Source organism: Gammaproteobacteria bacterium (genome assembly GCA_013003425.1).
Taxonomy (GTDB): domain Bacteria; phylum Pseudomonadota; class Gammaproteobacteria; order Steroidobacterales; family JABDKV01; genus JABDJB01.
This window is the reverse complement of record JABDJB010000012.1, coordinates 1-57,671: the sequence shown is the minus strand read 5'-3', so window position 1 is coordinate 57,671 and position 57,671 is coordinate 1. Positions and strand designations below refer to the sequence as shown.

The 57,671-nt window shown below is 61.2% G+C and carries 53 protein-coding genes (1 of these 53 running past the window's edge); 25 read left to right on the top strand and 28 right to left on the bottom strand.

Features of this window, described 5'->3' with window-relative positions; translation table 11 throughout:
- Both HKN06_02325 and HKN06_02320 read right to left on the bottom strand, forming a co-directional pair.
- A protein-coding gene (locus tag HKN06_02325; protein ID NNF60147.1) for a hypothetical protein crosses the window boundary here: on the bottom strand, positions 1-1,594 show its 5' portion. 440 nt of this gene lie to the left of the window's left edge; only the first 1,594 of its 2,034 coding nucleotides appear in the window; the start codon lies at positions 1,592-1,594; the stop codon falls past the left edge of the window.
- A 139-nt stretch (positions 1,595-1,733) separates the two neighbouring features.
- Positions 1,734-2,876: a peptidoglycan DD-metalloendopeptidase family protein gene (locus HKN06_02320; protein NNF60146.1), complete on the bottom strand. Its 1,143-nt coding sequence runs from the start codon at positions 2,874-2,876 to the stop codon at positions 1,734-1,736.
- A gap of 110 nt (positions 2,877-2,986) precedes the next feature.
- Between HKN06_02320 and HKN06_02315 the strand changes: the two genes are divergently transcribed.
- Genes HKN06_02315 through HKN06_02300 form a run of 4 tightly spaced genes read left to right on the top strand, consistent with a single transcriptional unit; the run spans position 2,987 to position 5,197 of the window.
- On the top strand, positions 2,987-3,427 hold the full coding sequence (locus HKN06_02315) for a rhodanese-like domain-containing protein (GenBank protein ID NNF60145.1): 441 nt from the start codon (positions 2,987-2,989) through the stop codon (positions 3,425-3,427).
- The gene (gene grxC / locus HKN06_02310) at positions 3,424-3,726 is read left to right on the top strand and encodes a glutaredoxin 3 (protein ID NNF60144.1); all 303 of its coding nucleotides are present in this window, start codon (positions 3,424-3,426) and stop codon (positions 3,724-3,726) included. Before HKN06_02315 ends, grxC begins: the two co-directional genes overlap by 4 nt.
- Positions 3,723-4,193 carry a protein-export chaperone SecB gene (gene secB / locus HKN06_02305; protein NNF60143.1) on the top strand — a complete coding sequence of 157 codons (471 nt, stop codon included), beginning with the start codon at positions 3,723-3,725 and terminating at the stop codon, positions 4,191-4,193. The genes grxC and secB overlap by 4 nt, the downstream gene beginning before the upstream one ends.
- A gap of 17 nt (positions 4,194-4,210) precedes the next feature.
- Entirely contained in the window at positions 4,211-5,197 is a 987-nt protein-coding gene (locus tag HKN06_02300) for an NAD(P)-dependent glycerol-3-phosphate dehydrogenase (protein NNF60142.1), read from the top strand.
- Here the strand turns inward: HKN06_02300 and trmL are convergent.
- A complete protein-coding gene (gene trmL / locus HKN06_02295) occupies positions 5,194-5,658 on the bottom strand; it encodes a tRNA (uridine(34)/cytosine(34)/5-carboxymethylaminomethyluridine(34)-2'-O)-methyltransferase TrmL (GenBank protein NNF60141.1) in 465 nt (154 codons plus the stop codon). The genes HKN06_02300 and trmL overlap by 4 nt on opposite strands.
- 33 nt (positions 5,659-5,691) lie before the next feature.
- Here trmL and HKN06_02290 point away from each other — a divergent pair, with 33 nt between their 5' ends.
- On the top strand, positions 5,692-6,675 hold the full coding sequence (locus HKN06_02290) for a dihydroorotate dehydrogenase (protein NNF60140.1): 984 nt from the start codon (positions 5,692-5,694) through the stop codon (positions 6,673-6,675).
- Between the two features lie 281 nt (positions 6,676-6,956).
- On the top strand, positions 6,957-7,184 hold the full coding sequence (locus HKN06_02285) for a hypothetical protein (protein ID NNF60139.1): 228 nt from the start codon (positions 6,957-6,959) through the stop codon (positions 7,182-7,184).
- A gap of 410 nt (positions 7,185-7,594) precedes the next feature.
- Here the strand turns inward: HKN06_02285 and HKN06_02280 are convergent, their stop codons facing one another.
- The 6 genes from HKN06_02280 to glnA all read right to left on the bottom strand — a co-directional run bounded on the left by HKN06_02280 (position 7,595) and on the right by glnA (position 15,039).
- A complete protein-coding gene (locus tag HKN06_02280; GenBank protein NNF60138.1) occupies positions 7,595-9,358 on the bottom strand; it encodes a hypothetical protein in 1,764 nt (587 codons plus the stop codon).
- A 31-nt stretch (positions 9,359-9,389) separates the two neighbouring features.
- On the bottom strand, positions 9,390-10,421 hold the full coding sequence (locus HKN06_02275; protein ID NNF60137.1) for an OmpA family protein: 1,032 nt from the start codon (positions 10,419-10,421) through the stop codon (positions 9,390-9,392).
- Positions 10,422-10,453: 32 nt separating this feature from the next.
- Complete coding sequence (gene ntrC, locus HKN06_02270) at positions 10,454-11,926, bottom strand: nitrogen regulation protein NR(I) (protein NNF60136.1); 1,473 nt, start codon at positions 11,924-11,926, stop codon at positions 10,454-10,456.
- A complete protein-coding gene (locus HKN06_02265) occupies positions 11,859-12,920 on the bottom strand; it encodes a PAS domain-containing protein (GenBank protein NNF60135.1) in 1,062 nt (353 codons plus the stop codon). The genes ntrC and HKN06_02265 overlap by 68 nt, the downstream gene beginning before the upstream one ends.
- A gap of 6 nt (positions 12,921-12,926) precedes the next feature.
- The gene (locus HKN06_02260) at positions 12,927-13,460 is read right to left on the bottom strand and encodes a DUF4124 domain-containing protein (protein NNF60134.1); all 534 of its coding nucleotides are present in this window, start codon (positions 13,458-13,460) and stop codon (positions 12,927-12,929) included.
- 169 nt (positions 13,461-13,629) lie between these two features.
- On the bottom strand, positions 13,630-15,039 hold the full coding sequence (gene glnA, locus HKN06_02255; GenBank protein NNF60133.1) for a glutamate--ammonia ligase: 1,410 nt from the start codon (positions 15,037-15,039) through the stop codon (positions 13,630-13,632).
- A 237-nt stretch (positions 15,040-15,276) separates the two neighbouring features.
- On the opposite strand from glnA, the gene glyQ reads away from it, so the two are divergent.
- From glyQ to HKN06_02235, 4 genes are read left to right on the top strand one after another with little or no spacing between them, the layout of a single operon-like run.
- Entirely contained in the window at positions 15,277-16,188 is a 912-nt protein-coding gene (glyQ, locus tag HKN06_02250; GenBank protein ID NNF60132.1) for a glycine--tRNA ligase subunit alpha, read from the top strand.
- Between the two features lie 17 nt (positions 16,189-16,205).
- Positions 16,206-18,290 carry a glycine--tRNA ligase subunit beta gene (locus HKN06_02245; protein NNF60131.1) on the top strand — a complete coding sequence of 695 codons (2,085 nt, stop codon included), beginning with the start codon at positions 16,206-16,208 and terminating at the stop codon, positions 18,288-18,290.
- Entirely contained in the window at positions 18,287-18,838 is a 552-nt protein-coding gene (gene gmhB / locus HKN06_02240; protein ID NNF60130.1) for a D-glycero-beta-D-manno-heptose 1,7-bisphosphate 7-phosphatase, read from the top strand. The genes HKN06_02245 and gmhB overlap by 4 nt, the downstream gene beginning before the upstream one ends.
- A complete protein-coding gene (locus tag HKN06_02235; GenBank protein ID NNF60129.1) occupies positions 18,838-19,584 on the top strand; it encodes a 1-acyl-sn-glycerol-3-phosphate acyltransferase in 747 nt (248 codons plus the stop codon). The genes gmhB and HKN06_02235 overlap by 1 nt, the downstream gene beginning before the upstream one ends.
- An 18-nt stretch (positions 19,585-19,602) precedes the next feature.
- Here the strand turns inward: HKN06_02235 and HKN06_02230 are convergent, their stop codons facing one another.
- The 6 genes from HKN06_02230 to dnaA all read right to left on the bottom strand — a co-directional run bounded on the left by HKN06_02230 (position 19,603) and on the right by dnaA (position 27,080).
- Positions 19,603-20,265 (bottom strand): hypothetical protein, encoded by a 663-nt coding sequence (locus tag HKN06_02230; protein NNF60128.1) that lies wholly within the window; start codon positions 20,263-20,265, stop codon positions 19,603-19,605.
- A 107-nt stretch (positions 20,266-20,372) separates the two neighbouring features.
- On the bottom strand, positions 20,373-20,810 hold the full coding sequence (locus HKN06_02225; protein ID NNF60127.1) for a hypothetical protein: 438 nt from the start codon (positions 20,808-20,810) through the stop codon (positions 20,373-20,375).
- 4 nt (positions 20,811-20,814) lie between these two features.
- Positions 20,815-23,220, bottom strand: a complete 2,406-nt coding sequence (gyrB, locus tag HKN06_02220) for a DNA topoisomerase (ATP-hydrolyzing) subunit B (protein ID NNF60126.1) — start codon at positions 23,218-23,220, stop codon at positions 20,815-20,817.
- 158 nt (positions 23,221-23,378) lie between these two features.
- Positions 23,379-24,446 (bottom strand): DNA replication/repair protein RecF, encoded by a 1,068-nt coding sequence (recF, locus tag HKN06_02215; GenBank protein NNF60125.1) that lies wholly within the window; start codon positions 24,444-24,446, stop codon positions 23,379-23,381.
- Between the two features lie 7 nt (positions 24,447-24,453).
- The gene (gene dnaN, locus HKN06_02210) at positions 24,454-25,551 is read right to left on the bottom strand and encodes a DNA polymerase III subunit beta (protein ID NNF60124.1); all 1,098 of its coding nucleotides are present in this window, start codon (positions 25,549-25,551) and stop codon (positions 24,454-24,456) included.
- 200 nt (positions 25,552-25,751) lie between these two features.
- Positions 25,752-27,080, bottom strand: coding sequence for a chromosomal replication initiator protein DnaA (gene dnaA, locus HKN06_02205; protein NNF60123.1), 1,329 nt, complete (start codon positions 27,078-27,080; stop codon positions 25,752-25,754).
- Positions 27,081-27,270: 190 nt separating this feature from the next.
- Between dnaA and rpmH the strand changes: the two genes are divergently transcribed.
- From rpmH to mnmE, 6 genes are all read left to right on the top strand, one after another.
- Positions 27,271-27,405 carry a 50S ribosomal protein L34 gene (rpmH, locus tag HKN06_02200; GenBank protein NNF60122.1) on the top strand — a complete coding sequence of 45 codons (135 nt, stop codon included), beginning with the start codon at positions 27,271-27,273 and terminating at the stop codon, positions 27,403-27,405.
- A gap of 53 nt (positions 27,406-27,458) precedes the next feature.
- Positions 27,459-27,803: a ribonuclease P protein component gene (gene rnpA / locus HKN06_02195; GenBank protein NNF60121.1), complete on the top strand. Its 345-nt coding sequence runs from the start codon at positions 27,459-27,461 to the stop codon at positions 27,801-27,803.
- On the top strand, positions 27,779-28,009 hold the full coding sequence (gene yidD, locus HKN06_02190; GenBank protein ID NNF60120.1) for a membrane protein insertion efficiency factor YidD: 231 nt from the start codon (positions 27,779-27,781) through the stop codon (positions 28,007-28,009). The genes rnpA and yidD overlap by 25 nt, the downstream gene beginning before the upstream one ends.
- The gene (gene yidC, locus HKN06_02185) at positions 28,002-29,657 is read left to right on the top strand and encodes a membrane protein insertase YidC (protein NNF60119.1); all 1,656 of its coding nucleotides are present in this window, start codon (positions 28,002-28,004) and stop codon (positions 29,655-29,657) included. The genes yidD and yidC overlap by 8 nt, the downstream gene beginning before the upstream one ends.
- A gap of 359 nt (positions 29,658-30,016) precedes the next feature.
- Complete coding sequence (locus HKN06_02180; GenBank protein ID NNF60118.1) at positions 30,017-31,081, top strand: hypothetical protein; 1,065 nt, start codon at positions 30,017-30,019, stop codon at positions 31,079-31,081.
- 80 nt (positions 31,082-31,161) lie between these two features.
- On the top strand, positions 31,162-32,499 hold the full coding sequence (mnmE, locus tag HKN06_02175; protein ID NNF60117.1) for a tRNA uridine-5-carboxymethylaminomethyl(34) synthesis GTPase MnmE: 1,338 nt from the start codon (positions 31,162-31,164) through the stop codon (positions 32,497-32,499).
- 39 nt (positions 32,500-32,538) lie between these two features.
- Here mnmE and HKN06_02170 read toward each other — a convergent pair whose 3' ends face one another.
- From HKN06_02170 to HKN06_02135, 8 genes are all read right to left on the bottom strand, one after another.
- Positions 32,539-33,333: an MOSC domain-containing protein gene (locus tag HKN06_02170; protein ID NNF60116.1), complete on the bottom strand. Its 795-nt coding sequence runs from the start codon at positions 33,331-33,333 to the stop codon at positions 32,539-32,541.
- 312 nt (positions 33,334-33,645) lie between these two features.
- Positions 33,646-33,825: a hypothetical protein gene (locus HKN06_02165; protein NNF60115.1), complete on the bottom strand. Its 180-nt coding sequence runs from the start codon at positions 33,823-33,825 to the stop codon at positions 33,646-33,648.
- A 77-nt stretch (positions 33,826-33,902) separates the two neighbouring features.
- A complete protein-coding gene (locus tag HKN06_02160) occupies positions 33,903-34,157 on the bottom strand; it encodes a hypothetical protein (GenBank protein NNF60114.1) in 255 nt (84 codons plus the stop codon).
- 18 nt (positions 34,158-34,175) lie between these two features.
- Positions 34,176-35,363 (bottom strand): GGDEF domain-containing protein, encoded by a 1,188-nt coding sequence (locus tag HKN06_02155; protein NNF60113.1) that lies wholly within the window; start codon positions 35,361-35,363, stop codon positions 34,176-34,178.
- A 108-nt stretch (positions 35,364-35,471) separates the two neighbouring features.
- A complete protein-coding gene (locus tag HKN06_02150; GenBank protein NNF60112.1) occupies positions 35,472-36,641 on the bottom strand; it encodes an ABC transporter permease in 1,170 nt (389 codons plus the stop codon).
- Positions 36,638-37,363 (bottom strand): ATP-binding cassette domain-containing protein, encoded by a 726-nt coding sequence (locus HKN06_02145; GenBank protein ID NNF60111.1) that lies wholly within the window; start codon positions 37,361-37,363, stop codon positions 36,638-36,640. Before HKN06_02145 ends, HKN06_02150 begins: the two co-directional genes overlap by 4 nt.
- Complete coding sequence (locus HKN06_02140) at positions 37,360-38,829, bottom strand: alpha/beta fold hydrolase (protein NNF60110.1); 1,470 nt, start codon at positions 38,827-38,829, stop codon at positions 37,360-37,362. Before HKN06_02140 ends, HKN06_02145 begins: the two co-directional genes overlap by 4 nt.
- A 171-nt stretch (positions 38,830-39,000) precedes the next feature.
- Positions 39,001-41,892 carry a S8 family serine peptidase gene (locus tag HKN06_02135; protein ID NNF60109.1) on the bottom strand — a complete coding sequence of 964 codons (2,892 nt, stop codon included), beginning with the start codon at positions 41,890-41,892 and terminating at the stop codon, positions 39,001-39,003.
- 108 nt (positions 41,893-42,000) lie between these two features.
- Here HKN06_02135 and mnmG point away from each other — a divergent pair, with 108 nt between their 5' ends.
- The gene (gene mnmG / locus HKN06_02130; protein ID NNF60108.1) at positions 42,001-43,878 is read left to right on the top strand and encodes a tRNA uridine-5-carboxymethylaminomethyl(34) synthesis enzyme MnmG; all 1,878 of its coding nucleotides are present in this window, start codon (positions 42,001-42,003) and stop codon (positions 43,876-43,878) included.
- Here mnmG and HKN06_02125 read toward each other — a convergent pair.
- On the bottom strand, positions 43,875-45,149 hold the full coding sequence (locus HKN06_02125) for a DUF945 family protein (GenBank protein ID NNF60107.1): 1,275 nt from the start codon (positions 45,147-45,149) through the stop codon (positions 43,875-43,877). The genes mnmG and HKN06_02125 overlap by 4 nt on opposite strands.
- A 61-nt stretch (positions 45,150-45,210) precedes the next feature.
- On the opposite strand from HKN06_02125, the gene HKN06_02120 reads away from it, so the two are divergent.
- Positions 45,211-45,690: a glutathione peroxidase gene (locus HKN06_02120; GenBank protein ID NNF60106.1), complete on the top strand. Its 480-nt coding sequence runs from the start codon at positions 45,211-45,213 to the stop codon at positions 45,688-45,690.
- Positions 45,691-45,873: 183 nt separating this feature from the next.
- Here HKN06_02120 and HKN06_02115 read toward each other — a convergent pair whose 3' ends face one another.
- From HKN06_02115 to HKN06_02100, 4 genes are all read right to left on the bottom strand, one after another.
- Positions 45,874-46,371, bottom strand: a complete 498-nt coding sequence (locus HKN06_02115; protein NNF60105.1) for a transposase — start codon at positions 46,369-46,371, stop codon at positions 45,874-45,876.
- 297 nt (positions 46,372-46,668) lie between these two features.
- A complete protein-coding gene (locus tag HKN06_02110; GenBank protein ID NNF60104.1) occupies positions 46,669-47,442 on the bottom strand; it encodes a WecB/TagA/CpsF family glycosyltransferase in 774 nt (257 codons plus the stop codon).
- Positions 47,427-48,485: an NAD-dependent epimerase/dehydratase family protein gene (locus tag HKN06_02105; protein NNF60103.1), complete on the bottom strand. Its 1,059-nt coding sequence runs from the start codon at positions 48,483-48,485 to the stop codon at positions 47,427-47,429. Before HKN06_02105 ends, HKN06_02110 begins: the two co-directional genes overlap by 16 nt.
- A 270-nt stretch (positions 48,486-48,755) precedes the next feature.
- Positions 48,756-49,415: an SIMPL domain-containing protein gene (locus HKN06_02100; protein NNF60102.1), complete on the bottom strand. Its 660-nt coding sequence runs from the start codon at positions 49,413-49,415 to the stop codon at positions 48,756-48,758.
- Between the two features lie 235 nt (positions 49,416-49,650).
- Here HKN06_02100 and HKN06_02095 point away from each other — a divergent pair, with 235 nt between their 5' ends.
- From HKN06_02095 to HKN06_02065, 7 genes are all read left to right on the top strand, one after another.
- Positions 49,651-50,541, top strand: a complete 891-nt coding sequence (locus HKN06_02095) for an MBL fold metallo-hydrolase (GenBank protein NNF60101.1) — start codon at positions 49,651-49,653, stop codon at positions 50,539-50,541.
- On the top strand, positions 50,538-51,533 hold the full coding sequence (locus HKN06_02090) for an oxidoreductase (protein ID NNF60100.1): 996 nt from the start codon (positions 50,538-50,540) through the stop codon (positions 51,531-51,533). Before HKN06_02095 ends, HKN06_02090 begins: the two co-directional genes overlap by 4 nt.
- Positions 51,534-51,552: 19 nt before the next feature.
- The gene (locus tag HKN06_02085; GenBank protein NNF60099.1) at positions 51,553-52,248 is read left to right on the top strand and encodes a permease; all 696 of its coding nucleotides are present in this window, start codon (positions 51,553-51,555) and stop codon (positions 52,246-52,248) included.
- Between the two features lie 86 nt (positions 52,249-52,334).
- A complete protein-coding gene (gene prpB / locus HKN06_02080) occupies positions 52,335-53,219 on the top strand; it encodes a methylisocitrate lyase (protein NNF60098.1) in 885 nt (294 codons plus the stop codon).
- Positions 53,220-53,232: 13 nt separating this feature from the next.
- A complete protein-coding gene (gene prpC, locus HKN06_02075; GenBank protein ID NNF60097.1) occupies positions 53,233-54,357 on the top strand; it encodes a 2-methylcitrate synthase in 1,125 nt (374 codons plus the stop codon).
- Positions 54,358-54,367: 10 nt separating this feature from the next.
- Complete coding sequence (locus tag HKN06_02070; protein ID NNF60096.1) at positions 54,368-55,813, top strand: bifunctional 2-methylcitrate dehydratase/aconitate hydratase; 1,446 nt, start codon at positions 54,368-54,370, stop codon at positions 55,811-55,813.
- Between the two features lie 184 nt (positions 55,814-55,997).
- On the top strand, positions 55,998-57,671 hold a 1,674-nt coding region (locus tag HKN06_02065), incomplete at its 3' end, for a DUF11 domain-containing protein (protein ID NNF60095.1).

Genomic DNA, 57,671 nt, shown 5'->3' with positions numbered 1-57,671 from the left:
CACCCAGCCCGATACCGGCAGCATCGTTGGCCACGATCCCGTTCACCGCAAAACCGACCGTGCCGTCACCGCCGTTGGCAACCAGCAGCGATGCCAGGTCGAGTTCCGCGGGGTAGCCGGTATCCGCACCGTAAACCACGTAAACGGTACCGGCGAATGTGCGGTCGCCCGGACTGGAAAACAGTGCGGCGACGCCGACATCGTCGAAGCCGTCGTTATTTATATCGCCCAGTCCCGCTACCGGCAGGCCGGCGCCGTCGCCCGCGGCCACGCCGTTCATGACAAAGCCGGTACTGCCGTCACCACCGTTGGCCGCCAGCAGTGTAGTCAGCGACAAGCTGCCGGGAAAACCGGTGTCCCGACCGAATATCACGTAGGCCTTGCCGGCACCGCCCAGCGCCAGGTCAGCGCCGAATACGATATCGTCAATGCCGTCACCGTTAACGTCGCCGGCGGCATCCACTGAGCGGCCGGTAAGCAGGAATATATCTTCGCCATACATCACGAAGCCCGTGCTGCCATCGCCACCTGGCAACGATGACAGCTGGAACAGCGCCGAAAAACCGGTGCTGCGACCAAACACGACGTAAACCTCGCCGGAGAAGTCATTACCCGAGCCGTCGGCTTCCGGCGCACTGATAACAAGGTCGTCGATGGTATCGCCATTGACATCGCCGGCGCTGGCAATCGCGGTGCCGGATTCATCAAACGCGTTGATGCCTTCGATGACGAAGCCGGTCGAACCATTGCCACCATTGCCAGGCAGCAGCGTGGTAAGAGACAGCTCAGCCGGAAACCCGCTGTCGCGCCCGAAAAGTACAAACGTCTGGCCAGCGCTGCCGCGATTGCCGGCAGGGTCTGCGGTGCGCGCGCCGATTACCAGGTCGTCAATCATGTCGCCATTGAAGTCGCCGCCGGCCGCTACCACTCCGGCGAAGTCCGCGAAGTTGATGCCCTTGATCACGAAACCCGTGCTGCCGTCGCCGCCGTTCGCCGCAAGCAGCGAAGAAAGCTCGATCTCGGCGGGAAAACCGGCCGCGCTGCCAAAAACAACGTAGCTTTCGCCGGCATCGTTGCTTTCAGCTGCAAGGTCGGCGAGGTCGGCGCCAATCACAATGTCGTTAATGCCGTCATCGTTGATATCCGAAGCTGCGCTCAATGTCAGACCGGAGAAATCGCCGGAATCGATACCGTGAAGCACAAAACCTGCCGTGCCGTTGCCGCCATTTGCGGCCAGCAGGCCAGCCAGGTCCAGCTGTGCCGGATAGCCGGTCGCGCTCCCGAACAGCACATAGGTGGAACCGGCGTTGGTGCGGCCTCCGGGGGACGCCTCGGGGGCACCGATGATCAGGTCGGCACGACCGTCACCGTTTACATCTCCGCTTGCCACCGTCATGCCGCTTGTATCGTCGGCGAGTGCGCCCTCGATGATGGCTCCCGCACTGCCGTCGCCGCCATTGGCCGACTGCAACGTGCTTAATTCGAGTTCGGCCGGAAACGGGTCGGCCCAGGACGCCGAAGCGAACAGCGTCAGCAGCAGCGGAGTACAGATAAGTGTGCGGGTCCGGTTGTTTCCGGATTCTGTTTTTTTCACGGTTATTCCTTCAGCGATTGAGCAGTGCGACGCCGGGCGAACCGGCCGTTATTCTTGTTATCAACAGTGTCGGCGCAGCGCAGCTCAAAGTCCAGCGAGAGCAGTCATAATACTGCGCGTTTTTACAGAATGGCGTAATTTATTGTGACGTTGCCAGGCGTTTGTTAAACCACGGGTGCGGATTGACCGGCGTACGCTGGTGACGAATCTCGAAGTACAACGCCGGCTGCGGCTGGCCGCCACTGTCGCCGACGCTTGCGATTACTTCGCCGGCGTCGACCCAGTCACCGGCAGTCTTGTCCAGTCGCTCGTTGTGACCGTACAAGCTGAGATAGCCGTCACCATGTTCAATAACGGTCAACAGTCCGAGACCCGGTAACCAGTCAGCGTAAGCCACGCGCCCGTGAGCGATTGCTCGTACCGGCGAACCGCGCTGCGCGCCGATGAGCACGCCATTCCATTTCATCGACTTGCCGGATCGCGCCCGGCCGAAATTGCCGAGCACTTCACCCTGCACCGGCCACGCCAGCTTGCCTTTCAGCGTATTAAACGGTTCTTGTGAATCTACCGGAAAGTCAGCCAGCGCCCGTTCCAGCTCTTCGAGCAGATTAACCAGCGCCTGTTCCTGGCGCGTCAGTTGGCCCAGCTGCGAACCGCCGCTGTCAATACGGGTGCCGAGCTTTGCAATGATCTCGCGACGCTCTTCACGCCCGCGCTCCAGACTTGCCAGCTCCTCACTGCGGCGTCGCTCCAGTTCCGCAAGGCGAGCGGTTTCAGCCTGTACTTCTGCTTCGATGCGCGCCAGCTCTGCAAGGTGCTGCTCGACCTGACCGATCTGCTGCACCCGACTATCGGTCAGGTAGCGGTAGTAAATGTTCTGCCGCCCCACAACCGCCGGGTCCCGGTGGCTCAGCAACAGTTTGAGTCGCTCCTCGCGCCCGTTGACATACGCAGCACGTAGCTGGCCGGCAAGACTGTCGCGCACACTGTCGAGCTCGGCGCGGCGCTGTTGCTGCTGCTGTGACAGTGCCCGCTGCCTGGCCTCCGAGCTTTCGCGTTCGGTACGCAGGCTGGCCAGATTGCGCCGTACCGCGCCCAGCAATCGCTCGGTATCGCGCAGTCGCGCTGTCATGCTGTCGCGTTTTTCGATGTCGGCATCGATCTCGCCACGCAGCGCTTCAATCCGTTGCCGTACCTGCTGCAGTTCCTTTTCGCGCTCTGCCCGGTCGTCGGCAGCGTGGCCCGACTGGCCCGGGATGGCGACCAGGATCAGCAAGAGCACTGCGGGTAACCTCATCACGCGGGCATCGCACCGCAATTTCGACTGGCAGTCAAACCCGCGCCCGGCCCGGCTGCTATAATGCGCGGCCGCTTCGCCCTCGTGACTCTTACATGGAACAGCTGCTGGAATTCATTGGCAATCACCCGCTTTTGGTCGTCGCGGCCATCGGTACCGGCGCAATGCTGTTGTTCTACGAATTCCGCATGGCCGGTCAGGGACGCTTCGCGGTGAGCCCCGACCAGGCGGTACGGCTGATCAACAAGGGCGCGCTGGTTCTGGACCTGCGCTCTCCGGAAGACTACGCCGAAGGGCACCTCAGCGGCGCCCGCAACCTGCAGGTGTCCGAGCTGCAATCGCAGCTTGGTTCGTTGAAAAAGTACCGCAACAAGCCAGTGATCACCTATGACCAGCGCGATTCCGGCACAACGCGCGCGGTGTCGTTGCTGCGGGGCGCTGAGTTCGAGCAGGTGTTCAGCCTGCGCGGCGGGGTAACAGCCTGGCGTGAAGAACACCTGCCGCTGGAACGCGGTGGCAAGGGCAAAAGCAAATGACCAACCCGGCCGTTACCAACCAGGCCGAGGTGGTCGTCTACGGCACGGCACGCTGCCCGTATTGTATCCGCGCAAGGTCGCTACTCGACGGCAAGGGCATCAGCTACGCGGACATCCGGCTCGATGAGCAGCCACAGTTTCGTGCGGAAATGGAGCGGCTGAGCAATCGCCGCACCGTGCCGCAAATTTTTATTAACGGTAATCATATTGGCGGTTGCGACGAGTTGTACGCACTCGAGTACGCCGGCAAGCTCGATACCGCCTTAGGTATCGGCTCACAAACAGAGGGAACACAATGACACAGGAAGCGCCGGCCCGGCAGATTCTGGTCCAGAAACTTTACATCAAGGACCTTTCATTTGAAGCACCAACCACACCGGCGATCTACAGCAAGGAGTGGCGACCAGAGGTCAACCTGAACCTGCAGACAAAGAACCAGTCGGTGGGTGACAGCCTGCGTGAAGTGGTGCTGTCGATCACCGCCGAGGCAAAGGTCGAGGGTGAAGTCGCTTTTATCGTCGAAGTACACCAGGCCGGTGTATTCCAGATCAGCGGTTTCAGCGATGAAGAGCTTGGCCCCCTGATTGGCGCTTATTGTCCGACGCAGCTGTTCCCGTTCGCGCGCGAAGCCATTACCGACCTGGTTGGCAAGGGTGGTTTCCCGGGGCTGTTACTGCAGCCGGTCAACTTTGACGCGCTTTACATGCAGCAGCGCGAAGAAGTGGCCCGCGCCGCGGCAGAAAGTGGCGACACTGAGAAACATTGACGAATAAACGCACACCAATCGCAGTACTCGGCGCCGGTTCGTGGGGCACAGCACTGGCGATACAGTTTGCCCGCACCGCGAGGCCCACGCTGTTGTGGGGTCATGATGCAGAGCAGCTGGAGCTGCTGCAGAGTGACCGTGCAAACAAAAAGTATCTGCCGGACGCTCAGTTTCCTCCGGCGCTGCAGGTTGAGCCGAGCCTTTCCAAAGCGCTGCGCGAAGCAACCGATGTGCTGGTAGCAGTGCCCAGCCATGCTTTTCGCGAAATGCTCAAACGTATCAAGCCGCTGCTGATGCCCGGCGCACGACTGTGCTGGGCCACCAAGGGCTTTGAAATGGACAGCGGCAAACTGCCGCACGAAGTCGCACAAGAAGTGCTGGGTGCTGAGATCCCCATGGCGATGCTGGCCGGGCCGACATTTGCCAATGAGGTGGGCCGCGGGTTGCCGTCGGCCATGACGGTCGCATCAACCGATGAGCAGTTTGCCAGCGACATCGCAGCGTCGATTTCCACCGACGAGTTCCGCGCTTACACAACCACGGACATCATTGGCGTAGAAGTGGGTGCTGCAGTTAAAAACGTGCTGGCGATCGGCGCCGGCATCAGCGACGGGCTGGGCTTTGGCGCCAACACCAGGGTCGCACTTATTACGCGTGGCCTGTACGAGATGACTCAGCTGGGACTGGCGCTGGGCGCCCGCCCCGATACTTTCATGGGCCTGGCCGGGATGGGTGACCTGGTGCTGACCTGCACTGACAACCTGTCGCGAAATCGTCGCATGGGCCTGGCCCTGGCGGCGGGCAAGGACATCGAGACTGCGCAGGCCGAGATCGGCCAGGTAGTCGAGGGAGTGCTTGCTGCACGCGCCGTATGGGAAGTCGCCGGGCGGCTTGATGTCGAGATGCCGATTGCCGCCGAGATCTACCGTGTGCTGTACGAAGGCCGTGACCCGCGCAGCGCGGTCTCGGTTCTGATGGGTCGCGAGCTGCGCCGCGAGAACTAGCTGCCGCCGGCAAACCCCTGCTGGCGCCACGCCTCAAAAACGACGACGGCTACCGCGTTGGAAAGGTTGAGGCTGCGGTTGTCCGGCCGCATCGGTATTCGTATCACCTGTTCTGCCGGCATGCTGTCGAGCAACGCCTGTGGCAGGCCGCGGGTTTCCGGACCAAACAGCAACGCGTCGCCATCGCGAAAACTGATGTCGGAATAGGTCGTGGATCCCCGCGTGGTACAGGCCAGAACCCGGGCCGACTGCAGCGTCGCGAGGCAGTCCTCGAGCGATTCATGCTCACTGACATTGGCGTACTCGTGATAATCGAGCCCGGCGCGACGCATGCGTCGTTCGTCGAGATCGAAACCGAGCGGATGCACCAGGTGCAGGTGGGCACCGGTGTTGGCGCACAGGCGGATGACGTTGCCGGTGTTGGGCGGTATCTCGGGCTGGAAAAGGATTACGTGTAACATAGCGCCTGTTTTGTCGCGCCCCGGTATGAGAGCTTGAACGACACCAACACCCTGCCCGCTGCCTCCCTCAGGACCGAGTTTTGCGGTCTCGAGCTGGCTTCGCCTATCGTGCTGCTGTCGGGCTGCGTCGGTTTTGGTGAAGAGTACACGCGGGTCGAGGGCTTCTCCAACCGCCAGGTGGGCGCGGTGGTGTTGAAAGGAACGACGCTGGAGCCACGCCTGGGTAATCCGCCGCACCGCGTATGGGAAACCCCCATGGGTATGCTCAATGCGATCGGCCTGCAGAACCCGGGTGTCGATGTTGTCATCCGCGACATACTGCCGGCGCTGGATTTTTCCGAGACCCGGTTTATTGCCAACGTGTGCGGCTCGACGATCGAGGACTACGTCGAAGTCACGCGGCGCTTTGACGATTCACCGATCGATGCCATCGAGATCAATATCTCCTGTCCGAACATCAAGGAAGGCGGCGTCGCCTTCGGCAATCATCCTGACATGTCGGCGCGCGTGGTCGCGGCCTGCCGTGCCGTAACCAGCAAACCGGTCATCACCAAGCTGTCGCCCAACCAGACAGATATCACCGAAAACGCACGCCGCTGTATTGAAGCCGGCAGCGATGCGCTGGCGGTAATAAACACCATCATGGGCATGGCAATCGATCCTGAATCCCGCCAGCCGGTGATCGGTAACGTGCAGGGCGGGCTGTCCGGCCCGGCAATCAAACCGATCGCGCTACTGAAAGTGCACCAGGTTTACGAGCTGGCGCGATCGCATGGTGTTCCGATCATCGGGCAGGGCGGTATTACCACGGCGCGCGACGCGCTTGAGTTCATCATCGCTGGCTCGGCAACCGTCGGCGTCGGCACCGCACTTTTTTATGATCCGCTGGCTTGCGTGAAAATAAATACCGAACTCGCCGATTACCTGGGTCGTCATGAGATGTCGTTGTCGCGGCTGGTCGGTGCCATGCGTTACGACGACGTTACCGACGACCCGGAAAACTGTCTTGCAGGGTGAGGTCTTTTGATCGCGGCTGGAAGCCGCTCCCACAGGGACCTGTCGCAAGTAGTCGCGGCTGGAAGCCGCTCCCACAGGAATTTATCGCGAGCAGTCGCGGCTGGAAGCCGCTCCCACGAGAACTGCGGCTGGAGACCGCTCCACCGGGGTGCTTCGCGACTGATCCGGGTTGACATAACCGGAATTTGGCTCATCTTGTGTTAATATTCGACCCCGATCCCAATATATGGGGTCGTGTTGGCTATCTCTGATAGAAAACCGGGTCGGCAGGGGGTCCCGTGATGAACGAGTTCGAGCAAATCTACTGGCAATTTCTCGAGGTGCTCGCCGCGGCACAGGACCGCTGCGAAGCGGCAGTCGCCGCGCTGATCCGTTATGACGATAGCGGCCAGGAAATACCGAAAGAAGTGCTGGCAGAGTACTCGGAATCGCACGAGGCGCTCAAGAATATATTTGCCACCTATCCACGTTCGCAGACGCAAACCGTGAGGCTGGCCTCTACGGCTTAAAGGTCAACCCCCGTTAGCCCGCGTCAGCGACGGCGCGCTTTCGGTAAATTTTTTTGCGGGCGGGCGCCTGCCCTCTGACAGGCGCCCTTTTCTTTCTCTACCGGCTGAACGCGTCCAAACGTGCTTGTAGCGCGTGTGTTCCCTGAAACCGGTGCCGGCATCACCCGGCGCCGACGGCCCGGTAGCAATTAATTAGCGGTTCACCCGGCCCTGTCCGGAGAAATGAGCGCGGGGGTGGTAATGGCACGCTACCCTGCCAGTAACAGTCGAGCGGCAGCTCCAACCGCATTCCTGAGACTACCCGTGGTACCTGCGGTGCAATGCCTGCGCCTGCCCCGCCAAGTCGTCTCGTTCGATGCGGTTGCCGAACCGTCCGATTTCGCGCGGCAGCTCCAACCGCATTCCTGAGACTACCCGTGGTACCTGCGGTGCAATGCCTGCGCCTGCCCCACCCAGTCGTCGCGTTCGATCCGGTTGCCGAACCGTCCGATTTCGCGCGCCACGCGGCCGATATCTGCAGCATCGAAGGCGGCAATCTGGTGAAAGTGATAGACGCCAATCTCGTTAAGCGTTTTTTCCAGTGCCGGCCCGATACCACGAATCTGCTGCAGGTTGTCGCGATGGCCGGCGTCCGGGCTGGTTAACACCGCGGCAATGCGCTCGCCGGCGCTGCGGCTGCGCTCCGTTTCGGTTTTGCTGCGTTTCTTTCGGCGGCCGCCGGCTGACGGGGGCGGACTCATGCCGCCCGCAGCGTCCAGGTCCCGCCGCATGACCTCCAGCTCGGCCTCGCGCCGGGCGAGTCGTTCGCTCACGCTGCGATACTTTTCCTGCAGCTCTTCGGATTCCGCGATTGCCGCGCGCAGCTGTTCATCCTGGCGCCCGCGCGCTGCGGGTGTCGTTCCGTCGGTAAGCTCGGCAATATCGTCACGCAGCACCGCGATGCTGTCGTCGCGCTGACGTAGCGCTGCCTCCAGATCCCGGATCTTCATTTCCCCGCCCGCCGGTCGGTGCTGCTGGAGCGTCTCGCGTTGCATCGCGTTGAGTTCGCGCCGCAATCGGGTGATCGTGTCGTCACGCGCCTCAATTACTGATTCGAGGTCGGCGATACGCTTGTCCTCTTCCCGGGCCTGCGCGCCGTCAGCTACTTCGCCGCGCGCTGCCTCGAGCTGTTGCTGCAGGTCGGCAACGGTCTGGTCGCGGCTGGCAACCTCTGCTTCAAGTGCGGCGACGCGCTTTTCCTGTTCCTGCGCCTGCGCGCCGTCGGCCGCTTCGCCGCGCGCCGCCTCGAGCTGTTGCTGCAGGTCGGCAACGGTCTGGTCGCGGCCGGCGACCTCTGCTTCAAGCGCGACGATACGCCTTTCCTGTTGCTGCGACTGCGCGCCGTCGGCCGCTTCGCCGCGCGCCGCCTCGAGTTGTTGCTGCAGGTCGGCAACGGTCTGGTCGCGGCCTGAAATTTTCGTCTCCAGGTCCCCGACGCGACTGGCATGCTGCGCGGCCTGCTCCGCTGCAGCGGCGTTATCCCGTCCTGCCTGTTCTATCTGCTGCTGCAGTTGGGCGATGCTGGCATCGCGGCTGCTTATCTCCCCTTCAAGCTGCTGCACCTGTGATTCACGCTCGGCAAGCAGCTCGGCGCGGGCAGCATCGCTGCCGGCTTCGTCCGTTGCGGCTGCCAGCTGCTGGCGCAGCTTGACCAGCTTGCGCTCACGCGCGACCGCGTCTGATTCGAGCTGCCAGATGCGTGAATCCTGCTCGGAGCTTTCTTCCTCCCGGACTTTCAGGTCGCGCTGCTGTTCCGCCTGGATCGCCAGCAGGTCGCGCTCGTGCTGTGAGCGCAGCTCGACCACAGTCTGTTCACTCTCCTGCAGCTTGTCGCGCAACGCACGGATCTCGGTCCGCAATTCCGTTATCACGGTCTCGCGCTCGGTAACCCGCCCCTCCAGGCCGGCGACCAGGCTGTCGTACTCGCTGGCTGCGGCGGGATCATTGTCGGGGCGATTCTGCCGGGCTTCCAGCTCACCGGTCAGCCGCCGCACGGAGCGGTCACGGTCGAGCTCTACCTGGCGGACGCGCTCACGCCATTCTCGCTGGATGATGTGCTCACGGCGCTGCTCCGAATTGCGACGCAAAAACCACACCGCACCGGCACCGATAGTCGCTGCTATCAGCAGCGACATGAAAATCTGAAACATCAGGAAAGTCACAACATCAGTCCATCGCCAGGAATTCTATGCGCCGGTTTGCAGCCCGGCCCGCTGCCGTCGAGTTGTCGCCGACAGGCCGTGATTCACCATACCCCCATGGAACGAGCTGGTCTGCATCAAGGCCCTTGCCCACCAGGTAGGCGGCGACAGCCTCTGCACGTCGCTGGCTCAGCTCGAGGTTTTTCATGGCAAGCCCTTCGGCATCGGTATGCCCGGCAACCTCGATACGCAGCCCGCCACACTCGCGGATACGCTCGCTGAGCTGGTCGAGTAATGCGTAGCTGGCCGGATCGATTACGGCGCTGGCGACCTGAAAACTTATCTTCCGCTTCATCAGCTCATCCAGTCGTGCCTGACATGATTCGGCGTTGCCTTTTGCCACGGAGAGATTGATCCGGGCGACAAAGTTATCCGGCAGCCGCGATGCCAGCAGCTTGGTTTCACCCTGCCGTCCGGGAGCAACCTTTCCAACAACATTTATGTTGCTGTCACTGATAACGCCCTCGGCATTTACGTAGGTCGCGAAACGCTGCTGCAGATTTGTCGTTGCTTCGAGCCAGTTGTCCGGCACGCCGTCGTCGCGAACGGTCATTTCATCCTCGACACGCCGGCCACGGTACAGTTCACGTGTCCGGGCAATAAGCTCCGTGCGCAGCTGCGCGCTCGGCACGAAACCGGAGTATTGGACGAAACCCGGGCTGACGGTAATGCGAGTCTCGTAAGCCGACACTGCGGCGAGGGGATTAAACATCTCGTCGGGAAGCTGCATCTCGTTCTGCACCCGGCGTATGCCAGTAATGTTCGTGACCAGGCGCAGCGCCTCGGAGCGGGCGGTATGTGACGGCGCGCTGCCACGCATGGTTACGGCGTTGCCGTCGGCCGCTACCGTTACCCAGTCGAACCCGGCCTCGGCCAGGGTTGCCTCTGCGCGCTGCTGCACCATTTGCTCAATACGCGGACCATAGTTGTGCATGCTGAAAGCGCTCAGCAGCCCGAACAGCAACACCGCAACGGTAATGATGATTGCCTGGTTCATACCCTGTCTGTCCAGCCGGCCTGCGCCGCTGCTTATTCAATCCCCAGTTCTTTGATCTTTCTGGTCAAAGTATTACGACCCCAGCCCAGCAAGCCGGCTGCGCGCTGTCTTTTGCCGCCGGCGGCACGCAGTGCCGCCTGGATGAGCGTACGCTCGAACTCCGGTTGCAGCTGCGTCGCCACCTCGGTGTCGCCCGCTGCAAGCCGCTGCTCAACCCACTGCGACAGCTGGCGCGACCAGGAATCACTGTCGCCGGGTGCCGCTGCACCACCGAACTCGGCGGGTATGTCACCGCTTTGTATCTCGCTGCCGGGGGCCAGCGCCGTCAGCCTGCGGCAGGCATTGATGAGCTGCCGCACATTGCCGGGCCAGCCGAATGTCTCCAGCGCCTGGCGGGCCTCCTTGCTCAGCGACTTCGGCGGTACCTGTAACTCGCGAGCCGCATCAGCCAGGTAATGTGACAACAGCATACCGATATCTTCGCGACGGTTCCGCAGCGGCGGCACTTCAATATGAATTACGTTAAGCCGGTGAAACAGGTCCTCGCGAAAAGTCCCGCTGCCAACACGTGCGACAAGATCATGATGGGTTGCTGCAATTACCCGCACGTCAGTGCTTATCGGGTTCTTTCCGCCGACGCGATAAAACTCGCCCTCCGCCAGAACGCGCAACAAACGGGTCTGCAACTGTTCCGGCATGTCGCCGATCTCGTCCAGGAATAACGTACCGTTGTTTGCCTGCTCGAATCGTCCCTCGCGTCTTGCGTCTGCACCGGTAAATGCGCCCTTCTCGTGACCGAACAATTCCGATTCCAGCAGTTCGCCGGGTATCGCCGAAACATTGAGGGCAACGAAAGGCTGGTCGGCGCGCGGGCTGTTGTCGTGTAACGCGCTGGCCACGAGCTCCTTGCCGGTACCCGATTCGCCGGTGATCAACACGTTCATGCTCGAACCGGCCAGCCTGCCGATAGCACGAAACACCTCCTGCATCGCCGGAGCCCGGCCGATCATCCCGGGCAGCTTGTCCGGCTGTGCCGCTCCGGCCTGATCCCGGTGCGAGGTCGCCGCGGCCCGGCGTACCAGGCTTACCGCCTCATCGATATCGAACGGCTTTGGCAGGTATTCAAAGGCGCCACCGGTGTAGGCCGCCACCGCGCTGTCGAGATCGCTGTGCGCGGTAATGACAATGACCGGTAACCGGGCGTGCGTTTCATGCAGCGTCTGCAGGAATGACAGGCCATCGACTTCGGGCATGCGTATATCGGTAACGACCACATCCGGCAGGTCGCCATCGAGCGCGCGCAGCGCAAAGGCAGCGTCCTCGAAGCTGGTGGTCACCATGCCGGCCTGCTCCAGGGCCTGCTCCAGTACCCAGCGTATCGACCGGTCATCGTCGACCAGCCAGACATGTGTTTTTCCGTCTTGCACGGCTACAGCCTCAGGCAACAGGCAGGTAAACGCTAAATATCGTCGGTGCTCCGGCGCTGCGCAACTGCACCAGCCCATCGTGGCGCTGGATCAGCTCCTGTGCCACAGCCAGGCCCAGCCCGGTACCGCCGCGACGGGCGGTAATCAGCGGGTAGAACAACGTATCGCGGATTTCCTCGGCCACACCAGGTCCGTCGTCCTCGAAATCGATCCGGGCCACCAGCGCGCGCCGCTTGCCGCGCAACATGTAGTTGGTTTCTGCCCGGGTTCGCACCATGAGCTTGCCACCTGCACCCAGAGCCTGGATGGCGTTGCGACCGATGTTCAGCAGTGCCTGGGTGACAAGATTTGCATCGAGCCCAGGTTCCGGCAGGCTGGGGTCGTAGTCTTCAGTCACTTCTATCGTCGGCGACGCTTCACCTTTGAGCAGCTCACAAACGCGGTTAGTCAGCTGGTGGATGTTTACCGCTTTTCTGCTGAGCGGCTGGTCGGGACCCAGCATGCTGTCGGCCAGGCTGTTAAGCCGGTCGGCTTCTTCGATAATGACCCGCGTATAGTCCTGCTGCTCGGGGCTGGCCAGTTGCCGCTGCAGCAGCTGCGCGGCACCACGCAGTCCACCCAGTGGATTCCTGATTTCATGAGCCAGCTGCCGGGTGATGTTACGACTGACGCTCTGCTGCGCCAGCAACGCGATCTCGCGATTAATCGCCAGCCGCGGTTCCGCATCGAGCAACTCAACCAGGAGCCCGTCACCCATCGGACTGGTGCGGCAATCAACTATGCGGCTTTCGTCCTGGCCAACTACCAGTTCCAGCTCGCGCCGTACCGAGGCCACACCGTCATTGCTGACACGACGCAATTCAAGTTCGAATTCCTGATTGCCGGGAAGCAGTTCGCCAAAAGTTTTGCCGGTCGCGCGCTCGTTGCTGATGCCGAGCAGCGTCTCGGCAGCAGGATTCATACGCCGGATCTGCTCCCGCGCATCGAGTACGACTATGGCAGTAGCCAGAGCATCGACAATGGCCGCCAGTTCGCCCGGTTTGTCACGGCGATCGGCCGGTGCGGAACACATGACGCGTCAGTTGAGAGTCGAGGACTGTTTTACGTGGAAGCTGACTGGCTCGGACACCGCGATCTCGTTGCCGCTGCCGTCAACAATGGACACAGCAAGCGTGTGCGTACCGCGATAGATATTTTCCAGCGTGTAACTGGTGGATGCGGCTGGCCAGTCTGCGGCCTGCGCGCCGTTGAAGTACACCTGTATGCTGTGACCCTGCTGCAGCTGCGGCTGCACCGAGAGCGTTACCGGCAGAGTGCCCCCGATGTTCCACAACACCTGGTCCTCGGTCGGTGAGTTGACGCCCACTGAGTTATAGCCGGCGAAGCTGGCGGTCGACTCGACGTTACGCTGCGCGTCCGGGACGTCGGCCGGTGGCGCCTGTGGCCGGCGCTCGGTATAGCTCATGGGTTCGCGGATCTGAACCTGCTCGGCCTCGGCACGCGGGCGGTCCGAGTAGTGCACGCGGCCCTGCTCATCCACCCAGCGATACAGCGTGGTCTCGGCCGTCGCCGCCGACGCGATAATAATAAAAATCAATACGATAGTGCGCATACATCTCAAGAATACCGGCCGGCAGGGGTTCAGGCCAGTAGCTGGCTCACATACGCCGGATATAAAAGAGAAGCCGGCCCAAACGGGCCGGCTCCCCAGGCAGGGTTTTCCCCGCCGCGTGGCGCCCGCGGACCCGCCAGGCCGTCAGACGCCGCCGACTGCGCAGCCCTTACAGGCTGTAATACATATCGAACTCGACCGGATGGGTGGTCATGCGCAGACGCGTGACCTCCTCGATCTTGAGCTCGATGTAGGCATCGATCACGTCATCGGAAAACACGCCACCAGCGGTAAGAAAAGCCCGATCGCCGTCCAGTGCTGCCAACGCTTCGTCAAACGAGAAACATACCTCCGGGATGTCGAGCGCTTCTTCCGGCGGCAGGTTGTACAGGTCCTTGTCCATTGCATCGCCCGGATGAATCCGGTTCTGAATGCCATCTATGCCGGCCATCATCATTGCTGCAAACGCAAAGTAGGGGTTAGCCGTGGAATCCGGGAAACGCACCTCGATGCGGCGACCCTTCGGATTTGGCACGTGAGGAATACGTACCGATGCCGAGCGATTACGTGCCGAATAGGCGAGGAACACCGGCGCCTCGAAGCCTGGCACCAGACGCTTGTAACTGTTGGTGCTGGCGTTGGCAAAAGCATTGATTGCGCGCGCATGCTTGAGCACGCCGCCAATGTAGTACAGCGCGGTTTCCGACAGGCCGCCATATTCGTTGCCGCTGAACAGGTTGTCGCCGCTCTTGCCCAGGGACTGGTGCACATGCATGCCGTTACCGTTGTCGCCGACAACGGGCTTGGGCATGAACGTAGCCGATTTGCCGTAATGATGCGCGACGTTCATTACCACGTATTTCAACGTCTGTACTTCGTCGGCTTTCTTTACCAGCGTATTGAACGCCACACCGATCTCGCACTGTCCGGCTGTTGCCACCTCGTGGTGATGCACTTCGGTGCCCAGCCCCATTTCTTCCAGTGCCCGACACATCTCGGAGCGCAGGTCATGCAGTGAATCGACCGGCGGTACCGGGAAGTACCCGCCCTTCACGCCCGGGCGATGACCGAAGTTGCCATCATCGTAGACCTTGTTCGAGTTCCACCCGGCTTCCTGCGAATCGATGCGATAGAACGATCCGCTCATCTCGGTGCCCCAGCGCACATCATCAAAAACAAAAAACTCGTTTTCAGGGCCAAAGTAAGCAGCATCGGCAATGCCGGTGGACTTGAGGTAGGCCTCGGCACGCTTGGCCAGCGAGCGCGGGTCGCGTTCGTAGCCCTGCATGGTGGTAGGCTCGATGACGTCACAGCGCAGCACCATCGTGGGCTCCTGCGAAAAAACGTCCTGCACGGCCGAAGCCGCTTCCGGCATCAGGATCATGTCGGACTCCTGGATGCCCTTCCAGCCGGCTATCGAAGAGCCGTCGAACATCTTGCCTTCCTCGAACAGGTCTCCGTCCACCTGGCTGGCCGGCAGCGTTACGTGCTGCTCCTTGCCGCGGGTATCGGTAAAACGAAGGTCTACAAAATTGATTTCGTTTTTCTTGATTGCGTCGATTACGTCGGCGGGTTTCATAAGTTCTCCCTCCACGGGAACAAAAGGTACGGGCCCGACTGCACCGCTCTGGCGCTCCGGGAATACCGGTATTGTTGCAGGAACTGTGCCAGCCATGCCGATGAGGTAAATCAACCGCTTCGGCTCGCAGTGTCAGCCGTGACGCCCCCCCTTGGTGCGAAAGCCTGCGCGCGTCGCACCAGCATGAGGCAGGCCTGTTGGTAAGTATCTGAGTTATCAGGCTATACTCGCCGCGAAATGGAACAGCCGGCCAGCACATCTCCGCAGACTTTTCAGGCCCTGGTAGACGCTCTGAACGCGTACTGGGCCGGGCATGGTTGTGTGCTCATGCAGCCGTACGATATGCCGATGGGTGCCGGGACCTTTCACCCGGCGACGTTTCTGCGGTCGATCGGGCCGGAGCCGTGGCGTGCCGCCTATGTGCAGCCGTGCCGGCGTCCGACCGACGGCCGTTACGGCGAAAACCCTTTCCGGCTGCAGCATTACTATCAGTACCAGGTGGTGCTGAAACCCTCACCGGATGATATCCAGGAGCTGTACCTGGGCTCGTTGCGGGCCCTGGGTTTTGACACGCTGACGCACGACATTCGCTTCGTCGAAGACAACTGGGAGTCGCCCACGCTGGGAGCGTGGGGCCTGGGCTGGGAGGTGTGGCTCAACGGCATGGAGGTGACCCAGTTCACCTACTTCCAGCAGGTCGGCGGGCTGGACTGCCGCCCGGTGACCGGCGAGCTGACCTATGGACTGGAGCGGCTGGCGATGTACCTGCAGTCGACCGAAAGCATTTTCGACCTGGTCTGGACCGAGGGACCGCAGGGCAAGGTGACCTATGGCGACGTGTTTCACCAGAACGAAGTGGAGATGTCCGCTTACAACTTCGAGCACGCGGATGTCGACGTCATGTTTGGCTGGTTTGACAGCTGCGAGGCTGAGTTCAACAAACTGATAGAGGCCGGCCTGGCGTTACCTGCTTACGAGCAGGTCATGCTCGCCTCGCATGCTTTCAACCTGCTTGACGCACGTCATGCCATATCGGTTACCGAACGCCAGCGTTACATCCTCCGCGTCCGCACCATGGCACGGTCTGTGGCCGAATCGTATTACGCCAGCCGCGAGTCGCTCGGCTTCCCGCTGCTGCAAGCTGCCTGAACGGAGCGCCGGCCCAGATGAGCGACACGCAGGATTTCCTGGTAGAGATCGGCACCGAAGAATTGCCCCCCAGGGCATTGCGCCGCCTGTCGGAAGTGTTCGGCACACAGATACGTACCGGGCTCGATGAGGCCGGGCTGGCATACGGTGACGTTGCGCTGTTCGCAACACCACGACGACTCGCGGTTCAGGTGGCGAAACTGCAGGCACGCCAGGAGGACCGCAAGACCGAGTCGCGCGGCCCGCCGGTAAAGATTGCTTTTGACGATGCCGGCGAACCCACCCGCGCGGCGCTCGCCTTCGCCGGAAAATGCGGTGTTGGCGTTGGCGACCTGGAGCAGGTGGAAACTGCAAAGGGCGCCTGGCTGATGCATCGTGGCACCGAAACGGGCCAGCCGGCCGAAAAGCTGCTGCCGGCAATCGTCATGACAGCACTGGAGAAGCTGCCGATCCCGAAACGCATGCGCTGGGGTGCGCGCGAAGCGGAGTTTGTGCGGCCGGTGCACTGGATCGTGATGCTGCTGGGTAGCCAGGTAGTACCGGCAAGACTGTTCGAGCTCGACAGCGACCGTTATACCCGCGGGCATCGCTTCCATGCGCCCGATGCGATCGAGATCAGTCGCCCGTCCGACTACTCAGAAAAGCTGCAGCAGCGCGGCCACGTGCTGCCGGATTTTTCTGTCAGGCGTGAGCGCATTGAGACGGATGTGCAGCAGGCCGCGGCGCAGGCGGGCGGCCAGCCGGTTTCCGATGCAGCGCTGCTGGACGAGGTAACCGCGCTGGTGGAGTGGCCCGTCGCTGTCAGTGCCACATTTGACGAGCGCTTTCTGGAGCTGCCCGAAGAAGTCCTGATCGAGACGCTGCAGGCACACCAGCGCTACTTCCCGATTCGTGGCAAGGACGGGCTGCTGCCGGAGTTTGTGACGGTCAGCAATATCGAAAGCAAAGACCCCGACCAGGTACGCAGTGGCAACGAACGTGTCGTGCGGCCGCGACTGGCTGACGCCGCGTTCTTCTGGGACAGCGACCGGCGCACGCCGCTGGCCGAACGCACTGCAGCGCTGGCCGGCGTTGTGTTCCAGAAAAAACTCGGCACCCTGAAGGACAAGGCCAGCCGCGTCGAACAGCTGACACAGGTGCTGGCCGACCCGATGGGTGCGGATCGCAAGCTCTGTGCGCGTGCCGCGACGCTGGGCAAGTGCGACCTGCTGACTGACATGGTTGGCGAGTTTCCTTCGCTGCAGGGAACAATGGGCCGTTACTACGCAACGCATGACGGCGAAACCGAAGAGGTCGCCGTTGCTCTGGAAGAACAGTACCTGCCGCGTTTTGCCGGTGACTTGCTGCCGTCTACCGCCACTGGTGCGGTGCTGTCGGCGGCAGAGAAACTCGACACGCTGGCCGGCATCTTTGCGATCGGCCAGCGGCCGACGGGTACGCGCGACCCGTTTGCCCTGCGGCGCAGCGCGCTGGGCCTGCTGCGGCTGCTGATCGAAAAGCAATACGATGCCGACGTGCCGGCGCTAATCCATGTTGCGCTGGACTTGCAGCCGGTCGACACGGACCGGCAGGCGATGAGTGAGGAAATCTATACCTGGCTGCTCGAACGACTGCGCAGTTATTACCTGGACGACCCCGATGCCGGTATCACCGTGCAGATGTTCGACGCGGTCGCTGCACGGCGGCCGGCCAGCCCGCTGGATTTTCACCAGCGGCTGCAGGCAGTCAGGAGCTTCTCGCAGCTCGATGCGGCCGAAGCGCTGGCAGCGGCGAACAAGCGAATCGCCAATATCCTGCGCAGTGCCGACGACGATATCCCGCCGGCCGCACAGGCTGACTTGCTGCACGAAGCGGCAGAAAAAGCTCTGCACAGCGAGCTGGAACGAATGCACGGCGAAGTCATGCCGCTGCTGAGCAGCCGTAAATACGCTGACGCGCTCACTCGCCTGGCCGCACTGCGCCCGGCGGTGGACCACTTCTTTGACGACGTACTGGTGATGGCTGAGGACAAAGAGGTCCGGCGCAACCGGCTGGCGTTGCTCAGCCAGCTGCGCAGCCTGTTCCTGCATACCGCTGATCTTTCACGCCTGCAGGTCGGATGAGCAGCGCGAGTGGCGCCAGACTCGTGATCCTCGACCGCGACGGTACGATCAATCGTGACTCAGTCGACTACGTAAAAAGCGCCAGCGAATGGAATGCGCTGCCCCGGGCCCTGGAGGCGATCGGCAGGCTGTGTCGCGCCGGCTGGACGGTTTGTGTGGCGACCAACCAGTCCGGCATCGGACGCGGGCTGTTTTCCATCAGCGATTTGCACGAGATGCACCAGAAAATGCGCGGCGAGCTGGCCACCCATGGCGGCGAAATCGACGGCATCTATTTTTGTCCGCACGTGCCCGATGACCGCTGCGATTGCCGCAAGCCAAAGCCCGGGCTGCTGCAGCAGATTGCCACGCGTTATCGCCGCAACCTCGCCGGGGTGCCGGTGATTGGCGATTCGGAACGTGATTTGCTGTCGGCCGAGTCAGCCGGAGCGCGGCCAATACTGGTGCGCACTGGCAATGGCAGGCGCACGCTGCGGGAGAATCGCCGTGACGATGTGGAAGTGTATGACGACCTTGCAGCAGCAGTTGATGCGCTGCTGACAGAGTGATGCAGTACCTGCGCTCGCTGCTGTTTACGATTCTGATGAGTCTGTCGGTGGTGCCGTATGCAGTCTGGGTGCTGCTGGCAGCGCCGTTCGGCCGCTCTGCTTCGTATCGTGCGGCAGTACGGTGGGTGCGCCTTAATCTGTGGCTGCTGCGCGTCCTGTGCGGTCTCGACCACGAGGTGACCGGGGCCGAGAACATACCTGCGGACGGTACCTGCGTTGTCTATCTCAAGCACAGCTCAACGTGGGAGACTTTTGCTGAACTGCTGGTTTTTCCCGAGCAGACCTGGGTGCTGAAGCGCGAGCTGTACTGGTTACCGTTATTCGGCTGGGCGCTGGCCGCGCTGCGCCCGGTGGGAATAAACCGTGGCGCCCGCAGTACCGCTGTCAGGCAGGTGGTTTCCAGGGGTGCGCTGCGACTGAATGCCGGCGTGTGGGTGATGATTTTTCCCGAGGGCACCCGGATGGCACCGGGAAAAACACGCCGCTATGGTTTGAGTGGCGCATTGCTGGCAAAAAACACGCAGCGCCGCATCATACCGGTGGCACACAACGCTTGTGATTACTGGCCGCGGCACAGCCTGCTAAAAAAACCGGGCACCATCAGGATGGTTGTGGGTCCGCCAATCGAAACAGCCGGCCGCGAACCCGCCGCTATTAACGAAGAAGCACAGGCCTGGATCGAGGGAACAATGCAGCAAATCAGCACCGCTTACGCTGACCGGTCGGCAGCAGCGGATGCGGCCTGAGCATCCTGGTGTCGTTTGTCACCGCTGCTGCGGTGCCGGCGTCCTGAGGATCTTCACTGCCGCTTTGCGTGTTTCCAGCATTTGCCAGTAATGCGCGCGACGCAGGTTGCGTGAAACGGTCGATGCACTGACGCCAAGTTTTTCCGCTGCTTCGTCCTGCTGGCCGACGTCAATCACAGCGTCAATGGTGCGCCACTGTGTCGGCGTGACCTGCATCAGCAACGTGTCGTGCAGGCCATAAATGTGACCAAGCAGCTCATCGCGCTCAGCTTCGGCGGATTTGAAAGCAGTCAGTCGTCGGTATTTGCCGGAGCGGTCCTTGACCAGGTCGATGGCATCGCGTGCCGAAAGAAAGGCCTCGCCGCCGGCCACATCCGACAGTGGCCGTCCGCCGGTTACGGCCGGCAACCCGGTCACCTCGCCGACGCCGACCCCGATCCATAGTGACAACGGCTGGAACAGGCGGCGCAGGTCGAAAATGATGTGCGGCACGTCCTCGGTACGGCCTGTCAGCGTCTGGAATTCATCCCAGACGGTGACGGCGTACGGAGCCTGGATCAGGCCCAGAGACAGGTGTTTGGCCGAAGCAAAAGCCAGCTTGCGGTCGCGAAGTGCTACAAAATCACTGATTTTTCGCGAGCCGCGAACGTCAGCGATAAGGGCGGCCTTTCTTGCATCCATCAGTGCAATTTAGCCTAATTGCATTTAGAAGTACAATAAATATGATGTTAAATGATACAAAGTTGCTCGGAAAACACCCGGGCCGGGCCGGCCCGTTTTCGCGTTGGTCACCGGGCGCAGGCGTGGTAATCCCAGTGGCCCGGACGGCTGCCGTCCATCAGAGCAATAGTTGCCCGCAGCGTATCGCCGTTGCGGGTATAGGACATTTTCTGCGGGTAATCATGGGCGGGGTTGGCAAAAGTGATCGTGCCGCTGCCCTGCTCCACGGTGGTAAACGCGGTGGGGCCGCGGCCGCCCGGATAGGCCTGGTAAACGGGACCTGCAACACCGGGCTCGATGCGCAGCTGCTCGAAGAACGCCACCTTGCCATCTTCGTCCAGGGTCACGCTGTAGCCGAACAGGTAGCCGTCCCCGGCAACGGACCATCGTTCCACGATGGTGCCATCGGTCCAGCAGCCGGCCAGCCAGGCCAGCGGTGCCGCGTCCTCCGTGCTGCTACAGCCGACAGCTGCCAACAACATCAACGCGGCTAAGGCACTGCGCATGGCGTCAGATGTCGAGGTTCGCAACCATCAGGGCATTGCGCTCGATAAATTCGCGCCGCGGGTCAACCTGGTCGCCCATAAGCGTGGTGAAGATTTCGTCCGCGGCAAACCCGTCTTCGATATGCACCTGCATCATCAGGCGCACGTTCGGATCCATCGTGGTTTCCCATAACTGCCCCGGGTTCATTTCGCCGAGGCCCTTGTAGCGCTGGATAGTCTGGCCCTTGCGCGCCTGTGCCATGAGCCACTCCATTGCTTCATCGAAGCTGGCAACGGCCAGGTTTTTATCGCCACGCGCCGCATAGGCGCCATCGCCGATCAGGTCGGCAAGTTCTTCGCCCAGCTCAGCGATACGCAGGTATTCGGCAGATTCAAAAAACGCTTTTTGTATGCGCTTTTCGGTATAAACGCCGTGGTAACGCCGTCTCAGCTGGATATGAAAACCTGCGTCGCCCCATTCCAGCGCGGTCTCGTAGCGGGCGGTACCGTTACCACCGGTAGGGCTTTGCAGTCGGTCGCCCAGCTCGCTCACCCAGCGCTCCATCCATGCCTGGTCGGCAAGCTGTTCGCTGCCGACCCGCGGCAGGTGTACCAGCTGGCGTAAAACGCGTTCATCGTAGCGCCGTGACCAGCGCTGGATGATCGCGTCGACTTCCATGTATTTGCGCGCCAGTGCTTCCAGTGCCGGCCCTTTGAGTGCGGGTGCATCGGCGGTCACGTGCAGCTGCGCGCCATCCAGCGCCAGCGTCAGCAGGTAGGCATTGAGCTCGGCGTCGTCTTTGACGTAGTGCTCCTGGCGGCCTTTCTTGATCTTGTACAGCGGTGGCTGCGCGATATAGATGTGGCCACGCTCGATGAGCTCGGGCATCTGGCGATAGAAAAACGTCAACAGCAGTGTGCGTATATGCGAGCCGTCGACGTCCGCATCGGTCATGATGATGATGCGGTGGTAGCGCAGCTTGTCGGCATCAAAGTCCTCGCGGCCGATGCCGCAGCCCAACGCGGTAATCAGCGTCGCAACCTCGTTGGATGCGAGCATCTTGTCGAAGCGTGCGCGCTCCACATTGAGGATCTTGCCGCGCAGCGGCAGGATCGCCTGGGTGCGCCGGTCGCGACCCTGCTTGGCCGAACCGCCGGCCGAGTCACCCTCCACCAGGTACAGCTCGGACTGCGCCGGATCGCGCTCCTGGCAATCGGCCAGCTTGCCGGGCAAGCCGGCGATGTCGAGCGCCCCCTTGCGCCGCGTCATTTCGCGCGCCTTGCGGGCCGCCTCACGGGCACGGGCCGCATCGATAATTTTGCCGACCACCGATTTTGCTTCCTGCGGATGCTCCAGCAGGAAGTCCTCGAGCTGCTCACCGACGGCAGCCTCAACGATCCCCTTCACTTCGGACGAGACCAGTTTGTCTTTTGTCTGCGATGAAAACTTCGGGTCAGGTACTTTCACCGAGAGCACGGCGGTCAGCCCTTCGCGCGCATCGTCACCGGATGTGTTGACCTTTTCCTTGCGTGCCAGCCCTTCCTTCTCGATGTAGTTGTTCAGCGTGCGGGTCAGCGCGGCACGAAAACCGCTGAGATGCGTGCCGCCATCCCGCTGCGGAATATTGTTGGTGTAGCAATACATCGATTCGCTGTAGCTGTCGTTCCACTGCAACGCCACTTCGACCTGCACGTCATCGCGGGTGGTAATGAAGTGCAGCACTGTCTGGTGAATTGGAGTCTTGTTGCGATTGAGATGCTCGACAAAAGCGCGGATGCCGCCCTGGTACTCGAATACGTCACGCTTGTCCTCGCGCTCATCGATCAGCTCGATGCGAACACCGGAATTGAGGAAGGACAGTTCGCGCAGTCGCTTTGCCAGTATTTCGTAGTGATAGCGGGTGTCGCTGAACACTTCCTGGCTGGGCTTGAAGTGAATGGTGGTGCCGGTGCGATCAGTGTCGCCGACTGCCTTGAGGTCGCCCGCCGGCGTACCCATGCTGTATTCCTGTGCCCACACCTGGCCGTCGCGGTGAATAATCAGGTCCAGCTGTTCGGACAGTGCGTTAACTACTGAAACACCAACGCCGTGCAGCCCGCCGGAAACCTTGTACGAATTGTCATCAAACTTACCGCCGGCGTGCAGCACCGTCATGATGACTTCGGCGGCCGAACGTTTTTCTTCCGGGTGTTCATCTACCGGTATGCCGCGACCATCATCGACAACCGTTATTGATTCGTCCGCGTGAATCGTTACCGTGATCCCGCTGCAATGTCCGGCCAGCGCTTCGTCAATCGAGTTATCGACGACCTCAAAAACCATGTGATGCAATCCGGTGCCATCATCGGTGTCGCCGATGTACATACCCGGTCGCTTGCGCACTGCCTCGAGTCCCTTGAGGACTTTGATGTTGCTCGAGTCGTAACTCATTCCACCCGCCTGGTTTTTTTAATGGTCACACTGCCGGTCGTGGGCACACGAAACCGGTGATACTTTTCGCTTTGCGAAGGGCCCCCGCGCCGGTCTCTTTTGTTGCAATGCAGCAAGAGGCCGGCTCTGGCAAAAGTCAGTGTAAAAACAATCGCCTATTATACCACTAATCGTGGTTCAAACTGTTCCATGTGGAACACGCGATCGGCGATATCGGGCAGATTTTCGCGCTCCAGCGCCGTCAGGAAAAGCTGTACGTCGAGGGCGCTCAGCGCCTCCAGTAATGCCGCGACCCGCTCCCGATCGAGCTCCGCGCCCGGATCGTCGAGCAGCAATATGGCCCGGGGGCGACCGGCTTGTGCCAGGACCTCCAGCTGGGCCAGCAGCAGGCAGGCCGCCAGCAGCTTCTGCTGCCCCCGAGACACCCGTGAGCGGGCCCGGGCGGTGTCCAGGTGAATGATCAGCTCGGCGCGCTGTGGCCCGGCGAGAGTCCGTCCCATGGCCAGGTCCCGCTCCCGGTCCTGCTCCAGCATTTCGGCCAGCCCGCGGTCACCGCTCCACCCGGGGCGAAAATCGATGCGAATCTCCGAATCCAGTAATTGCCGGCCAAATCGCGCGACGGGTTCGGCCAGCTGCTGCAGGAACCGCCGCCGTATCTCCGTCAGGGCCTCCCCGCTGCCTGCCAGCTCCTCCTCCCAGGCCCCCAGCTGGCCGGGTGCCCCGGCAGCCAGCAGGGCGTTACGCTGTCGCAGCGCCCGGCGATACCGCTGCCAGGTCGGCAGAAACGATTGATCCACGTGAAACGCTCCCCAGTCGAGAAAGCGCCGGCGTCGCTCCGGGCCCTCTTCCACCAGCTTGTGGACTTCCGGGTCGATTGCCTCGACCGGCAGCACCTGGCCGAGTTCGGCCACGCTGCCGGCGGGCCGGCCACCGATATGGATTTGCTGTTCTCCGCGGTCTGCCCTGATCCCGATCCGGCAGGGCCTGCCCCCGGCCGAGATATCGCCGAGCACCTGGTAATAGTCGCTGCCCTCGCGGATCAGCCGCTGGCGCTGGGCTGTGCGGAAGGACCGGCCGCGACCCAGAACGAAAATCGCCTCGAGCAAGCTGGTCTTGCCCGAGGCGTTTTTTCCGGTGATCAGGTTGATGCCCGGTGCAGCTTCCAGCTCGATATGCTGCAGGCAACGAAAGTCGTCAACCTGCAGCCGTTCCAGGCTGCCGGGCACTGTCGGCCTAGAGCCGCATCGGCATCACGACGTATTTGCAGTTTTCCATGCCGGGTTCCTGAATCAGGCAGCTGCTGTTGGCATCTGTCAGCAGGACTTCCGCCTTGTCGGAATCCACGCTGCTCAGGGCGTCCAGCAGGTAATTGACATTGAAACCGATTTCCATGGCATCGCCGTGGTAGTCAACTTCCATTTCCTCTTCGGCTTCTTCCTGTTCCGGGTTATGCGCCTGGATGCGAAGCAGGCTGTCAGCCAGCCCGAAGCGGATGCCGCGATATTTTTCGTTCGACAGGATCGCCGCCCGCTGCAGGGCGTGCTTCAGGTCACCGCAGTCGGCCAGCAGGTTGAAGCGCGGATTGGCCGGGATGACCCGGTCGTATTCCGGGAAGCGACCATCCACCAGCTTGGAGGTAAACCGGATGCCGGCCAGCTCGATGCGAACGTGATTGGCACCGATGGCGATATCGACGTCGCCCTCGCCGGACAACAGCCGCTGCAGCTCCAGCACGCCCTTGCGCGGCACGATGACCTGCTGCGGGCTGGGTTTCTGCCCGTCGAGCGGCATCTCACACAGCGCCAGCCGGTGGCCGTCGGTTGCCACCGCGCGCACCCAGCTGTCGCTGACGTCCAGCAACAGGCCGTTGAGGTAGTAGCGCACGTCCTGGTGGGCCATCGCAAAGTGCGTTTTTTCCAGCAACTTTTTGCAGTCGGCCTGGCTCAGCTTCAGGGTCTGCTGCGGCTCGATGTCCTCGATGGCCGGAAAGTCTGCCGCGCCCAGCGTCGAAAGCGTAAACCGGCTGCGGCCGGACTGCACAACCAGCCGGTCGCCCTTCGTCGAAACATCGACCTTGGCGCCTTCCGGCAACGCCCGGCAGATGTCGAGCAGCTTGCGACCGGGCACGGTGATTTCGCCCGGGCTGGCCACATCGAGATCGATCGTGGCGACCAGCTCAACTTCCAGGTCCGTCGCTGTGGCGGACAGCTGGTTGTCCCTGGCCACCAGCAGAAAGTTGGCCAGGATCGGCATGGTTTGCCGGCGTTCGACAACACCGGCGACGGCCTGGAGAGGCTTCAGCAGCGTTTCGCGCTGGGCGGAGAATTTCATCGGGAGCCCCCGTAATAAATCTTTATTTACTAAATAAAACCTGTAATTATTAGCCCCCACTCTGGCTGGGGATAAGTTCCTGTTTCTCTTTGTATATCAGTGAGTTACCTGTCTTTCAACCATGGAACCCAGGACCTGTTCCACGCGGTACTGTCTGTGGATGAACTGTGCAGCTTTTATTCCTCCACCACTTATCCACACTAGCCGGTAAGGGTTCTCAACAGGTTGAGGTAATCCTCACCGATGCGCAGTTCCGTCTCGCGTAACTCGCGAATTTTTCGGCACGCGTGCAGCACCGTTGTGTGGTCACGGCCGCCAAAAGCGTCGCCAATTTCCGGAAGGCTATGGTTAGTCAATTCCTTTGACAAGGCCATGGCAACCTGGCGTGGCCGGGTAATAGACCGGCTGCGGCGTTTGGACAGCAGGTCAGCCACACGAATCTTGTAGTACTCGGCAACGGTTTTCTTGATGTTATCGATAGTTACGAGTTTTTCCTGCAGTGCCAGGAGATCCCGCAATGCCTCCTTGGCGAAATCGAGCGTAATCGGCCGGCCGGTGAAGCGCGAATTGGCCACTACGCGCCGCAGCGCGCCCTCCAGTTCGCGCACATTCGAGCGCACCCGCTTGGCCACGAAGAACGCGACTTCGTCGGGCAGGTTGACCTCCATCGACAACGCCTTGCTCTTGAGAATTGCAACGCAGGTCTCAAGCTCCGGCGGATCAATCGACACGGTCAGGCCCCAGCCGAAGCGCGACTTCAAACGCTCCTCCAGGCCATCAACTTCTTTCGGGTAACGGTCGCAGGTCAGGATCACTTGTTGCTGGCCTTCCAGCAGCGCATTGAACGTGTGGAAAAACTCTTCCTGCGAGCGATCCTTACCGGCAAAAAACTGGATGTCATCAATCAGCAATGCGTCAAGACTGCGATAGGCCCGCTTGAATTCATTGATCGTGTTTCGCCGCAATGCCCTGACCATATCGCCAACAAAACGCTCGGAATGAACGTACGCAACACCACCCGAACCACGACCGGTTTTGAGCATCTGGTCGCCGACGGCGTGCATCAGGTGGGTCTTGCCCAGGCCCGTTCCGCCGTAGATAAACAGCGGGTTATAGGCAACGCCGGGGTTCTCGGCGACCTGGCGGGCAGCGGCCCGCGCCAGCTGGTTGCTCTTGCCCTCAACAAACTTTTCGAACGTGAACTCGGGGTTAAGCCGACCACCGATCACCGTGCGCTCCGGTTGCGGCGCGGCGAAACTTTGCGGCTGGCTGAACTGCTCGGCGCGGCGTGCGACCTCGAGCACGACATGCTGATCGGGCACGGCGCATTCGTCGCGAACGACTTCCGAAATATGGTCGAGCAACTGCTCGGTGACAGAGTCGACAATGAAGCGGTTTGGCGCGAGGAGTTTCAGTGTGGAACCCTCCTCGACCGCATGCAGTGGACGCACCAGCTTGTTAAATTGTTGCGCGGACAGTTCACCTTCGAGCCGCTCTACGCAACGGCTCCAGACAGACTCTTGCACCAGTAGACGCCCCCAAAAAGCGGTGATTGAGTTATTGCGAGGAAGGGGACCGAGTGTATACCCGTCTATGGCCCGATTCCACAGCGCAGAATTGTCTAAAATGGTTGACATGGCTGAGGGCCCGCGCGTAACCTTCCGGGCTCTTTGCGGCAGTGCAGCCGCAAGTTTTTGATACGTAGTAGGGCGCACGAAAATGAAACGCACTTACCAACCGAGCAACCTGCGCCGCAAACGGACTCATGGCTTCCGTGCCCGCATGGCGACCAAAGCGGGACGGCAGATCCTGGCACGCCGCCGGGCCAAGGGCCGCAAGCGGCTGAGCCCCTGAGGGGCTGCGTCGGCCCGTGACAGCGCGTGCGCCGGTTCGCGTTCCCTGATCGCATGCGACTCGCCACCCGTGAGGACTTCGACCGGGTGTTCAAAAATTGTTCATCACGATCGACGGATGCGTTGTTTACCGTGCTCGCCCTTCCCAACGACCACACCTACCCGCGACTTGGCCTGGCAGTCTCGAAAAAGGCTGCCGGCAATGCCGTCCGGCGACACCGGCTGAAACGCCGCGTGCGCGAAAGCTTTCGTCTCAACCAGCACGCGCTGCCGGGCACGGATATCGTGGTCATTGCCCGCCCGGGCGTCAGCCGGCACGATGGTCAAAAAGTAGCCAGCAGTCTGGCCGCTCACTGGAACAGGATCAGCGAAAAATGCGCGCCGTCTGCCTCTTCCTGATACGCGCGTACCGACTGGCGGTCAGCCCGCTGCTGGGTCCGCGCTGCCGGTTCTACCCGAGCTGCTCGAGCTATGCGGAGCAGGCCGTGCGTCGCCACGGCGTAATGCACGGCGGCTGGCTGAGCCTGCGGCGCATTGGTCGTTGCCACCCGTGGCACCCGGGCGGAATCGATCCGGTGCCGGACGTCGAGCACCACCATGGATAACCCGCGCCTGCTTTTGTGGATCAGTTTCGGGCTGATCTGTTTCCTGCTGTGGGACGCGTGGATGAAAGACTACGGCCCACAACGCCAGCCACCGGCGGCAGCCGAGACAGCGGCTGACGAGAGCGTGCCGGCCGCACCGGCGGAAAGCGATTTGCCGTCGCTGTCTGTCACCGAAACGGAACAGGGCGAACGACCGGCATTGTCTGTGGCAGAAACGGTCGCGCCACGCGGCCAGCGGGTGCGGGTGGTTACCGATGTGCTGGACCTGGAAATCGAGCTGGCCGGTGGCGACCTGGTGGCCGCAACCTTGCTCGACTACCCGGTGCGCAAGGATCAGCCCGGCAACCTGATCACGTTGCTGGACAACAGCGGCGGCGAAGTTTATTTGCTGCAGTCGGGCCTGCTCAGCCAGGATGCGGCCGCGCCGGATCATCGGGCCGTGTACAGCACCGTGCAGGACGAGTACCGGCTTGATGATGCAGCGGACGAGCTGCAGGTCGTGCTGAACTGGCAGCAGGACGGCCACCGTGTAGAGAAAATTTACGAGTTCAGCCGTGGTAGCTACCAGGTCGGCCTGACCCATCGCGTTACCGCCGGCACAACAGCGTGGAGCGGCGCCGCGTATTCGCAAATCAAGCGCCAGCTGCGGCCGCCGGAACGATCTTTTTTCAATGTCGACAGCTACTCGTTCACCGGGCCGGTGCTGTTCGATGGTGAAAAATACGACAAGCTGAAGCTGAAGGACCTGCGCAAAAGACCGGTAGACGCGCGGCTGACTGGCGGCTGGATGGCGTCAATCCAGCATCACTTCGTTACCGCCGTGATACCGCCGGCGCAGGAGCAGGTGCACTACCGCAGCCGGCTGCAGTCGGGCGACGTTGCGCTGTTGAGCGCCGTCGGCGAAGTGCAACAGGCCGCGCCGGGTGAGGCAACAGAATTCCGCCACGCACTTTTCGTCGGGCCGAAAATCCAGGAGCAGCTGAAGCTGGCCGGGCCAAAGCTGGCAAAGACAGTGGACTACGGCGCCCTCGCGATTTTCTCGGAGCCGTTGTTCTGGTTGCTGCACAAGATCCACAGCTTCGTCGGTAACTGGGGCTGGGCAATCATATTGCTCACCATCCTGATCAAGCTGGTGTTCTACAAGCTCACCGAGACCAGCGGCCGCTCAATGGCAAAAATGCGCAAGCTGCAGCCGCGGCTGAAGGCCATGCAGGAACGCTACAAGGACGATCGCCAGAAGCTCAGCCAGGCGATGATGGAGCTGTACAAGAGCGAGGGCGCCAACCCGATGTCCGGCTGCCTGCCTATCCTGATCCAGATGCCGGTATTCCTGGCGTTGTACTGGGTGCTGATTGAAAGCGTCGAGCTGCGCCAGGCGCCATGGATCGGCTGGATTGACGACCTGTCGGTACGTGACCCGTTTTTTATCCTGCCGCTGTTGATGGGCGCGGCAATGATGTTGCAGCAGCGTCTCAATCCCGCGCCACCCGACCCGGTGCAGGCACGCGTGGCCCAGATCCTGCCGATCGTCATGACAGTGTTCTTCGCCTTCTTCCCCGCGGGCCTTGTCCTTTACTGGTTCGTCAACACCGTGCTGTCGGTCGCGCAGCAGTGGCACATCAATAGCGTCATCGAACGCGAAGGCTGACCCGCCCGTCGCTGCACTGCGGCGAAACCCCGTCTCGATAACGAAGGCAGCGCCTGTCTGCTATAACTTTATATAAGTTGTAGCTGGGGTGCCGCGTTCCGCAGGCGAAAAAAATGAATATATGCGTTCGGACCCGACCGCTCGTCTGTGCGGTCCTTGTTCTTCTAGCGGCCGCGGCCGGCGGCCAGATTCAACTGGGACAACTCGACGACTTTGAGGGATGCGCCACCGACTTTTGGTTCGAGGGAGCAGGTTCGCCTAACCCCCCTGTTGCGGTTTCTGGCTGTGGGGCGCTGAACACATGCTGTCTCAGCAACGATTCGGGCGGCGGTTTTGGCCCTGGTTCGCGCCAGGCAGTGTTGAACGAAAGCGCGTGGATTGGTGACTACAATGCTGCCGCTGTCAACAAGATCGAGTTTCAGGCCGCCAATGCCAGTGCCACCGAAACCCTGTACCTGCGGGTTGGTATTACCAATGGATCGACGTGCTTTGCATCCGCCGAGCCTGCAGTCCTGCCACCAAATCAACCTGGCCCGAACGGCCTCCAGTCCATCAGTTTTTTGCTGGACCCGTCGACGATGACCGAGGTAACGGGTAACTCATGTAAGGGCGGCGGCGACGGCCTGGCAACCGTGCTCGACAACGTCGTCCAGCTGCGCATTCTGTCCGCGGTCAGCCCCGCGTGGACTGGCGACAGCATGGTGTCGACGCTGCAGCTGGATGGGATCCATGCCGCAGCCGACAGCGATCTTGACCAAATCAACGACGATACCGATAACTGCACCCTGGTGGCCAACGCCAACCAGCGCGACACGGATCTCGATGGACTGGGTAATGCCTGCGATGCGGACGTTGCAACCCCCAATGACTGCATGGTCGATCTGCAGGACCTCGCCGTCTACAGGCAGAATTTCCTGTCGCCCGGTGACCTTGATACCGACAACAATGGCGACGGTCAGACTGACCTGCTCGACCTGTCCATCGTGCGGGGGTTCTTTCTGCAGCCACCGGGCCCCGGGCAGGGCATTATTTGCGGGGCGTGCTTAACGCCGGAACCTGTCGGGGCCAATGGAGATTTCGCCGGCCTGCCAATGTTCTTTCGCGGCGGACTGATCAACGACTGGGGCGCGAGTGACAGCAACAGGTTTTCTGATCAGGGCGGCGGGCTATACGTGGCCCGTTTTGAAGCCAACCCAGGCGACTTCGAGTGGAAGATTGCTGATAACGACTGGTCAATTGAGTACTGCACCCCTACGCCGCTGGTCGCAGACACGCCGACGGCGGCCCCGCTTTTCGGCTGTACGTTCCCGCTAAACGGAAGTATCAATGTTCCCACCGCCGGCTGCTTTGAGTTCGAGATGCAGACCGATGGTGCGGTACCGCCAAACGCAGTCGATGTGACCTTCCGCGAGGCAGCGCCATAAAGCACAAGGTCCGGCTGGTACTGCGCTAGCGCCGAATCAGTGGCGACGGTCACCGCCGAAATGGGCCATTATTGGCCTCCGTGAAACACACAGAAGAGACTATTGCCGCGATTGCCACGCCACCCGGTCGTGGCGGCGTTGGTATCGTGCGCGTATCCGGCCCGGATGCCAAAGCGATCGCCCTGTCAATGTTGCCGCAGTTGCCACAATCGCGGCGGGCGGTGCTGTCGCATTTCAACGATGCCCGCGGTGACGCCATCGATGAAGGCATTGTGCTGTGGATGCCTGCGCCCGACACGTTTACCGGCGAAGACGTGCTCGAGTTGCACGGCCACGGCGGTCCGGTCGTAATGGACCTGATCCTGCAGCGCACGCTGCAGCTTGGCGCGCGGGCGGCGCGGCCGGGCGAGTTTTCCGAACGGGCGTTTCTCAATGACCGCCTGGACCTGGCACAGGCCGAAGCGATCGCCGACCTGATTGACAGCGGCTCGATCGATGCGGCGCGCGCCGCGGCGCGGTCACTCGTTGGCGAGTTGTCGCAACGCGTCGGCGCGCTGACCGAGGCAATAACCGAACTTCGTGTGTACGTCGAGGCAGCGATCGATTTTCCCGAAGAAGAAATCGATTTTCTTGCCGATGACCAGGTCACCAGCCGTCTCGATGCTATCGGGCAGATGTTCGAACTGCTGGCGGCCAGCGCGCGGCAGGGTGCTTTGCTGCGCGACGGTATGTCGGTTGTCATCGTTGGCGCACCCAATGCCGGCAAGTCGAGCCTGCTCAATCGACTCGCCGGTTATGACGCCGCCATCGTCACCGATGTGCCCGGCACTACGCGCGATGTACTGCGCGAACACATCAGTCTTGACGGGTTGCCACTGCATATCGTTGATACCGCGGGTCTGCGTGACACCGCGGACCGCGTGGAACAGGAGGGTGTGCGCCGCGCGCGCAGCGAAATGGCCGGCGCCGACCGGGTGCTGCTGGTGGTCGATGCCACAACCGGCGAAATGCCGCGTCACCCGCTGCCGCCGGACGTACCGGTGACCGTAGTGCTCAACAAGATGGATCTGGCGGAAGCCGGCGCACCGGCTAACGTGACGGATGGCCAGCCAATACTGCGTATCTCGGCATTAACCGGCACCGGTTTCAATGAACTGAGACAACACCTGCAGCAGTGCATGGGTTACAACGCCGGCGAGAGCGGCGTGTTGATGGCGCGGCGACGCCATCTGGATGCTCTGGCACGTGCACGGCAGCATGTGCAGGCAGGGCGCGACCAGCTCGAACAGGCGCGCGCCGGCGAACTGCTGGCCGAAGAGCTGCGGCTGGCGCAGCAGGCGCTGGGCGAGATCACCGGTGAAGTTTCCAGCGATGACCTGCTGGGACGCATCTTCAACTCGTTCTGTATCGGCAAATGAATGGGGACAGTAGATGTATATGCATACATATACTGTTCCCTACCTGGTTTGGCTGAGAACGATTTCCTGCCCGACGTGAACGGTACCAACGCCAGTAGCGGCAACGTTCATGCCGAAGACGCACTCGTCGTTGTTACGGCGCCGGTAGTCCATCAGTGTGGCCAGTGGCTGGCGGTTTGCATCGACTTCGGCGGTATCCGGGTCGATGGTAGTCAGCACACAGCGCGAGCATTGCCACAGCGACTCGAATGCAACATCGCCGATGGTGAAATCGCCAAAGGAATCTTCGGCGCAGGCCTCGCAGCCGCTTACCACGAGGTTGGGACGGAAGTTACGCATGCGCACCTTTTTTACGAGCCGGGTGTTCAGATCGGCGACAGAGTTTTCCGACAGCACCAGCAGCGGCGCTGCGTCGGCATAGCTGACCACGCCGCCAGCGCGAGACAGCCGGCGTGATTTTTCGCCCATGAAATAAAGTCGGGCCTCGAGTCCCAGGTAATCACTGAACCAGGCGTCGGCCTGCGGGCCGCAGCGCTGGCCCTGCACGGTATCTTTCCACACCGTGATCGGATCGTACTGCGACGGGAAATCAGCGGGCGCAAGTTGCAGATCGCCGGTACCGGGTGCCGAGACAATCAAACCATCACCATCAATTTCGCTGCGAACCAGCACCAGCCGCGGAAAACGGCGCGCTGTAAAAAAGCGCCCCCTCGCATCGGTCACTACGTAGCGCCGGTCGTGTTGCAGCCCCTCGGCCTCGACGTTTGCCGTGACCAGCTCGACCGGCGCGGTCGACTTGATCGGGTAAACAAAAATGCGTGACAGTGTGGCCATGGGCGCATTCTAGCTTGGATCACGCGGGGCCGCCTTTCAGAATGACAGTCGCTAGTAGTCGCGGCAAGATGCCGCTCCCGCGAGACATGGTCGCAAGTAGTCGCGGCAAGATGCCGCTCCCACGAGACATGGCCGTCGCAAAGTAGTCGCGGCAAGATGCCGCTCCCGCGAGACATGGCCGTCGCAAAGTAGTCGCGGCAAGATGCCGCTCCCACGAGACATGGCCGTCGCAAAGTAGTCGCGGCAAGGTGCCGCTCCCACGAGACATGGCCGTCGCAAAGTAGTCGCGGCAAGGTGCCGCTCCCACAAGGGTTACAACGCCAGCCATCCCCACGGCGCCTGACGCCTGTTCAACGCGACCAGCCGCCGGCGGGCGACATTGAGCCCCTGCTCGAGCGCGAAACGTTCCTGCATCGTGCGGTAGTGGGCGAGACGGTCAACCTTGCGCGCACCGGGCGCACCAACGCGATCGAGATCGTAAAACCGTGACATGAGCAATCCTCAGCAAGCCAGTCCAGCTTGCATGAAAACAGTCAAACAGGGCGGGTGCCCGGCAGGAATATGGCGAATCAGGGCGCCGCGTCGTCGTCGACATCGACGGTGTGCGCGATGGCGCCGGCAATGACTACCGCCAGGGCAAACACGGTGGCGCCCAGCGCCAGCCAGGGTAATTTGACATAAAGCCAGGTCACCCCGAAAAGGTACAGCGCCACGGTCACTATCAACAGTATTTGTGATAGCGGCGCGGATTCTTGTTTTTCCGTTTTTTCAGCGGCCGGCGGGACGGCAACTTCCTCGCCGGGGCCGTTTAACATAAGCGTCAAGACGCAGTCTCCGTGTTATCAGGAACCGAACTGGCCAACAACAACGTTGGGACTCACTTCGTCTTCCGTTAACAGACTATAGATGCCAGACGTCGGTGTGTCATCAGCGACAACACAGTTTCTGCCATTGTCCTTGGCGCGGTAGAGCGCCGCGTCAGCACGTCGCAGCGTATCTTCGATGGATTCTCCCAGCCGGTATTCTGCAACACCGGAACTGACAGTAACCTTGAACACGTCATCAAACGGCTCGTCTTCGGTGACGTACCGAACGCGTTCTGCGCAGCGGTAGCCACCACCGAGATCGGTTTCCGGCAGCAGCACGATGAACTCTTCGCCGCCGTAGCGACCAAAAGTTCGCACGCCCTCCGAGCCGATAAAATCCATGCCGCGCAGTGTGCCCTTGGTGCGCTCGGAAAACGCCACCAGTACCCGGTCGCCGGCAAGATGACCGTAGCGATCGTTGATTATCTTGAAGTGGTCCAGGTCGAGAATGACCACTGAGAACGGCCGGCGGGTGCGGTCCGCGCGGGTTTTCTCCGCTTTGATCGTCTGCATCACGTAGCGGCGGTTGTAGGCCTGTGTGAGGTGATCGTGACGCGCGGCATGGTGCACCACTTCCAGCGCTTCACGCAGTTCGTGATTGCGGTTGCGTAACTTGTTGCGCAGGCCGCTCACATGGCTGCCGAATACTGCGGCCCACAGCATGGTGCCGGCCAGCACGCTCGAGCGCAAAACCTCAACGCGCAGGTCAAAACGCTCACGAAATATCAGGAAATCCAGCGCCACGACTGCCAGGTAGCCGGCCAGGCCAAAGGCTGCAAGCACCATAAAGTCCTTGCGGCGCAGCTGGAAAACGCCGAACAAAAGGCTCATTACATAAACCGGCAGCAACACGCTGCGCGAATCCGCGGCGACGAACATCAGCACCAGGATCCAGGTCATCGCAACAATAATCTGCGAAAACGTCAGCGACGGGTCATTGAAATGCCGGTTCAGGCCGCTACGGATGAAAACGTAGAAATACAGGTTGGTGACACATACGCCGGCAAGGATCGGCACCACCATCTGGCTCGGCAGGCTCATAAAGCCAGTCAGGTACATGCCAAAGCCAAACACCAGCCACAGCGCGTAACAGGCGAGCGCCATGAAATAACGCTGCAGGCGCAGCTTCTGGCGGTCGTCGTCGGGCGGGAAAATACTCAGCATTGGCATCTCTTGTGTGAGGTAGCCACAGTGCCCCATCGGTATGTATTTGTCCGTGAAAGCGCTCCCAGAACGGGGCAACGGTTTCGACGAATTTCACCGCTTATTATGTCAGCCCAGCAGTGCTTCGCGCCGGTAAAGCCGGATGGAAACAGCGATGAGGACGACACCCACCAGGGTGGTGCTGACAATTGACAGCAGTGTCCACCACAACGGCACCGGTTCATTCTTGATGATTTCTGTAATCAGAAGATGCTGGCTCAGGCTGGGGACCGCCATCAGGGCAAGACTCGGCTTTAGTGCCTGCACGGCGGCGATCACGATCGGCAGCGTAGGCACCACCAGCATTACTGACAGCCAGGTCTGGGCTTCCTTGTAGCTGCGCGTAAACGACGCGATCGCCGTCATGCCCCCGGCACCAACCAGGATGAACGGCAGCATGATTGCAATCGTGTGCAGCGCAGAGCGCAGCGTAAAGCTCGCACTCATGCCCATCGATTCCAGTGGCACCAATCGCAGGACTACCGTAAACAGCGTTACGGTAATGGTAAGAGAGATCAGCATATAAAAGCAGGTAGCCGCAATCTTTCCCAGGATCAGCTGGTGCCGGGAAACCGGCAGGGTCAGCAGCGGTTCCAGGGAGCCACGCTCCCGTTCGCCGGCCGTGGCATCGATAGCGAGGTACATGCCGCCAATGAGCATGGAGAACAACATGAAGTAGGTCATCATGCCGAGAAACAGCACTGACCGGCCGGTTGGTGTGGATACATCGATATACTCGATCAGCACCGGCTGGGTCACCGTGGCGGCTATACCGCGCGCCATCAGGCGCATGGAGCCCAGCTGGGCACCATAACCCGCCAGTAACCGGCGTACCCGGCCCACCGTCGTCGCGGCGCGACTGTCGGACTCATCAAAAACCAGCTGCAGTCTCGCCGGCTCTCCAGCTGCAAAACGCTGCGGATACTCCTCCGGAATGATCAGAACCACATCGTGCCGGCCGCTACGCACTGCAGCGGCAGCATCGGCAGGTGGCGCGATGATGTCGACATTGCTTTGCTGCAGAAACGAAATCAGGTTTGGCGCCAGCCCGGCCCCGGCAACCGGGAGTTCAACGGATTCTTCTACCGAATCGATAGTGCGGTCGATGATCATGCCGAGCATCAGTGCAAACATCAGCGGGCCAAACAACGGGCCGAACAGCAGCGAGCTGAATAATGTGCGGCGGTCGTAGAAGTTATCTACGACCTCTTTGCGAAACACCGTGTAGACAGGTTTCATGGCGCGGCGGACTCCAGCGCCTGCACAAAGGCGTCCTCCAGGTCCTCGCGCCCGGTTTGCTGGCGAATACTGTCCGGTGTGCCAGCTGCGACAACTTTTCCTGCACCGATGATGATTATCCGGTCACACAAGGCAGCCACTTCCTGCATCACGTGACTGGACAACAGCACGCAGCAGCCGGCGTCGCGTAGCGCCAGAATCAGGTCGCGCAGCCGGCGCGTTGCCATGACGTCCAGGCCGCTGGTCGGCTCATCCAGCAACACATTGCGCGGGTCGTGTATCAATGCGCGTGCCAGCGCCACGCGGGTGCGCTGGCCATGGGAAAAGCCCTTTGCCTTGCGGTCGACGTAATCGGCAATGCCGAGCCGTTCGATCAGTTCGCTGACACGCTGTTCGCGGGCGTCCCCGGCAAACCCGTGGAGCGCCGCGTAGTAGGCGATGTTCTGGCGCCCGGTGAAGTTCGGGTACAGACCGGCCGAGTGCGGCAATACACCGATGTTTTGCCGCACCAGCAGTGGTTGTTGCACCACGTCGTATGCGCCGATCGTGGCCGTGCCGCTGTCGGGCTTCAGCACGGTGTACAGCATGCGCAGCGTTGTCGACTTGCCGGCGCCATTCGGGCCCAGCAATCCGGTGATACGGCCATCGGCTGCGCTGAAGCTGACATCGCGCACCGCCTGCACCGCGCCAAAAGACTTCGCCAGATGCTGTGCCTCGATCATGGTGCCGGACCAGAAAAGCTGGTGAAAAACGGTGCCGGCAACTGTTGCGCAACACAGTCGGTTTCGAGGTCCGCGAGTGACGCTTCCTCGACGAACTGAGCGATGAGGCCCGGTACGCAGCGTTGTGTCACCACGCCATGGCCATGGCCCTGGGCAATGAGATGCAGGCTGTCGGGCAGGTGCGCCGCCGCACGCTCGGCGTATTTCGGCGGCGTTATCGGGTCTGCCGACCCTGACAGCAGCAGTACCGGCACGGCGGCGCTGGCCGGTTGATGAAACCCGTCATCGATCAGGCCGGCCGGCCAGTTACGACAGACAGCCTCGATGGCTTCGAGTTGCTGCGCACCGAGAAAAGTCTGCGCCAGCGCTGCGCGTTGCGCCTCGCTGATTCCGTAGAACGGCGCATCCTCGCTACACATGATGGCGTTGTGCATACCCTCTGCCAGCTGATCGGCCACAGCCAGTCCTGCAATCTGCCCCTGCGCAATCAGCGGCGCCCAGTTGTCCTGTGCATCGGCCTGATGCAGCAACAGCGGCAACAATGCAACGGTAGTCGGCGTATACAACAGCAGCCGTATGGTGCCGGCGAAAGTCGTGTAGTCCAGCGTCACCTCGGTGAGTTCGCCCGTCGCCGGGTGCGCCACGTTCATGGTGACCGGGTCCGCGCGCAGCCTCTGCGCCAGCCTGCTGAAGCTTTCGGCAATCGCCGGGAAGCTGGTGCTGCATTGCTCGTCGCTACTGCAGCGGGCGAAAAGGGCTTCCAGGGCGACCTGCGCATCCAGGGCAATGGCAGGGCCAAGCAGCTCACCGGCTGGCACAACGCCATCGATAATCATGGTGCGCATGCGTTGCGGATACTGCTTGAGGTAATGCTGCGCCATGCGGGTGCCGTAGGACACGCCATAAACATCCAGCGTGTCGTAACCCAGCGCGGCCCGCACCTGATCCAGGTCGTCGACGGCGACGCTGGTGGTGTAAAACCGCGGGTCACCCGGCAGGTTGGCGCGGCACTCGTCCGCCCGCGCCACAGCGGTTTCGACGCTGAATTCCAGCATCTCGTCGACGTCATACGGGCAATCCAGCAGATTTGATTTCCCCGTGCCGCGCTGGTCGAGCACTACTACATCATGATGACGCGTGATGCGATCAAACGCGGCAGCGTAATCGGCATAGAACTGTGTTGATGCCTGACCCGGTCCGCCCGCTATCGTGGTGAAGGCCGTACCGGGAAAACGCGGGTTGAGCGCGGGGATGCGCGCGACGAACAGGCTGATCGTGACGCCGGCCGGGTCGGCCGGGTTCTCGGGCACTTCCAGGTAGCCGCATTCGGCTGCTATGGACGTCAATCCGCTGGCGCCGTGCAGCCGGCACGGTTCCATTTCAAGCGTGGCTTTATCACCGGTCTGCGGCGCAGGAGCGCAGGCGCAAAGGCCGAGACCAAGCAGCGCAGCTGCAATCAATCGCAACAAGCGGGTTCCAGGTGCGGACGACACGGGTAGCCTAAACGGGCGCCGTCAGTGTCACAAGTCATCGTGACTATCGGCGGCGGGGCGAATTCGTATCGCGTGATCTGTTTCAGCTGGTCATATCCCGGACCGAGCTTGCTGCGCACGTGAGCCAGTTCGTCCGGCGTCTCATTACACGCGCACTCGCCGGGCTGCACCGCGGCCAGAGGCCAAAGGAAAAATACTGGTGCGCCAGGCGGCAGGACCAGCAGCAGTGCTGACAAGCCGGCGTCGCAGCAGCCCGATCGCGCCCAGCACGCCGAGCAGCAATATTCCAATGGCGCCGCCACCGCCCCCGCCGGAGGGCGCAGGAACCGGAGCCGGATCCGGCGCTGGTGCCGCAGTTGTGTCGTTGTCGTCAATTGTTATGACCTGGCTGTCGGGCGAACCGATTTCCGCCGCGCTGGCATTTTCCAGCAACACGGTAAAATTCTCGTCCGACTCCTCAACGGCGTCGTCGTTAATAATTATTTCGATGGTCTTGTCGGCCGTGTCGCCATCCTCCCATCGCAACGTACCGTTGGTGTTATCGAAGTCGGCACCGGCAACGGCATTGGCGCCCTGCGTGCGATAGTCAACCGTGGCAACGCCACCGCTGCCGTTGCTCCGCGTGACCCGCAGCTGCACGGTGCCAGCGCTTTCGCCGACCGTCTGTTGTGCAGTATCAAAAGCGATGATGCCGGCGGCAGCATCGTTGTCGTTGATGGTCAATGTTGCGCTCGACGGTACCCCCGGAGTCGTTCCCGAGGCGTTGCTCAGCATCAGTAATACTGTTTCGCCGTTTTCGCTCTCCAGGTCATCGACAAGGGGAACGGAGAAGGTCTTTGTGCCGGATTCACCCGCCGCCCAGTTCAGCGTGCCGCTGCTGGAAACGTAATCAACCGTCGGCGTGGCGCTGCCCGGCGCAGTAGCATAGTCCACGCTGGCCGGACCAACCCCACCCGAGCGGACCACACCGATAACGGCCTGCCCGTCGCCTTCGCCCGCTGTATAGGTGCCGGCAGAAAACGCCACGATGTCGGCGCCGGGCGCCGCATACGAGGCGGTCAGTTCGTACGTCTTCGGATTCTGGTCGTAATTGACCACCACCACGTGGTAGGTGCCGGGCAGTGGATTCAGCACGCTGATCGACTCGTCGGCCCCGGCGTTGCCGCTCACTACCGTGTCGCGGTCGACGTAATAAAAACCGCCGCGCTCGGCGTCGAGCGATATCAGGTACTCCGGCGACCGATCGTGACGCAGCAACAGGTCGATATCGCCGCTGCCGGAAGTTGAGACAAAAAGGTTGCTGGCGCCAACCGGCATATCGATGTGCCAGGCGTGAAACTCGTCCCAGTCGTAGCGCTGGATCTGCTGTGTGACAGTGCTGCCGTTCGTCAGCGTGCCGGTTTCAAGATAAAAATAGCGCGCCGGCAGCGCGCCCGCCGCAGAACTCAGCGCCAGCGAAAGAAAACGTTGTTCATTTCCGGAGGCCGCCGCAGCCAGCGTTACGCTGAATGCTGCAGAGGCTGCGCCGTTGCGGGTAATGTTGCCGAACAGTTGCGGCGTGGCGTCGTTGATGACCAGATCATCGCTGCTCAGGGTGCCGCTTACCGCGGTTTCAGCCAGCCAGTGGTTACGCAGCACGATTTCCAGGCTGGCAGTTTCGCCCGGATCGAGCAGGCCGTTGCCGTTACCCGACACGCTGTCATCGATCCGCACGTCTTCTATGATAATAACGCCGCCCGGCGGACCGGCCAGTGCGCGGGCTGCATCGAGACGCCCCGCCGCCGCTCGCGCCGGTACGGTTTGCGTGCTTGCGCCTGGCACCACCGGCCCGAGCGTCGTCACGCCTTCCACGCCGCCGTACAGCAGGTAGGCTTTCAGCTGTTCGTAATCAACAGGGTTGTATTCAGCCTGCAACAGCGCGGCGACACCCGCGACATGTGGCGCCGAAAACGACGTACCGCTGGCAAAGCTGTAGGCGTTGCCGTTGGCAGTGGTCAGCGTTTGCTGGCCCGGCGCGGCAAGGTCGACATCGAAGCTGGCCCACTGGCTGAACTCCGCAACCTGATCACTGGCCGTGGTGGCAGCGATCGACAGCACGTTGGGTTGTGTCGAGTCCGACGGAAAGTGCAGCGCAATGTCGTTGTTGGCATCGGAGTTGCCGGCTGACGCGACCATCAGGATGCCCGCGTTTTGCGCCCGGGTTATGGCCTCTGACTGCGCGGTGCCCTGAACCGGCCCGCCAAAGCTCATGTTAATAATGTGCGCGCCCTGGGCGATGGCTTCGTCTATGGCCGCCACAATGGCAAACGTAGACAGGTCGACTTTCAGCGGTAGCAACCCCAGTTCCCAGGCGGTGCCGGCGATGCCGATGCCGTTGTTGCCGCTTGCACCGGCGCTGCCTGCAACGAGCGTGCCGTGAAAATCATCCGCATCGGAAGGGTTAGGGTCATTTGGCCCGTTGCTGCACGGGCTGGCGCTGTTGGGTGAGGCGAAACACTTGCCGCTGGTCAGCACATTGCCGACCAGGTCGACGTGTGTCGTATCGAGTGAGTCGTCGATGATCGCCAGGATCACATTGGCCGCGCTGCTGCGCGTGTCCCACGCCGCAACCATGTTCATGTCGGCGCCGGGCGTGCCAAGGCCGTTCGGCGCATTTACGCCGGTGTTGTCCTTGGCCCACTGGCGCGCGAAGTCCAGGTCATTCGGCGTGGCGTCACGCTCGAACAGGTAATTGGGGTGGGCGTATTCGATGCGCAGGTCAGCGGCAACCAGCTCAATGGCCGACCCGAGGTTTGCATCGTCGTCAATCGCGGCAAGCACCAGCCGGCCGGCCGGGTGACTGGCCAGCACTACCGCTCCGAAAGGGGCCAGCAGGTCTGCCACGACGGTATCGGCGGTACCGGGAGTGGTCTTGACCAGCAGCTGGGCCGGGACATGCGGTGCCGTCAGCTCGTTTTGCACCCCGGGGGCCGGAACACGGGCCTGGAGTGGCGCGGCAAGCAGAATCAGGGCGGCCAGGGCAGCGAATCGGTGCATTTTTGCAGGTTTCGGGTTGCGGAAAAACGCCATGTTATCGATGTTAGGCGCCAAAAGTGTGACGCAGTTCACACTGGCGCCGCTGACGGCCTTATAATCCGCAACCCCATGAATGTCTTTGAGGTCATTGTAGTTGGCGGCGGACACGCCGGTACCGAGGCCGCCCTGGCCGCGGCGCGCATGGGCGCGCGTACGGTATTGCTGACCCACAAGCTGGAAACGCTGGGGCAGATGAGCTGCAACCCGGCCATTGGTGGCATCGGCAAAGGACACCTCACGCGCGAGATCGATGCACTCGGCGGTGTCATGGCCCGCGCGGCTGACCGTGCCGGCATTCATTTCCGCACGCTCAACGCAAGTAAGGGCCCGGCGGTACGCGCCACACGGGCGCAGGCCGACCGAAAGCTTTACAAGCGCGCAATCCAGCAGTTCCTGCACAACCAGCCGGGCCTGACGGTAATACAGCAAAGCGTCGCCGACCTTGTTGTTGAACAGGGTCGCATCGCCGGCGTGCGTACCGAGTCGGGCGACGACTTCCGTGCCGCTGTCGTGGTGCTTACGGTCGGCACATTTCTCGGCGGCGTAATGCATGTGGGTGACAAGCGCGAAGCCGGTGGCCGCGTTGGCGATGCACCGTCAAACCTGCTGGCGGCGCGGTTGCGTGAACAGCCGTTTCGCGTGGCGCGACTGAAAACCGGCACACCGCCGCGGCTCGACGGGCGCAGTCTCGATTTCGCTGCAATGACCGAGCAGCCGGGTGACGAACCGCGTCCGGTGTTTTCTTTTATCGGCAGCCGTGACGAGCATCCGCAACAGCGCAGCTGTTACATCAGTGCCACCAATGAACGCACGCATGAACTTATCCGTGGCGCACTGGACCGCTCGCCGATGTATACCGGCGCCATTGAGGGTATTGGTCCGCGTTATTGCCCATCGATCGAAGACAAGATCGTGCGCTTCGCCGACAGGAATTCGCACCAGGTGTTTATCGAACCGGAGGGGCTGGACACCGACGAGGTTTATCCCAACGGCATCTCGACCTCGCTGCCGGCCGAAGTGCAACTCGAATTCGTGCACACCATGACCGGCTGCCAGAATGCGGTGATGACGCGGCCGGGCTACGCGATCGAGTACGATTTTTTCGACCCGCGTGATCTTTCACACACGCTGGAGACCCGCTTTATTCCCGGCCTGTTTTTTGCCGGGCAGATCAATGGCACCACCGGTTACGAAGAGGCCGGCGCGCAGGGCCTGTTGGCAGGCATCAACGCCGCGCTGCAGGTGCAGGACAAGCAGCCGTGGTGGCCACGTCGCAACGAGGCCTATATCGGGGTGCTGGTGGACGACCTGGTGACGCGCGGCACCAGCGAGCCGTATCGCATGTTCACCAGCCGCGCCGAATACCGGCTTACTCTGCGCGAAGACAATGCTGACCTGCGTTTAACCGCGAAAGGGCATGAGCTGGGGCTGATAGACGATCATCGCTGGCAATCGTTTTGCGCGCACCGTGACGGTATCGCTGCCGAGACGGCGCGGCTGAAAAAACTGCTGGTGCGGCCGGAGCGGCTGTCGCAGCAGGACCTGGCAAAGATTCCCGGCGGCACCCTGCGGCGGGAGCAGCACGCAGTCGACCTGCTGCGTCGTCCTGGTATGAGCTATGACATCCTGGTGCAGCTGCCGGGAATCGGTCCGGGCGTCGCCGCACCACGCGTTGCCGCGCAGGTGGAAATTAAGGCGCGTTATGCAGGTTACATCGAGCGTCAGAATGCCGAGATCGTGAAACAGCAGCGCCATGAAGAGCAGGCAATACCTGACGGCATCGACTATGACATCGTGCGCGGTTTGTCCCATGAAGTGCGACAAAAGCTCAATGACGTGCAGCCGCAAACTGTTGGTCAGGCCAGCCGCATTCCCGGCGTTACACCTGCTGCTATTTCACTGCTGCTGGTGCACCTGAAGAAAAACCAACTGCGCCGCAGCGCCTAGAAAACCGGGACAGGTACCGGAAAACCGTTTACCGACAGCAGACTGCCGGCGTACTTCGCCTCGATGCGATATCGATTGCCTTCCGGCTTGAGCACGCGGAAGCGTTGCATCAGCTCGATGGCATTACGCGCTTCCGCTGTGCCATTGGTCTTTAGTTGCTCGATAAGCGATTTTGGCACCAGCAGGGTTGCACTGCCTTCCAGTCCGCGCGCAAGTTCACGCGGTGTGGCACCGGTGCCCGGTTCAACCACGATGTGGGCATCACCCTCAAGATCGGCTTCGCTCATGGGTATCCTGAGCGTGCGAACGGTTATTTCCGGCCCGCCACGCAGTATCCGGCGCAATAACGCATCGCGATCGGTAACCGGCATCGGTCCGCCATTGGGATATTCACCCATCAACTCGAGCAGGCCGCTCAATGCTTCGGCATCGAGTCGTTGCGCAAGAAAATCGATACGGGCATCCCCCGTGAGCCCCTCGCCACGCAGGTTCAGCGCGCCCAGGTTTACGGCATATGAGGCCAGGTCGGAATCATCCAGCACGCGCAGCGCCAGCGTCACGTTATCGGCCTCGACCTCGTGCAGGACAACCGAAGAAACACGAATGTCGGTGTCGCCGGTCCAGATCCCGTTGCGGCTCTTCTCCTGGTCGGAGGCCACTGTGGCCGGTCCGACACGAATCTCCGCGTCTTTATCAAACAGCCGGATCACTCCGATGTCACCGTCTACGCCAAGGTCTTCCTGGCTGCGACCGAGCGTGATCTCGACTCGGGTATCTTGCCAGGCCAGCGTCAGACCGTTATCCAGCGCACGGGTTTCGGCAGCAGCACTGTAAATAAACCGGGTAGAACCATCGGGCTCCACGCGGCTGCGCAATTCACCGGGCAGTTCGATTTCCTCGCCGGACGGTGCACGCAATACCAGGCTGGAATCCATGTCGGTCCAGGCCAGTGGTGAAGAGCCGCCGCTGATCAAGGGCACCGGGCCGTGATACATCTTTGTTGTGACAATCAGCTGCGGGGTGCCTTCCGGCTCCTCGGTGACTGCCGCCGCCAGCCTGCGCAGCTGTTCGTCTTCAATGCTGTAGCGGTAGCGCGACTCGCTGCTGAACCAGTTGCGTTCGTAACGCTCCCTGACCAGCTGGTTGCTGAATCCGTTGATCTCACCGACCAGCCGGTCCTGCTGCTGTTCGGCCACCACACCAACTGCACCCGGCAGCGCCAGCACGGCACCGGTGGCAAGCAAAAGCACAATAATAATGAAACGTTTCAACTTGACGCGCCTGTCGGTGTTAACTTGTGACCTCAAAGTATGACAGCAGCGGAGGGGTACGGTGCCGAAATTTCACGAATTTTCAATCGACAGCCTGCGGGGTGAACCTGGTCTGCTGGCCGGTTGTGCCGGCAAGGTGGTTCTCGCAGTTAACGTCGCCAGCGAATGCGGTCTCACGCCGCAGTACACCGGCCTCGAGCAGCTTTACAAAGACCATGCAGGTGACGGACTGACTGTCGTCGGCTTTCCGTGCAACCAGTTTGGTGCGCAGGAGCCCGGTGACGCGCAACAGATAGAGGCTTTTTGCAGCACCAACTATGGCGTGACGTTTCCGCTGTCGGAAAAGATCGAAGTTAACGGCAACGGACGTCACCCGCTGTACGCATGGCTGACTGATGCAGCAAACGGATTTTCCGGCGATATCGAGTGGAATTTCGAGAAGTTCCTGATCGACCGCGACGGCAAGATCATCGCGCGCTACCCGCCGGCAACAGAACCTGCTGATGCCGGTCTGTTACAGGATATTGCCGAAGCTCTTTGACCAAACCGTGGGAGCGCCTTCCAGGCGCGACTCAATCGCGGCAGGATGCCGCTCCCACAGCAAGATGCTCTTCTTATTTGTGGGAGCGCCTTCCAGGCGCGACTGATCGCGGCAAGATGCCGCTCCCACAGCACGGTGCCGCACCCACAGCAGGGTGCCGCTCCCACCGCAGGATGCTCTTTCTTATTTGTGGGAGCGCCTTCCAGGCGCGACTTGATCGCACCACCAGTCCGGGAAAATCAGATAAGGGTAGTCGTCCAGATGTTCAACCAACCCCGCCCGCGTCGGATTCTCGATCAAGTATCGGACATGCACGCCGTAGTCTTCATCATCGCGTAGTTGATGATCGTGATATCCGTCCTGCCAGACTGGCGACATAACACCATTGCCAACCAGCTGGTTGGCGGTGAAGCTCTTGAGCGTATGCATTACGGACGCCAGGCTGCCTTCGCCAAGTCGTCCGGCAAGATGCAGGTGGTCAGGCATTACAACGGCGGCATCGACAAAGAACCGCTTCGCGTCATTTATCCAGCGGAGCGCGTTGACCATCATCGTTGCGTTCTCTGGATGTCTGAAAATCGGGCGACGTCCAGCCACTGACGTGGTCAGGAAATAGTAGCCGCCGGTCCTCGAGTCACGCCCGCGCCGCAAGTCGCGAGAATGCGGTATCCGATTCGCCATTCAAGCAGCGTAATCACGCTACTCTCTGTCCGCCTTCCGAATAATTCCTCACAATTAAGAGATTTTATCTCGGTGAGAGCGCCTTCTGGTTTGCAGCAGGATGCTCTTCTTGTTTGTGGGAGCGCCTTCCAGGCGCGACTCAATCGCGGCAGGATGCCGCTCCCACAGCAGGATGCCGCTCCCACAGCAGGATGCTCTTCTTGTTTGTGGGAGCGCCTTCCAGGCGCGACTGATCGCGGCAAGATGCCGCTCCCACAGCAGGATGCCGCTCCCACAGCGCCTTCCAGGCGCGACTCATCAACTTTTCTGTCGCAGCAGTCCCCACAGGAAAACGCTGTTGTAGTACAGATACCGCCACCACAGGCGCCGTGGTTCCTGCAGCAGCCGGTAAAACCAGGTCAATCCCATCCGCTGCATCCACGGTGGCGCATCCTTTTTTGTCCCGGCATTAACATCGAAGGCAAAACCCACCGCGAGCAGCGCGCCGGCCCGGGCCCGGTCGCGAACGCGGTAAATCCACTCCTGTTGCTTGGGCGTTCCAAGCCCGACCCAGACCAGGTCAGGCTGCGCCGCGTTGATGTCGGCAAGCACCGCATCCTCGTCGTCAGTGCCGAAGTAGCCGTGATGCGACCCGGCAATCAGAAAGTCGGGGTTGCGCTTCCGGATTTGTGCCAGCAACAGGTCGAGACACTCCTGCGATGCCCCAAGGAAGTAATGCCGCAGGTCCGGCGGCGAGTTGGTGATCATGTGCGTCAGGAAGGACGGACCGTATACGCGGTCGCGCATTGAACCACCCTTCCAGTTGACCGCCCAGGTCAGCACCATGCTGTCGGGGACGAACAGGTCCATGGTGTCGGTGATTTCCCTGAACTGTTCATCTTTGCTGCGCATCGCCACGATGTGCACGTTGGTGAAATCCACCAGCAGCGTGTGGCGCTCTTCGCGGCGACAGTGGGTTGCGAGATCGTCGGCCAGCTGCGAATAACTCGTCGCCGTGCAATCCGTGTTCAGCACACGAAACTGCGGCCCGAAATCAACCGGGTGCTTGTCGGTGTCTACGACGCCAGGCACGCGTCGTGGATTTCCTGCAATGTGCGATGCAGGTTGTATTCCTGTTTCCATTGCGGGTAATCGGCCTCGAATGCCGTCAGGTCACTGACCCACCAGATGTGGTCACCGATGCGGTTGGCCTCTTCGTAGCTGTAATCCAGCTTTTTGCCGCTCATTTCTTCGCACAGCTTCACCGCCTCGAGCATCGAGCAATTCGAGTGCCGGCCTCCGCCGATGTTGTAGACCGCGGCGGGGCGCGGTTTTTGCATGTACTGCCAGAAAGCCTCGACGAGGTCACTGCTGTGAATGTTGTCCCGAACCTGTTTTCCCTTGTAGCCGTAAATCCGGTAGGGCCGGCCATCCACCGTGCACTTCATCAGGTACGACAAGAAACCGTGCAGCTCTGCACCGGCATGCGCCGGGCCCGTCAGGCAGCCACCGCGGAAGCACACGGTCGGCATGTCGAAATAGCGGCCGTACTCCTGCACCATCAGGTCTGCCGCCGCTTTGCTTGCGCCGAAAAGCGAGTGCTTTGTCTGGTCTATCGACATGCTCTCCGGGATACCTTTCTCGAAGTAAGGGTGTGATTCATCCACCTCCCATCGCTCGTCGAGTTCCACCAGTGGCAACCGGTTCGGTGTGTCGCCGTAGACTTTGTTGGTACTGGTAAAAATGAAGGGTGCGTCAGGACAATGCTGGCGCGCCGCCTCCAGCAGGTTCAGGGTTCCCGTCGCATTCACGCTGAAATCGGTAAACGGCTCCCGCGCCGCCCAGTCATGTGACGGCTGCGCCGCCGTGTGCACGACGACCCCGATGTCAGAACCGAAACGGCCGAACAATGCCATCACCCCGTCCGCATCACGTATGTCGAGATCCTCGTGCCGGTAGTTCGCCAGCGTTTCCGTCAGCTGCGTTGACGTCGGCCGGGTCGATGCTTCCGACCCGAAAAAGTAGGCCCGCATGTCGTTGTCGATCCCGACCACATCGAGGCCTTCCCGGTGCAGCCGTTTCGCCGTTTCCGAGCCAATAAGGCCGCCCGATCCGGTTATTAGAGCAATTGTCACTGTCGGGTCTCTACGTCTGTTCCACGGAGCACGCGGGTCGTTATTGTGTTGTTCATTCGGGAAGTAGCGTTACTGTGGAATGGAGAACAGCCACGTCGGGCAATACGCCAGGAGAGGCTGGCCGCCCGGCGGCGGCGGTACTGTACCTTATCTGTACAGCGAACCCAAAGCCCGGCCTATTGCAGTCGATTGCGCCTGTCTGCAGGATCCCGGGCCGATGCCCTCGCTGTCATCCTGCAGTCTTCAAAGGCGGCGGAAGGCCGCGCCGGCTCACCTGACTTCGAGGTCGAATTCGACCGTCACCCCGGCGCTGAACTTGATCTCGCCGGGTGTATAGGTCTCGGCCGCGCCGCCCGCATCGGCCATCATGGCGCGCGACTCCATCCGCGGCATCGGTACCGGCGGCTGGTGGATCACGTCCGAGCTGGTAATCCGCCGGACCTTGCCGAGTTTCGCACCCAGCGTGCGCGCCAGCGTTTCGGCGTTGAGCCGTGCATCTTCGGCCGCCTTCGCCAGCGCATCACGCCGGTGCTTGTCCTCGTCTTCAGCGCCGAGCGCCGGCGCCGACACCTGGTTGACCCCGGCCTGTGTGGCCCGGTGCATCAGGTCGCCAAGTTTTTCCAGGTCTTTAAGGTTGATCTCCACGGTGCGCTGGACCATGTAGCCGCTGATTTTTCGCTCGTTAGTGTTCTTGTCCCAGCGGAATTCCGGGTTGATGTTCAGCCGGGTGGTGCGCACGTCCTTGCGTGGAATACCGAGCTTGTCGGTCAATCGTAGTACGGCCTCGACGGTATCGTCGACTTCGCGTTGCGCCGACTGCTGTTGATCGCTGCGGATCATCACAGAAAGGTTGACCTGTGCCCGATCAGGCTCGACGGAAACTTCGCCGTTTCCGGATACCGTAACTGTGCGCGCCTGTTGCTCACTCATCGCCGGTTCCGGGACGACTGCAAGCGCGATTAAAGCCGTGATCGTACAAAGTAACTGCAACCCTTCGCTCCAGCATTGGCACTGTTTCAGAGATAGCCAGGTGCAGTTATATCGCCAGACGCAGCAAAGTACAAACGCAGCACGTCTTCTCAGTTAGAATATTCCTGTGTCTTTACAGTTCGAAGAAGTTGGACGCGGTATTACCGCAATCGATACGCAGTACGTGCGGTCACGCATGGATGCCAGTCATCTCATTGTGGACGGTGATGAGGCTGCGTTTGTCGACACCGGCACGACGCATTCGGTGCCGTTACTGTTACAGGCGTTGCGCGAAAAGAACATCGCACCTGAGTCAGTACGCTATATCTTCCTCACCCACATTCATCTCGATCATGCCGGCGGCGCCGGTGCGCTGGCCGCGGCATTACCGCGGTCACAGGTGGTAGTGCATCCGCGCGGCGCCGCACACCTGGTCGATCCGGGAAAGCTTATTGCCGGCACCAAAGCGGTCTACGGCGAAGAGAGTTACCAGCGCCTGTACGGCGATATCGTGCCGATCCCCGCGGAACGCGTGATAACGACCGATGATGGCGATCGCCACCAGGTTGGCACCCGCAGCTTCACCTTTATCCATACGCCGGGGCACGCGCTGCACCACCACTGTTTGGTAGAGGAGACGGAAGATATTGTTTTCACTGGGGATAACTTTGGCTTGTCGTACCGCGAATTCGATACATCCAAAGGCCCTTTTATTTTCGCCACTACGACGCCCGTACACTTCGATCCGCAGCAATTGCACGACTCGCTCGATCGCATCATGAGCTACCAGCCACGGGCGGCGTACCTGACTCATTACAGCCGGGTGGAGAATCTCGAGCGGCTGGCCACCGATTTGCATGCCGATATCGATGAGCTGGTGGCAATTGCCGAGCAGCATGAACATTGCGACAACCGGCATGAGCACATCGAGACGGCAATGTATCGCCACCTGTGCGAGCGGCTCGACGCACATGGCTACACCGGGGATGACGAAGAACGCCACCGGTTACTCGACGGCGACATCGATCTGAACGCACAGGGGTTGCAGGTGTGGCTGGACCGGCGTCGACGGGCGCGGGAAAAATGACCGGGCAATTCACCGCGTTCCGCATCCATGATGAAGGTGGCACGGTCGCCGGTCGTTTCGAACAAATCGGGCTGGACGATCTCGCCGCCGGCGATGTCGTTATCAAAGTCGCATGCTCGGGTATCAACTACAAGGATGCGCTCGCGGCAACCGGTGCCGGCCGAATTTTGCGCAAGTACCCGCTGGTTGGTGGCATTGATCTGGCCGGCACGGTCGTCTCTTCAGATGATGAGCGTTACCAGTCCGGCGACGATGTGCTGGTTACCGGCTGCGGTCTGAGCGAAACGCACGACGGTGGCTACGCCGAATACGCCCGGGTGCCGGGCGACTGGGTGATACCACTGCCGGCGGGGCTGGATGCCTGGCATGCCATGTGTATCGGCACCGCCGGGTTTACTGCGGCGCTGGCCATCCATCGCATGGAACACAACGGGCTGCAGCCGGGCAATGGCGAAGTCGTCGTGACCGGCGCCAGCGGTGGCGTTGGCAGCCTGGCCATCGACATGCTGGCCGGGCGGGGCTATGACGTCGTCGCTGTCAGCGGCAAAACCGCTGCGTCGGAATACCTGCAATCGCTTGGCGCAAATCGCGTGCTGGATCGCCGGGAGATCGACTATGGCTCCAGGCCCCTGGAGAAGGTGCAGTGGGCCGGTGCTATAGATAATGTCGGGGGTGACATGCTGGCGTGGCTCACGCGAACGGTGGATTTCCGCGGCAACATCGCCAGTATTGGCCTGGTCGGCAGTCACAGGCTGGAAACCACGGTGATGCCGTTCATTCTGCGCGGGGTCAACCTGCTGGGCATCAACTCGTCAGCTACGCCCAGGGCAGTGCGTAAAGTAGTGTGGCAGCGTATTTCCGGGGACCTGCGGCCGCGGCATCTTGCTAAAATAGGCAGTCGCACCGTGGAACTTGCGGACATTGCGACAGTCTTTGACCAGTACCTGCGTGGCGAAGTCACCGGCCGTACGGTCGTCAACATCGCTGCCTGAAGCAAAAGGGAAGTATCGAATGAGTTATGAACTGAATCCGCGCTCGGTCGCGCACGTAAGTGTTGAGTCCCGCGGCGCCTTCATCAATAAGACCTACCTGCACCTGTTCGGCGCCATCACCGCGCTGGTCGCGCTGGAGGCGTGGTACTTCCAGTCCGGCATTGCTGAAAGCATCTATTCCTTCCTGCCACGCGGTGCCGGCTGGCTGCTGGTGCTGGGCGTGTTCATGCTGGTCGGCTGGGCCGCGAGTCACGTGGCGCATCGGGCGCGCACGCTGCCGGCACAGTACGCAGCACTGGGCGGTTTTGTCATCGCCGAGTCGATCATCCTGGTGCCGCTGCTGTATCACGCCATGGCAATCTCGCCGGATATTCCGAAGCAGGCCGGTGTTGCAACGCTGGTAGCTTTCGCCGCGCTAACGGCGATTGCCTTTATCACCCGCAAGGATTTTTCTTTCCTGCGCAGCACCCTGATCTGGGGCGGCTTTGCCGCTATCGGCCTGATCGTCATGGGGCTGCTGTTCGGCTTCCATCTCGGTACGTGGTTCAGCGTCGGCATGATTGCTTTTGCCGGTGCCGCGGTGTTGTACGACACCTCCAACGTGCTGCATCATTTTTCCGAAGATCGATATGTCGCCGCCGGTCTCGAGTTGTTCTCCTCGGTAGCGCTGATGTTCTGGTACGTGCTGCGTTTCTACATGCACAGCAGCGACTGACGCCGACAGACAATCCGTTTTTCCGCCGCCCGAATGTGGCAATCGTGGGGTACAATACGCGCCCCTGATTGCCGCCGGGTGTGCCAATGAGCGCCGAATCCGCCGGCGCCCGCCTGTGGGGCGCCCTCGAAAACGAACAACCACTGCAGGTCGTCGGCACGATAAATGCCTACAGCGCCCTGCTGGCAGAGCGCGCCGGATTCAAGGCGATTTATCTTTCCGGTGCGGGCGTTGCCAACGCCTCATTCGGCATGCCCGATCTTGCCGTCACCACGCTCAACGACGTGTGCGAGGACATACGCCGGGTAACCGGCGCCACCGAATTGCCGCTGCTGGTCGATGCCGATACCGGCTGGGGCCAGGCCTTCATGATTGCCCGTACGGTTAAGGAAATGACCCGGGCCGGCGCCGCCGGTTTTCACATTGAAGACCAGGTACAGGCCAAGCGCTGCGGCCATCGTCCGGGCAAGGCGCTGGTCAGCTGTGCCGAGATGGTCGACCGGATACGCGCAGCCGCCGATGCCAAAACCGACAGCCGATTTGTCATCATGGCGCGCACCGATGCCCACGCTGTGGAAGGCCAGCAGGCCGCCGTCGATCGCGCCGCGCAGTATGTCGAGGCCGGGGCCGACATGATCTTTGCCGAGGCGCTCAACACGCTGGAGGAATACCAGCAGTTCACCGCGGCAGTAAAGGCGCCGGTCCTGGCCAACATCACCGAGTTTGGCAAGACGCCGCTGTTCACCACGCAGGAGCTCGGCTCCGCCGGTGTGCGGCTGGTGCTTTATCCGCTGTCGGCGTTTCGCGCAATGAGTGCGGCGGCAATCCGGGTATACGAGGCTCTGCGGGCCGAGGGCACGCAAGAAAGCGTCGTCGACAGCATGCAGACACGCGAGCAGCTCTACGAGGTGCTCGGTTATCACGAATATGAAAAGAAAATGGACGAGTTATTCTCAAAAGATTCCGGCTGAAGGGGTTTGATAAATGAGTAAAGCAAGCGGCGGCGCCGGCCTGCGCGGCATCAAGGCGGGCAGCACATCAATCTGCACCGTCGGCAGTGAAGGCAACAGCCTGCACTACCGCGGTTACAGCATCGAAGAACTGGCGGAGCAATCGACCTTCGAGGAAGTCGCCCACCTTTTGCTCTATGGCGAGTTGCCGAACCAGCAACAGCTGGACGCTTACCGTGAACGCCTCAGGGGACTGCGTGGCCTGCCGGACGAGCTGAAGCTGGTGCTGGAACAGATACCGGGCAGCGCCCACCCGATGGACGTACTGCGCACCGGCTGTTCCATGCTCGGCACGCTGGAGCCGGAGCAGGATTTTTCACAACAGGATCATGTTGCCGACCGGCTGCTGGCCAGTTTTCCGTCCATGCTCGGTTACTGGCATCGCTACACGTCGGCCGGTGAACGTATCGACGTCGAAACCGATGATGCCAGCCTGGCCGGCCACCTGCTGCACACCATTACCGGCAAATCACCCGGTGCGGAACACGAACGCTGCATGGACGCCTCGCTGATCCTTTACGCCGAGCACGAGTTCAACGCGTCTACCTTTGCCTGCCGGGTTTGCGCCGGCACGCTGTCAGATATGTACTCGTGCATCACCGGCGGCATCGGCACCTTACGCGGGCCGCTGCATGGCGGGGCGAACGAAGAGGCCATGGCGGTTATAGAGCGGTTTCGCACCGCCGACGAGGCAGTCAGCGCGGTAAAAGACATGCTGGCGCGCAAGGAAAAGATCATGGGTTTTGGTCACGCCGTGTACAAAGTACGCGATCCGCGCAACGCTATTATTAAGGAGTGGTCACGCAAGCTGTCGGATGGCGCCAAAAACGCCCACTTCTACCCGGTATCTGACGCCATCGAAAACCTGATGAAACAGGAAAAAAACCTGTTCGCCAACCTCGATTTTTTCAGCGCCAGCGCCTATCACTTCATGGGTATCCCGACACCGCTGTTCACGCCGCTGTTCGTGTGCGCCCGCGTTACCGGCTGGGCGGCGCACATCAAGGAGCAGCGCGCCGACAACAAGCTGATTCGTCCCGGCGCCGACTACACCGGGCCGGACAATCGTCCCTACGTACCTGTGGCACAACGCGGTTAAGGAAAAAAACATGTCAGGAGTAATTCGTTCAGCCGAGCGGCCCGATCCCGATCAGGCGCTGGTCGACATTGCCGATTACGTTACCGGCTACCAGGCAGACAGTCAGCTGGCTTACGACACCGCACGCTACTGCCTGATGGATACCATCGCGTGTGCTTTCCAGGCTCTGGACTATCCGGCCTGCACAAAATTGCTCGGCCCGGTGGTTCCCGGCGCGACCATGCCGGGCGGCGCTCGCGTACCAGGCACCTCGTATGAACTCGACCCGGTGCAGGCGGCATTCAATTTTGGCGCGCTGGTGCGCTGGCTGGATTTTAACGATACCTGGCTGGCAGCCGAGTGGGGCCACCCGTCCGACAACCTCGGCGGCATACTTACTGTTGCCGATTACCTCAGCCGCAAAGCAGCCGCTACCGGCGGTCAGCCTCTGGCAATGCGTGATGTCTTGACCGCAATGATCAAGGCGCATGAAATCCAGGGCGTCATCGCGCTGGAAAACGGGTTCAACCGCGTCGGCCTGGACCACGTGCTGCTGGTGCGCATCGCATCCACAGCGGTAATCACCAACATGCTTGGTGGTGACCGCGAGCAGGTTATCAATGCAGTTTCAAATGCCTGGGTCGACGGCGGCGCCTTGCGTACTTATCGTCATGCACCCAACACCGGTTCGAGAAAAAGCTGGGCAGCCGGTGACGCTACCAGCCGTGCGGTGCGTCACGCGTTGATCGCGCTGACCGGCGAGATGGGCTATCCGTCAGTATTGTCAGCGCCGAAGTGGGGTTTCCAGGACGTGCTGTTCGAGGGCAAGCCGCTGGCATTCACCCAGGGCTACGACAGCTACGTAATGGAAAACGTGTTACTCAAGATTTCCTACCCGGCCGAGTTTCATGCGCAGACCGCCGTTGAGGCCGCGATGCAGCTACATGGAGAAGTGAAGAATCGCCTGGATGACATCGAGCGCATCGTTATCGAAACCCAGGAACCCGGCGTGCGCATCATCGACAAGACGGGGCCGCTGGATAACCCGGCCGATCGCGATCATTGCATTCAGTACATGGCGGCAATACCGCTGATATTTGGCCGCCTTACCGCCGCTGACTACGAAGACGATGTTGCAACCGACCCGCGTATTGATGCCCTGCGGGCGAAGATGGAAGTGCGCGAAAACGAGACTTTCACGCACGAGTATTACGATTCACAGAAGCGTTATATTGGAAATTCCATGCAGGTGTATTTCACTGACGGCAGCAGTACGGAGCGGGTGCAGGTCGACTTCCCCGTCGGCCACCGGCGCCGCCGCGAAGAAGGCATTCCCCTGCTATTGCAGAAGTTCGAGCAAAGCGTCGAAGCGAAGCTCAAGCCGGGCCAGTGGCAGGCATTGCGCCCGCTGGCCGATGATCACGCCGCACTGGAGCAAATGAGCGTCGATGAGTTTGTCTCGCTGCTGGTGATCTGAGACCTGGTCACTTGACCGGGTTTCCACATTCTCTGACATAATTGCGCCCAAACTCACTGGGGGCAGGCTGCGGTGGTCCGTCCGCTACGCAAGTTTACGTTTTTCACAGCTTTTGACTCCTTAGTTCGAGGCCGGCCGGTTCATACTAGTCGGTTAAAGCGCATTAATTTTGCTGGATAATCAGATGAACAAGAAAATGTTGTCGCTCAAACCTGTTGCTGCTTTTGCGGTCGCGTTGCTGCTGTCTCATGCGGCTCAGGCGACACCCGAGCAGCTCGACTGGGACGGGCTCACCTGGACACCACCGGGCAACTCCAACCTGTCGGAAACCTACAACACCGGCGGCGGTGATATCACTGTTACTTTCACTGGCAACACTGCGGGCCTGGACCAGGCCGGCGCCGACATCTCTCCTGATATCAACCAGCTCAACACCGGCGGCCTGTCGCCGGCACAAAACGGCCTGTATGTCGCCACCGATTACGTCGACAACAGCAACTCGACCGTCACCATTACGATCGACTTCACCGGCTATCCCGGCGGTGTCGGTAATGTGTCGTTTGACGTTTTCGATATGGATGCCAACGGCACCAGCTTCATCGATGAAATGACCGTTACTGCCGACACACTTACCGGCACTATCGACCCGACCAGCATTGTTACCAACTCTGCCAATACCCAGGTCAACTCCAACACTGTCCGTGGTACGGCCAGCTCGGTCAGTACGTCGAGCAACGGCAACATCACCTGGGTATTCGGGGACGCAGGCACACCGGTCAGCGGCATCACCCGCTTCAACATTACCTGGCGTAACGTCATTGGCGGCGCGGATCCGGGTTTCCAGTGGATCAACATCCACGACATTGATTTTGACGACCCGATGGCCGATGTGTCGGTGACCAAGGGCGCCAGCCTGACCGACGCGGAAGCGGGCGACACGGTGGTATTCACGCTCGACGTGGCCAATGCCGGCCCGGACGATGCGCCCGGTATCGAAATCACCGATCAGCTGCCCAATGGCTTTACCTACCTGACCGATAACAGCGGCGGGGCCTACAACCCGGTCAGCGGTATCTGGGATGTCGGCACGCTGGCGCCGGCCGGAACCGCGCAGATCACGATCGATGCCAGGATGGAGGCGACCGGGCCGTGGGATAACGTCGCCGAAGCCACGCAGATACTGGCGACCGACACCGATTCAACCGCGAACAACAACGTGCCGGCAGAGGATGACCAGGACAACGCTGCGGTCAACCTGCTGGTGCCGGTCATCGGCGCCGCCAAGGCAGTAACCACGGGTCCCGTGAACAATGGCGACGGCACCTACACGCTGACTTACACGATTGCCGTAGAGAACAGCGGCGATACCGTAATTAATAATCTGCAGGTGGTCGATGACCTGGCCGCTACCTTCAGCGGTGCGACCGGCTTTACGGTCGACGGCGTGACCAGCAGCGATTTCACCGTAAACCCCGGCTACGACGGTGATGCTGACAGCGCTCTGCTGGCCGGTACCGATACGCTGGCCACCGCAACGACGGGCACTATCGCGCTGACTGCGACAGTGACTCCGGGCGCCGCCGCCGGGCCGTTCGACAATACGGCGACCGCCGGTGGCACTTCACCCAGTGGCAACCCGCTGACCGACGACTCGACTGATGGCGCCGATCCCGATCCTGATATGGACGGCAACCCCGGCAACAACGCTGTACCCACACCAATAGTCTTTGCCGAAAACCCGATCATCGGCACGGCGAAGGAAGTACTGGCGACGCCGACCAACAACGGCGACGGCACCTACACACTGACGTACCGCATTGCGGTCGAGAACCTGGGCGATGTGCCGTTGTCGGGCGTA

Excerpts from the sequence above, each read along its gene's own strand:
- HKN06_02315 (NNF60145.1), top strand. The coding sequence starts at position 2,987 with ATGGAACAGCTGCTGGAATTCATTGGCAATCACCCGCTTTTGGTCGTC.
- grxC (NNF60144.1), top strand. The coding sequence starts at position 3,424 with ATGACCAACCCGGCCGTTACCAACCAGGCCGAGGTGGTCGTCTACGGC.
- secB (NNF60143.1), top strand. The coding sequence starts at position 3,723 with ATGACACAGGAAGCGCCGGCCCGGCAGATTCTGGTCCAGAAACTTTAC.
- trmL (NNF60141.1), bottom strand. The coding sequence starts at position 5,658 with ATGTTACACGTAATCCTTTTCCAGCCCGAGATACCGCCCAACACCGGC.
- HKN06_02285 (NNF60139.1), top strand. The coding sequence starts at position 6,957 with ATGAACGAGTTCGAGCAAATCTACTGGCAATTTCTCGAGGTGCTCGCC.
- HKN06_02280 (NNF60138.1), bottom strand. The coding sequence starts at position 9,358 with ATGTCGCTGCTGATAGCAGCGACTATCGGTGCCGGTGCGGTGTGGTTT.
- HKN06_02275 (NNF60137.1), bottom strand. The coding sequence starts at position 10,421 with ATGAACCAGGCAATCATCATTACCGTTGCGGTGTTGCTGTTCGGGCTG.
- ntrC (NNF60136.1), bottom strand. The coding sequence starts at position 11,926 with ATGGGCTGGTGCAGTTGCGCAGCGCCGGAGCACCGACGATATTTAGCG.
- HKN06_02265 (NNF60135.1), bottom strand. The coding sequence starts at position 12,920 with ATGTGTTCCGCACCGGCCGATCGCCGTGACAAACCGGGCGAACTGGCG.
- HKN06_02260 (NNF60134.1), bottom strand. The coding sequence starts at position 13,460 with ATGCGCACTATCGTATTGATTTTTATTATTATCGCGTCGGCGGCGACG.
- glnA (NNF60133.1), bottom strand. The coding sequence starts at position 15,039 with ATGAAACCCGCCGACGTAATCGACGCAATCAAGAAAAACGAAATCAAT.
- glyQ (NNF60132.1), top strand. The coding sequence starts at position 15,277 with ATGGAACAGCCGGCCAGCACATCTCCGCAGACTTTTCAGGCCCTGGTA.
- HKN06_02245 (NNF60131.1), top strand. The coding sequence starts at position 16,206 with ATGAGCGACACGCAGGATTTCCTGGTAGAGATCGGCACCGAAGAATTG.
- gmhB (NNF60130.1), top strand. The coding sequence starts at position 18,287 with ATGAGCAGCGCGAGTGGCGCCAGACTCGTGATCCTCGACCGCGACGGT.
- HKN06_02235 (NNF60129.1), top strand. The coding sequence starts at position 18,838 with ATGCAGTACCTGCGCTCGCTGCTGTTTACGATTCTGATGAGTCTGTCG.
- HKN06_02230 (NNF60128.1), bottom strand. The coding sequence starts at position 20,265 with ATGGATGCAAGAAAGGCCGCCCTTATCGCTGACGTTCGCGGCTCGCGA.
- HKN06_02225 (NNF60127.1), bottom strand. The coding sequence starts at position 20,810 with ATGCGCAGTGCCTTAGCCGCGTTGATGTTGTTGGCAGCTGTCGGCTGT.
- gyrB (NNF60126.1), bottom strand. The coding sequence starts at position 23,220 with ATGAGTTACGACTCGAGCAACATCAAAGTCCTCAAGGGACTCGAGGCA.
- dnaN (NNF60124.1), bottom strand. The coding sequence starts at position 25,551 with ATGAAATTCTCCGCCCAGCGCGAAACGCTGCTGAAGCCTCTCCAGGCC.
- rpmH (NNF60122.1), top strand. The coding sequence starts at position 27,271 with ATGAAACGCACTTACCAACCGAGCAACCTGCGCCGCAAACGGACTCAT.
- rnpA (NNF60121.1), top strand. The coding sequence starts at position 27,459 with ATGCGACTCGCCACCCGTGAGGACTTCGACCGGGTGTTCAAAAATTGT.
- yidD (NNF60120.1), top strand. The coding sequence starts at position 27,779 with ATGCGCGCCGTCTGCCTCTTCCTGATACGCGCGTACCGACTGGCGGTC.
- yidC (NNF60119.1), top strand. The coding sequence starts at position 28,002 with ATGGATAACCCGCGCCTGCTTTTGTGGATCAGTTTCGGGCTGATCTGT.
- HKN06_02170 (NNF60116.1), bottom strand. The coding sequence starts at position 33,333 with ATGGCCACACTGTCACGCATTTTTGTTTACCCGATCAAGTCGACCGCG.
- HKN06_02165 (NNF60115.1), bottom strand. The coding sequence starts at position 33,825 with ATGTCACGGTTTTACGATCTCGATCGCGTTGGTGCGCCCGGTGCGCGC.
- HKN06_02155 (NNF60113.1), bottom strand. The coding sequence starts at position 35,363 with ATGCTGAGTATTTTCCCGCCCGACGACGACCGCCAGAAGCTGCGCCTG.
- HKN06_02150 (NNF60112.1), bottom strand. The coding sequence starts at position 36,641 with ATGAAACCTGTCTACACGGTGTTTCGCAAAGAGGTCGTAGATAACTTC.
- HKN06_02145 (NNF60111.1), bottom strand. The coding sequence starts at position 37,363 with ATGATCGAGGCACAGCATCTGGCGAAGTCTTTTGGCGCGGTGCAGGCG.
- HKN06_02135 (NNF60109.1), bottom strand. The coding sequence starts at position 41,892 with ATGCACCGATTCGCTGCCCTGGCCGCCCTGATTCTGCTTGCCGCGCCA.
- mnmG (NNF60108.1), top strand. The coding sequence starts at position 42,001 with ATGAATGTCTTTGAGGTCATTGTAGTTGGCGGCGGACACGCCGGTACC.
- HKN06_02115 (NNF60105.1), bottom strand. The coding sequence starts at position 46,371 with ATGGCGAATCGGATACCGCATTCTCGCGACTTGCGGCGCGGGCGTGAC.
- HKN06_02100 (NNF60102.1), bottom strand. The coding sequence starts at position 49,415 with ATGAGTGAGCAACAGGCGCGCACAGTTACGGTATCCGGAAACGGCGAA.
- HKN06_02095 (NNF60101.1), top strand. The coding sequence starts at position 49,651 with ATGGATGCCAGTCATCTCATTGTGGACGGTGATGAGGCTGCGTTTGTC.
- HKN06_02090 (NNF60100.1), top strand. The coding sequence starts at position 50,538 with ATGACCGGGCAATTCACCGCGTTCCGCATCCATGATGAAGGTGGCACG.
- HKN06_02085 (NNF60099.1), top strand. The coding sequence starts at position 51,553 with ATGAGTTATGAACTGAATCCGCGCTCGGTCGCGCACGTAAGTGTTGAG.
- prpB (NNF60098.1), top strand. The coding sequence starts at position 52,335 with ATGAGCGCCGAATCCGCCGGCGCCCGCCTGTGGGGCGCCCTCGAAAAC.
- prpC (NNF60097.1), top strand. The coding sequence starts at position 53,233 with ATGAGTAAAGCAAGCGGCGGCGCCGGCCTGCGCGGCATCAAGGCGGGC.
- HKN06_02070 (NNF60096.1), top strand. The coding sequence starts at position 54,368 with ATGTCAGGAGTAATTCGTTCAGCCGAGCGGCCCGATCCCGATCAGGCG.